The sequence below is a fragment of the Agrobacterium sp. genome (assembly GCF_059499945.1).
In genome coordinates this window covers 225961-282677 of the sequence record NZ_JCABZP010000014.1, presented here as the reverse complement: position 1 = coordinate 282677, position 56717 = coordinate 225961, and the positions used below count along the sequence as shown (strand labels likewise).

At 59.2% G+C, this 56717-nt stretch carries 55 protein-coding genes (2 of these 55 only partly in view); 22 read left to right on the top strand and 33 right to left on the bottom strand.

Going from position 1 to position 56717, the window contains the following annotated elements:
* The 13 genes from trpS to sppA all read right to left on the bottom strand — a co-directional run.
* A protein-coding gene (gene trpS, locus AC5I5B_RS13110) for a tryptophan--tRNA ligase (RefSeq protein WP_099085711.1) crosses the window boundary here: on the bottom strand, positions 1-657 show its 5' portion. It extends 408 nt beyond the left edge of the window; the window shows 657 of its 1065 coding nt (coding positions 1-657); it begins with the start codon at positions 655-657; the stop codon falls past the left edge of the window.
* A gap of 103 nt (positions 658-760) precedes the next feature.
* Complete coding sequence (locus tag AC5I5B_RS13105; protein ID WP_111833748.1) at positions 761-1165, bottom strand: VOC family protein; 405 nt, start codon at positions 1163-1165, stop codon at positions 761-763.
* Complete coding sequence (gene murJ / locus AC5I5B_RS13100) at positions 1165-2754, bottom strand: murein biosynthesis integral membrane protein MurJ (RefSeq protein ID WP_111833749.1); 1590 nt, start codon at positions 2752-2754, stop codon at positions 1165-1167. The genes AC5I5B_RS13105 and murJ overlap by 1 nt, the downstream gene beginning before the upstream one ends.
* Positions 2755-2761: 7 nt before the next feature.
* A complete protein-coding gene (locus tag AC5I5B_RS13095; protein WP_111833750.1) occupies positions 2762-5590 on the bottom strand; it encodes a [protein-PII] uridylyltransferase in 2829 nt (942 codons plus the stop codon).
* 96 nt (positions 5591-5686) lie between these two features.
* Positions 5687-8338 (bottom strand): DNA mismatch repair protein MutS, encoded by a 2652-nt coding sequence (gene mutS, locus AC5I5B_RS13090; RefSeq protein WP_111833751.1) that lies wholly within the window; start codon positions 8336-8338, stop codon positions 5687-5689.
* A gap of 191 nt (positions 8339-8529) precedes the next feature.
* Entirely contained in the window at positions 8530-9411 is an 882-nt protein-coding gene (gene olsB / locus AC5I5B_RS13085) for a l-ornithine N(alpha)-acyltransferase (protein WP_003503769.1), read from the bottom strand.
* 94 nt (positions 9412-9505) lie between these two features.
* Positions 9506-11746, bottom strand: a complete 2241-nt coding sequence (locus tag AC5I5B_RS13080; protein ID WP_111833752.1) for a hybrid sensor histidine kinase/response regulator — start codon at positions 11744-11746, stop codon at positions 9506-9508.
* Positions 11747-11801: 55 nt separating this feature from the next.
* Positions 11802-12290 (bottom strand): signal peptidase II, encoded by a 489-nt coding sequence (gene lspA / locus AC5I5B_RS13075; protein ID WP_003503773.1) that lies wholly within the window; start codon positions 12288-12290, stop codon positions 11802-11804.
* Positions 12290-13150 (bottom strand): TrmH family RNA methyltransferase, encoded by an 861-nt coding sequence (locus AC5I5B_RS13070; RefSeq protein ID WP_020011063.1) that lies wholly within the window; start codon positions 13148-13150, stop codon positions 12290-12292. The genes lspA and AC5I5B_RS13070 overlap by 1 nt, the downstream gene beginning before the upstream one ends.
* The gene (locus tag AC5I5B_RS13065) at positions 13147-14280 is read right to left on the bottom strand and encodes a class I SAM-dependent methyltransferase (RefSeq protein ID WP_060727051.1); all 1134 of its coding nucleotides are present in this window, start codon (positions 14278-14280) and stop codon (positions 13147-13149) included. Before AC5I5B_RS13065 ends, AC5I5B_RS13070 begins: the two co-directional genes overlap by 4 nt.
* A gap of 93 nt (positions 14281-14373) precedes the next feature.
* On the bottom strand, positions 14374-14715 hold the full coding sequence (locus AC5I5B_RS13060) for a LapA family protein (protein WP_162686221.1): 342 nt from the start codon (positions 14713-14715) through the stop codon (positions 14374-14376).
* A gap of 66 nt (positions 14716-14781) precedes the next feature.
* Entirely contained in the window at positions 14782-15108 is a 327-nt protein-coding gene (locus tag AC5I5B_RS13055) for an integration host factor subunit beta (protein ID WP_219256707.1), read from the bottom strand.
* A 2-nt stretch (positions 15109-15110) separates the two neighbouring features.
* Entirely contained in the window at positions 15111-16064 is a 954-nt protein-coding gene (sppA, locus tag AC5I5B_RS13050; protein ID WP_087743280.1) for a signal peptide peptidase SppA, read from the bottom strand.
* A 234-nt stretch (positions 16065-16298) separates the two neighbouring features.
* Between sppA and lptC the strand changes: the two genes are divergently transcribed.
* The 6 genes from lptC (at position 16299) to ptsN (ending at position 21415) form a co-directional block, all read left to right on the top strand.
* Positions 16299-16964 carry an LPS export ABC transporter periplasmic protein LptC gene (gene lptC, locus AC5I5B_RS13045; RefSeq protein WP_003503782.1) on the top strand — a complete coding sequence of 222 codons (666 nt, stop codon included), beginning with the start codon at positions 16299-16301 and terminating at the stop codon, positions 16962-16964.
* A 13-nt stretch (positions 16965-16977) separates the two neighbouring features.
* Positions 16978-17541, top strand: coding sequence for an LptA/OstA family protein (locus tag AC5I5B_RS13040; RefSeq protein ID WP_003503784.1), 564 nt, complete (start codon positions 16978-16980; stop codon positions 17539-17541).
* A 9-nt stretch (positions 17542-17550) separates the two neighbouring features.
* Positions 17551-18360, top strand: coding sequence for an LPS export ABC transporter ATP-binding protein (gene lptB, locus AC5I5B_RS13035; protein WP_003503786.1), 810 nt, complete (start codon positions 17551-17553; stop codon positions 18358-18360).
* Positions 18361-18513: 153 nt separating this feature from the next.
* Complete coding sequence (gene rpoN, locus AC5I5B_RS13030; protein WP_099085715.1) at positions 18514-20064, top strand: RNA polymerase factor sigma-54; 1551 nt, start codon at positions 18514-18516, stop codon at positions 20062-20064.
* Between the two features lie 234 nt (positions 20065-20298).
* Positions 20299-20871 (top strand): ribosome hibernation-promoting factor, HPF/YfiA family, encoded by a 573-nt coding sequence (gene hpf / locus AC5I5B_RS13025; protein WP_003503790.1) that lies wholly within the window; start codon positions 20299-20301, stop codon positions 20869-20871.
* 82 nt (positions 20872-20953) lie between these two features.
* Positions 20954-21415, top strand: coding sequence for a PTS IIA-like nitrogen regulatory protein PtsN (gene ptsN / locus AC5I5B_RS13020; protein WP_003503792.1), 462 nt, complete (start codon positions 20954-20956; stop codon positions 21413-21415).
* Between the two features lie 80 nt (positions 21416-21495).
* Here the strand turns inward: ptsN and grpE are convergent, their stop codons facing one another.
* Both grpE and hrcA read right to left on the bottom strand, forming a co-directional pair.
* A complete protein-coding gene (gene grpE, locus AC5I5B_RS13015; protein WP_003503794.1) occupies positions 21496-22131 on the bottom strand; it encodes a nucleotide exchange factor GrpE in 636 nt (211 codons plus the stop codon).
* 114 nt (positions 22132-22245) lie between these two features.
* Entirely contained in the window at positions 22246-23337 is a 1092-nt protein-coding gene (gene hrcA, locus AC5I5B_RS13010) for a heat-inducible transcriptional repressor HrcA (protein ID WP_003503796.1), read from the bottom strand.
* A 135-nt stretch (positions 23338-23472) separates the two neighbouring features.
* Here hrcA and rph point away from each other — a divergent pair, with 135 nt between their 5' ends.
* From rph to hemW, 3 genes are read left to right on the top strand one after another with little or no spacing between them, the layout of a single operon-like run.
* Positions 23473-24189, top strand: a complete 717-nt coding sequence (gene rph / locus AC5I5B_RS13005; protein ID WP_003503798.1) for a ribonuclease PH — start codon at positions 23473-23475, stop codon at positions 24187-24189.
* Positions 24190-24206: 17 nt separating this feature from the next.
* A complete protein-coding gene (gene rdgB / locus AC5I5B_RS13000) occupies positions 24207-24851 on the top strand; it encodes an RdgB/HAM1 family non-canonical purine NTP pyrophosphatase (protein WP_003503799.1) in 645 nt (214 codons plus the stop codon).
* Between the two features lie 5 nt (positions 24852-24856).
* The gene (gene hemW, locus AC5I5B_RS12995; RefSeq protein WP_111833822.1) at positions 24857-26056 is read left to right on the top strand and encodes a radical SAM family heme chaperone HemW; all 1200 of its coding nucleotides are present in this window, start codon (positions 24857-24859) and stop codon (positions 26054-26056) included.
* Positions 26057-26286: 230 nt separating this feature from the next.
* Here the strand turns inward: hemW and dnaA are convergent, their stop codons facing one another.
* The 4 genes from dnaA to mutM all read right to left on the bottom strand — a co-directional run bounded on the left by dnaA (position 26287) and on the right by mutM (position 30784).
* Positions 26287-27747 carry a chromosomal replication initiator protein DnaA gene (gene dnaA / locus AC5I5B_RS12990; protein WP_236775428.1) on the bottom strand — a complete coding sequence of 487 codons (1461 nt, stop codon included), beginning with the start codon at positions 27745-27747 and terminating at the stop codon, positions 26287-26289.
* Between the two features lie 871 nt (positions 27748-28618).
* Entirely contained in the window at positions 28619-28885 is a 267-nt protein-coding gene (rpsT, locus tag AC5I5B_RS12985; RefSeq protein ID WP_003493474.1) for a 30S ribosomal protein S20, read from the bottom strand.
* Positions 28886-29080: 195 nt separating this feature from the next.
* A complete protein-coding gene (locus tag AC5I5B_RS12980; RefSeq protein ID WP_003503804.1) occupies positions 29081-29854 on the bottom strand; it encodes an enoyl-CoA hydratase in 774 nt (257 codons plus the stop codon).
* 33 nt (positions 29855-29887) lie between these two features.
* Complete coding sequence (gene mutM / locus AC5I5B_RS12975) at positions 29888-30784, bottom strand: bifunctional DNA-formamidopyrimidine glycosylase/DNA-(apurinic or apyrimidinic site) lyase (protein WP_111833753.1); 897 nt, start codon at positions 30782-30784, stop codon at positions 29888-29890.
* Positions 30785-30927: 143 nt separating this feature from the next.
* Here mutM and ubiE point away from each other — a divergent pair, with 143 nt between their 5' ends.
* From ubiE to olsE, 3 genes are all read left to right on the top strand, one after another.
* On the top strand, positions 30928-31704 hold the full coding sequence (gene ubiE, locus AC5I5B_RS12970; protein WP_003503808.1) for a bifunctional demethylmenaquinone methyltransferase/2-methoxy-6-polyprenyl-1,4-benzoquinol methylase UbiE: 777 nt from the start codon (positions 30928-30930) through the stop codon (positions 31702-31704).
* Positions 31705-31740: 36 nt separating this feature from the next.
* The gene (ubiB, locus tag AC5I5B_RS12965; RefSeq protein WP_020811191.1) at positions 31741-33315 is read left to right on the top strand and encodes a 2-polyprenylphenol 6-hydroxylase; all 1575 of its coding nucleotides are present in this window, start codon (positions 31741-31743) and stop codon (positions 33313-33315) included.
* Positions 33316-33478: 163 nt separating this feature from the next.
* Positions 33479-34393 carry an ornithine lipid hydroxylase OlsE gene (gene olsE / locus AC5I5B_RS12960; RefSeq protein ID WP_003503811.1) on the top strand — a complete coding sequence of 305 codons (915 nt, stop codon included), beginning with the start codon at positions 33479-33481 and terminating at the stop codon, positions 34391-34393.
* Positions 34394-34400: 7 nt separating this feature from the next.
* Here olsE and AC5I5B_RS12955 read toward each other — a convergent pair whose 3' ends face one another.
* From AC5I5B_RS12955 to AC5I5B_RS12945, 3 genes are all read right to left on the bottom strand, one after another.
* A complete protein-coding gene (locus AC5I5B_RS12955) occupies positions 34401-34775 on the bottom strand; it encodes an MmcQ/YjbR family DNA-binding protein (protein WP_111833754.1) in 375 nt (124 codons plus the stop codon).
* The gene (gene coaBC, locus AC5I5B_RS12950; protein ID WP_003503815.1) at positions 34772-35977 is read right to left on the bottom strand and encodes a bifunctional phosphopantothenoylcysteine decarboxylase/phosphopantothenate--cysteine ligase CoaBC; all 1206 of its coding nucleotides are present in this window, start codon (positions 35975-35977) and stop codon (positions 34772-34774) included. The genes AC5I5B_RS12955 and coaBC overlap by 4 nt, the downstream gene beginning before the upstream one ends.
* A gap of 69 nt (positions 35978-36046) precedes the next feature.
* A complete protein-coding gene (locus AC5I5B_RS12945) occupies positions 36047-37630 on the bottom strand; it encodes a peptide chain release factor 3 (protein WP_003503817.1) in 1584 nt (527 codons plus the stop codon).
* Positions 37631-37720: 90 nt separating this feature from the next.
* On the opposite strand from AC5I5B_RS12945, the gene dut reads away from it, so the two are divergent.
* The 3 genes from dut (at position 37721) to cysK (ending at position 40061) form a co-directional block, all read left to right on the top strand.
* The gene (gene dut / locus AC5I5B_RS12940) at positions 37721-38191 is read left to right on the top strand and encodes a dUTP diphosphatase (protein WP_111833755.1); all 471 of its coding nucleotides are present in this window, start codon (positions 37721-37723) and stop codon (positions 38189-38191) included.
* A 142-nt stretch (positions 38192-38333) separates the two neighbouring features.
* Positions 38334-38951, top strand: coding sequence for a LysE family translocator (locus tag AC5I5B_RS12935; protein ID WP_035212607.1), 618 nt, complete (start codon positions 38334-38336; stop codon positions 38949-38951).
* Between the two features lie 141 nt (positions 38952-39092).
* The gene (gene cysK / locus AC5I5B_RS12930) at positions 39093-40061 is read left to right on the top strand and encodes a cysteine synthase A (RefSeq protein ID WP_003503821.1); all 969 of its coding nucleotides are present in this window, start codon (positions 39093-39095) and stop codon (positions 40059-40061) included.
* Positions 40062-40174: 113 nt separating this feature from the next.
* On the opposite strand, the gene AC5I5B_RS12925 is transcribed toward cysK, so the two are convergent.
* The 10 genes from AC5I5B_RS12925 to rsmI form a co-directional block, all read right to left on the bottom strand.
* Entirely contained in the window at positions 40175-41704 is a 1530-nt protein-coding gene (locus AC5I5B_RS12925) for a YifB family Mg chelatase-like AAA ATPase (RefSeq protein WP_111833756.1), read from the bottom strand.
* A 183-nt stretch (positions 41705-41887) separates the two neighbouring features.
* Positions 41888-42847 carry a glutathione synthase gene (gene gshB, locus AC5I5B_RS12920; RefSeq protein WP_003503823.1) on the bottom strand — a complete coding sequence of 320 codons (960 nt, stop codon included), beginning with the start codon at positions 42845-42847 and terminating at the stop codon, positions 41888-41890.
* Between the two features lie 243 nt (positions 42848-43090).
* Positions 43091-43603 carry a cupin domain-containing protein gene (locus tag AC5I5B_RS12915; RefSeq protein ID WP_003503825.1) on the bottom strand — a complete coding sequence of 171 codons (513 nt, stop codon included), beginning with the start codon at positions 43601-43603 and terminating at the stop codon, positions 43091-43093.
* Positions 43604-43712: 109 nt separating this feature from the next.
* Entirely contained in the window at positions 43713-44813 is a 1101-nt protein-coding gene (locus AC5I5B_RS12910; RefSeq protein WP_003503827.1) for a sn-glycerol-3-phosphate import ATP-binding protein UgpC, read from the bottom strand.
* Positions 44814-44823: 10 nt separating this feature from the next.
* A complete protein-coding gene (gene ugpE / locus AC5I5B_RS12905) occupies positions 44824-45666 on the bottom strand; it encodes a sn-glycerol-3-phosphate ABC transporter permease UgpE (RefSeq protein ID WP_003503828.1) in 843 nt (280 codons plus the stop codon).
* A gap of 10 nt (positions 45667-45676) precedes the next feature.
* Positions 45677-46642: an ABC transporter permease gene (locus AC5I5B_RS12900; protein WP_003503830.1), complete on the bottom strand. Its 966-nt coding sequence runs from the start codon at positions 46640-46642 to the stop codon at positions 45677-45679.
* Positions 46643-46725: 83 nt separating this feature from the next.
* Complete coding sequence (locus AC5I5B_RS12895) at positions 46726-48024, bottom strand: extracellular solute-binding protein (protein WP_060722815.1); 1299 nt, start codon at positions 48022-48024, stop codon at positions 46726-46728.
* 108 nt (positions 48025-48132) lie between these two features.
* Entirely contained in the window at positions 48133-48693 is a 561-nt protein-coding gene (locus AC5I5B_RS12890) for a sugar O-acetyltransferase (RefSeq protein ID WP_003503835.1), read from the bottom strand.
* Between the two features lie 13 nt (positions 48694-48706).
* Positions 48707-49075 (bottom strand): YraN family protein, encoded by a 369-nt coding sequence (locus AC5I5B_RS12885; protein ID WP_003503837.1) that lies wholly within the window; start codon positions 49073-49075, stop codon positions 48707-48709.
* Positions 49065-50003 carry a 16S rRNA (cytidine(1402)-2'-O)-methyltransferase gene (gene rsmI, locus AC5I5B_RS12880; protein WP_003503840.1) on the bottom strand — a complete coding sequence of 313 codons (939 nt, stop codon included), beginning with the start codon at positions 50001-50003 and terminating at the stop codon, positions 49065-49067. Before rsmI ends, AC5I5B_RS12885 begins: the two co-directional genes overlap by 11 nt.
* Before the next feature lie 267 nt (positions 50004-50270).
* On the opposite strand from rsmI, the gene dnaN reads away from it, so the two are divergent.
* From dnaN to AC5I5B_RS12850, 6 genes are all read left to right on the top strand, one after another.
* Positions 50271-51389: a DNA polymerase III subunit beta gene (gene dnaN, locus AC5I5B_RS12875; protein ID WP_003503841.1), complete on the top strand. Its 1119-nt coding sequence runs from the start codon at positions 50271-50273 to the stop codon at positions 51387-51389.
* A gap of 194 nt (positions 51390-51583) precedes the next feature.
* Positions 51584-52177: a phospholipid N-methyltransferase PmtA gene (gene pmtA, locus AC5I5B_RS12870; RefSeq protein WP_020809814.1), complete on the top strand. Its 594-nt coding sequence runs from the start codon at positions 51584-51586 to the stop codon at positions 52175-52177.
* 96 nt (positions 52178-52273) lie between these two features.
* A complete protein-coding gene (locus AC5I5B_RS12865; protein WP_020809815.1) occupies positions 52274-52870 on the top strand; it encodes a histidine phosphatase family protein in 597 nt (198 codons plus the stop codon).
* Positions 52871-52874: 4 nt separating this feature from the next.
* Positions 52875-53582, top strand: a complete 708-nt coding sequence (gene pyrF / locus AC5I5B_RS12860) for an orotidine-5'-phosphate decarboxylase (RefSeq protein WP_003503850.1) — start codon at positions 52875-52877, stop codon at positions 53580-53582.
* 17 nt (positions 53583-53599) lie between these two features.
* Positions 53600-53887: a DUF1330 domain-containing protein gene (locus AC5I5B_RS12855; RefSeq protein ID WP_334426675.1), complete on the top strand. Its 288-nt coding sequence runs from the start codon at positions 53600-53602 to the stop codon at positions 53885-53887.
* A 120-nt stretch (positions 53888-54007) separates the two neighbouring features.
* Positions 54008-54988, top strand: a complete 981-nt coding sequence (locus AC5I5B_RS12850) for a complex I NDUFA9 subunit family protein (protein WP_087743260.1) — start codon at positions 54008-54010, stop codon at positions 54986-54988.
* Positions 54989-55593: 605 nt separating this feature from the next.
* Here the strand turns inward: AC5I5B_RS12850 and AC5I5B_RS12845 are convergent.
* Positions 55594-56400, bottom strand: coding sequence for an undecaprenyl-diphosphate phosphatase (locus AC5I5B_RS12845; protein WP_111781362.1), 807 nt, complete (start codon positions 56398-56400; stop codon positions 55594-55596).
* A 158-nt stretch (positions 56401-56558) separates the two neighbouring features.
* On the opposite strand from AC5I5B_RS12845, the gene AC5I5B_RS12840 reads away from it, so the two are divergent.
* A protein-coding gene (locus tag AC5I5B_RS12840; RefSeq protein ID WP_003503856.1) for a glutathione S-transferase family protein crosses the window boundary here: on the top strand, positions 56559-56717 show its 5' portion. 534 nt of this gene lie beyond the right edge of the window; the window shows 159 of its 693 coding nt (coding positions 1-159); its start codon is at positions 56559-56561; its stop codon lies beyond the right edge, outside the window.

Below are 56717 nucleotides of genomic sequence, written 5' to 3'. Positions count from 1 at the left end.
CGACATCTTCTTGGTGCCGTCCTTCAACGACATCACACGCGGTGCCGGACCGCCGATCAGCGGTTCCACCATCGGGAAATAGGCGTGCACCGGCTCATCGCCGACCGTGATATCGAGCCCAAGCCCCGCCTTGCGGATATGATCGCTGAAATCGATGTTGAATTTCTGGGCGATGTCGCGTGCGAGTTCCAGATGCTGCTTCTGGTCGTCGCCGACCGGAACATGGGTGGCGCGATAGACGAGAATGTCGGCGGCCATCAGGCTCGGATAGGCGAGCAGACCGAGCGAGACCTGCTCGGCATTCTTGCCGGACTTGTCCTTGAACTGCGTCATACGCTCCATCCAGCCGATGCGCGCCACGCAGTTGAACACCCATGCCAGTTCCGCATGTTGCGGCACGGCCGACTGGTTGAAGACGATGTGCTTCACGGGGTCGATACCGGCTGCGATGAAGGCGGCCGCAATCGAGCGGGTCTGCGCCTTCAGGTCGGCGTGAACGAGCTGGGCGGTGATGGCATGCATGTCGACGACGCAATAGATGCAGTCGTTATCTTCCTGCAGCGCCACGAATTTGCGGATCGCGCCGAGATAGTTGCCGAGATGCAGATTGCCGGTCGGCTGGACGCCCGAGAAAACCAGCGGCTTGAATGCGTTCATTGTCGTCCTCGAAAAGGCTTGTGGAGGGCCCCGCCCCATGGTTGGAATTGCACGCGCGCTTATGCACCCGCAGCCCCCCGCAATCAAGCGGTTTCAGGGCTTGTCAGCCGCGCGGTTCCAGAAGATCCCAACGATTTCCGTAAGGGTCAACAAAGACCGCAACGGAGCCGTAAACCTCATGGCGCGGCTCCTCCAGAAAGCCCACACCGCGGGCAAGCATGGTCTCGTAATCGCGCTGGAAATTGTCGGTATGCAGGAAAAACCCGACACGCCCGCCCGTCTGGTTGCCAATGGCAAGCCTTTGCTGCTCGCCATCCGCCTCGGCAAGCAGCAGGGCGCCGCCCTCGGTCCCTTGCGGCTTCACCACCAGCCACCGTTTGCCGTCGCCAAGCGGCTGATCGGAAAGGCATTCGAACCCGAGAACGTCGCAATAAAACACCTTCGCCCGGTCGTAGTCATCCACGACAAGCGTGACGAGCGCGATGCGGCGGTTTTCAGCAAAGGACATCAGCCCGCCTCCGTCTCGACGTTCTTTTTGCCGCGCTTGCGAATGGCTCTCTTCACCATGCCGATATCGGCCCCACCCGAAACGAAAGCCAGCACGAAATAAACCAGCATGGCCGCGAAGACGAGAGCCATGATGGTGCCAGCCCGGATGAAAATGGACGAGGCGGAAGACAGCTCGAATGTCAGCCAGGTCAGCGCATAGTGCACGAAACCGGCCATCAGGGCCGCGGCCAGCAGCAAACGCGGAATGCGGGTCAGCAGTGGAATATCCACATGCCAGTGACCGCGCCACAACAACATGCCGAACAGCAGAGCGGCATTGAGCCAGCCGGCAGTGATTTCGGCAATGGCGATGCCGGGACCGCCAAGGCGCGGGAAGAGCGTCAGCGCCAGCGAGACATTCACGACAACGGAAATCGCCGCGAAGATCATCGGCGTGCGGGTATCCTCACGAGCGAAGAAACCGGGAATAAAGGCCTTGATCAGAACGAAAGCTGGCAGGCCCAGACCGTAAATGCCGAGGATTTGCGCAACGGTGATGGTGGCCGAGGGCGAGAAATTGCCGCGCTCGTAAAGAAAACGCACGATGGGCTCCGCCATGACGAGAAGGGCCGCGGCGGCGGGCAATGTCAGAAACAGCACGAATTCCACCGAGCGGTTCTGCAGGCTTCCCGCTTCGACCATATGGCCGCCGCGCAAAGCCCGTGCCAGTTCAGGCAAGAGCACGGTGGCCACCGCGATGCCGACGACGCCGAGCGGCAGCTGGTAAATCCGGTCCGCATAGGCAAGCGAGGAGATCACCCCTTCACCAGCAGAAGCGATATTGGTGTTGATCAGCAGATTGATCTGGGTAATGCCGCCGGTGATCGCGGCGGGCAGGGCAAGAACCAGAAGCCGCTGCACATTTTTGGTCATCCGCGGCCTGCGGAAGCCTATGCGCATGCCGGCATTGCGCACGGCGATCCAGACGATGGCAAGTTGCACCACCCCTGCCACCATAACACCCCAGGACAGGGCGTAACCCACCTGCAGAGGATCGTAATTCTTCCACCACGCCAGAGCGAGAACGCCGATGAGGATGATGTTGAGGAACACAGGCGCGATCGCGGCCGCAAAATAGCGGTGCAGCGAGTTCAGCATGCCGCCCATCATCGCCGCCAGAGACATGCAGGCGAGATAGGGGAACATGATGGTCGCGAGCCGGACGGTGTTGTCGAATTTTACCGGATCTTCCAGGAAGCCCGGTGCAATCACGGTGCGCACGATGAACGGCATCGACAGTTCCATCAGGATCGTCAGCGCCAGGAGCACGGTGAAGAGAACACCGAAGACCTCCTCGGAAAAGCGCCTTGCGCCCTCCATGCCATTCGCCTCGATTTCCTTGGCGAAAAGCGGCACGAAGGCCGAATTGAACGCGCCTTCGGCAAAAAGTCGCCGGAAGGTGTTCGGAAAACGAAAGGCGGCGTTGAAGGCATCGGCCACGGGGCCTGTGCCGACGGCGGCGGCCATCAGGGTTTCGCGGAGGAAACCGAAGATGCGGCTGCCGAGCGTGGCGGTGCCGACGGTGGCGAACTTGCCGATCAGACTCATGGGCGCTTCAAGCCTTTGCCGTGCGCGCGGCAGGCAGGGCCGCCACGTCTGGATGGGCGATGATGCCGTTCGGCATGCGGTCACGCAATTCGTCTTCCTGTTCGCTCATCACGGCCTTCAGGCGCTGCGCAATGCTGGCCTGGCGGTTGTCGTTCGTCACCTTCTGGCCGAAGAGATCGGTCACATAAAAGGTGTCGATGACCTTTTCGCCGAAGGTGGTGATGCGGGCGGAGTGAATATCGAGCGACAGATCGGCAATGACAGCCGTCATATCAGCCAGAAGTCCCGGCCGGTCGAGGCACTCGACCTCGATGACGGTGAACTTGTTCGACAGCCCGTTGGAAATGATGACCGAGGGCGGAATGGTGAAAGCGCTTTTCTTCCTGCGGCTCTTGGTCCGCGTGGCGATCATTTCCGGAAGACGCTGCTTGCCGGAGAGAACCTCCTCGATGAGCTTGCCGACATTGTTGCCGCGCCGGGTCTCATCCTCGTCGATCGGAAATTCGCGATTGATCAGGATCGTATCCAGCGCCCGCCCGTCGGAGGTGGTGAAAATCTGCGCATCCGCGATATTGGCGCCAGCCGCCGCACAGGCACCGGTGATGATCGAAAGCAGGCGCGGATGGTCCGGCGCCAGTACGGTGATTTCCGTGATGGCATGGAAGGAATGGGTGCGCACCATGGTCGACAGCGCCTTTTCCTGCTTGTCGGCCTCGCGGATGAAGCGGGTGTGTCGCACCTGGTCTTCCAGCGCCACCGTCAGCAGATAGGGCTCGTAATGCAGCTTGGTGTATTTGCGCCGCGCCTTCTGGCCCCAGTCATCGAGAGCATCGTAAAGCGCCTGCCGGGCAATCTGCGCCCGTTCCTTGCGGGAGACTTCCGAGAAGCCGCCTGACAGAAGCAGCTCGGTCTCATAATAGAGCGAGCGCAGCAGCTGCCCCTTCCAGCCGTTCCAGACCCCTGGACCAACAGCGCGAATATCGCAGACCGTCAGGATGAGCAGCATCTTCAGCCGCTCCATGGATTGCACCTTGTCGGCGAAATCGGTGATGGTCTTGCGGTCATGCAGGTCGCGCGTCTGGGCGACCATGGACATCAGAAGATGCTGCTCGATCAGCCAGACGACCATTTCGGTCTGCTTGCCGGTCAGCCGGAAGCGCTGGCAAAGCTTGCGGGCCACGCGCGCGCCAGCAATCGAGTGATCCTCCTGCCGGCCCTTGGCGACATCGTGCAGCAGCACGGCCACATAAAGCGCCTCGCGTTCCTCCACGCTCGGCATCAGCTGGTTGGCGAGCGGGTGGGCGTCGACAGCCGTTCCCTTGTCCACTTCCGACAACACGCCGACGGAGCGGATCAGATGCTCGTCCACCGTATAGTGATGATACATGTTGAACTGCATCATCGCGACGATCTTGCCGAATTCGGGGATGAACTTGCCGAGCACGCCGGCCTCGTTCATGCGCCGCAGCGTCAGCGCCGGATCGCGTCGCGAGGTAAGGATCGACAGGAAAAGCCGGTTCGCCTCCTCGCTTTCGCGAAGCTCATCATTGATGAGCGACAGCGAGCGGGTGACGACGCGCAACGCATCCGGGTGCAGTTCGAGATTATTGATATCGGCGATGTGGAAGAGCCGGATCAGATTGACCGGGTCGTTCTTGAAGACATCAGGCTTGGCGAGCGCAATGCGCCCCCGGTCCTCGACAAATTCCACCGAGCCGGGAATCTTGCGCACACGATGGGCGAAGCGGCTGAGAACGCCGGAAAGGCCCGGCACGTCTTTCGCCTGGCGATCCTCAAGTGCTGCGCAGACAATGCGGGTCAGGTCGCCCACATCTTTCGCCACGAGGAAATAGTGCTTCATGAAACGCTCGACGGCGGAAAGGCCCGGGCGCGGCTGGTAACCCAGCGCATCGGCGATTTCGCGCTGAATGTCGAAAGAAAGGCGCTCTTCCGCCTTGCCGGTGATGAAGTGCATCTGGCAACGGACGGCCCAGAGAAAATCATCGGCCTTTTCGAACAGCCGGAGTTCCGGCCGTGACAGGACGCCAAGCTTGACCAGATCGGCCGTATCGCGGACGTGGTAATAATATTTGGCGATCCAGAACAGCGTGTGCAGGTCGCGCAACCCACCCTTGCCTTCCTTGACGTTCGGTTCCACCAGATAACGCGTATCGCCCGCCTTGCGGTGGCGCTGGTCACGCTCGGCGAGCTTGGCGGCGATGAATTCCGGGCCGGTGCCGGTGACGACTTCCGACTCGAAACGCTTTTCGAGATCATCGGTCAGGGATTTCTTGCCGCAAATCGCCCGCACTTCCAGAATGGCGGTGCGGATGGTCATGTCGGATTTGGAGAGGCGGATGCATTCATCCACCGTGCGGGTGGCGTGGCCAACCTTGAAGCCGAGATCCCAGAGGAGATAGAGCACGAACTCCACCGCCTTGTGCATGTCAGGCGTGTTCTTGGCCGGCAGCAGGAACAGGAGATCGATATCCGATCCCGGCGCCAGCGTGCCGCGGCCATAACCGCCGACTGCCGCGACCGCGATCTGTGGCGCATCCTTGGGATAGACATATTGGCAGGCGAGATCATAGAGGATTTCGATCAGCCGGTCCTGAAGCCAGGAGATGCGCCGGGCGCAATCAATGCCGCTGCCATCGGCTTTTAGCAGTTCTCTAGCCTTTCCCCGGCCTTCCATGCTGGCCTTGCGGAAAATCGGCAGCAAGTCGGACCTGATATCGGCGGTGCGTTTGCCGTCTTCCTTAAAGATGATGTCGCATTCGCGCTTCAGCGCCGATACATCGAGAATGTCGGAAAAATCCAGGTCCTTGATGGCCATCTATGCCGGTATCCATGTCCTGTGGGATAATCCCACCGCTTGCGATGGGAGTGTCCTATAGCGAGTTTTAAAGGCGATGGACAGGCAATCTATCCCTTACGCCTTGCCAAGTTCTTTCTTCAACGCATAGAGCGCGTCCAATGCCTCTCGCGGCGTCATTTCGTCGGGGTTGAAGCCCTTCAGAGCCTCCTCCACCTTCGATGGCCCGACCTTGCGACCCTCCTCGCGGCGAACCGCGATCTGGAACAGCGGCAGATCATCGATCAGCTGGCTGGCCGGGTTCTTGCGGTCGGCATCTTCGAGCTTCGTCAGCACCTCACGGGCGCGCTCCACCACCGATGCAGGCAGGCCCGCAAGCCGCGCCACCTGAATACCGTAGGAGCGATCCGCAGCACCCGGCCCGACTTCGTGCAGGAAGATGACGTCACCTTCCCACTCCTTCACCCGCATCGTGGCATTGGAAAGGCGGCCGAGCTTTTCCGACAGCACCGTCAGCTCGTGGAAATGGGTGGCGAAGAGGCCACGGCAACGATTGACCTCGTGCAGATGTTCCACCGCCGCCCAGGCGATCGAAAGTCCGTCGAAGGTCGCCGTGCCACGGCCGATCTCGTCCAGAATGACCAGCGAGCGATCCGTTGCCTGATTGAGAATGGCAGCCGTTTCCACCATTTCCACCATGAAGGTCGAGCGGCCGCGTGCCAGATCATCTGACGCGCCAACGCGGGAAAACAGCCGGTCGACAACACCGATATGGGCGGCCTCCGCCGGAACGAAGGAGCCGATCTGCGCGAGGATGGCGATCAGCGCATTCTGGCGCAGGAAGGTCGATTTACCGCCCATGTTCGGGCCGGTGAGCAGCCAGATCGCACCATTCTTGCCGCCGTTCACGGCCGACAGATCGCAATTGTTGGCGATGAACGGTCCAGCCGACTGCCGCCGTAATGCCTGCTCCACCACCGGATGACGCCCGCCCTTGATCGCGAAGGTCATGGAGGCATCAACGATCGGACGGCAATAGGCCTGTTCGGTTGCGAGATAAGCAAGGCTTGAGGCGACGTCGATAGTCGCGAGCGCGAAAGCACCGGCCTTGATCGCTTCCGCCTGCTGCACCACAGCCTCGACCATACGCCCGAAGGCTTCCAGCTCCATGGTCAGAGCCTGCGCCGCGGCATTGGCGATGCGGCTTTCGAGATCGGCAAGCTCGGTGGTGGTGAAGCGCATGGCACCCGCCATGGTCTGGCGGTGGATAAAACGCGCCTTGGCCTCATCCGTCGCCATCATCACATCTGCGTTGCCGGCCGTGACCTCGATGAAGTAGCCAAGCACATTGTTGTGCTTGATCTTGAGCGACTTGATGCCGGTCTCATCGGCATATTTCAGCTGCAGCCCGGCAATCACACGGCGCGACTGGTCGCGCAGCGCCCGCACCTCATCCAGTTCGGGATTGGCACCATCGCGCAGGAAACCGCCGTCCCGCTTCAAAAGCGGCAGGTCGTCGGCCAGCATCGAGCCAAGCATGGCTTCCAGCCCACTCGGCAGCGCTTTCAAATCCGCGAGCGCCGTCGCCAGCTCATCCGGCAACAATCCCTGATCGAGAATCGCGGCTATCCTTTCGGCCGAAGCCAGCCCCTGCCTGATGGCGCCGAGATCGCGCGGGCCGCCGCGCTCCAGCGCAAGGCGCGAAAGCGCACGCGGCATATCCGCAACCTGTTTCAGCGCATCGCGCAGGCCATCGCTGAGCGACACGTCATCAATGAGATAGGCCACCGCATCGAGGCGGGCATTGATCTTCTCCGGATCAGTCAAAGGCGACATCAGCCGCTCGGCCAGAAGCCGTGCGCCGCCGCCCGTGACAGTACGGTTAAGCGCATGCAGCAGCGATCCGTCCCTTTCTCCTGACAGCGTCTTCACCAGTTCCAGATTGGCGCGGGTGGCGGGGTCGATGAAAAGGGTGGAGGCCGCACTTTCACGCTCCGGCGCGCCAAGCGGCGGACGTTCGGCGATCTGGGTTTTTTCGACATAAGCGACGGCCGCAGCGGCAGCGGCCATTTCCACCCGCGAAAACGTGCCGAAACCATCGAGCGTCGAGACGTTGAAATAACGGGCGATGCGCCCTTCCGCAGTAGCGCTGTCGAAAAGAATCGCCGGCTGCGGCACGGCCACACGACCGAGCACATCAAACACCGGTCGCAATTCCTCGTCATGGAACAGGCTGTCGGCGACAATCAACTCCCGCGGATCAATGCGCCAGATATCGGCGAGAAGCCGGGTCAGCGTGGTTTCCGCCAGACGGAAGACGCCGGTGGAAATATCGATCCAGGCGAGTGCAAACTGCGCCTCGGCGCTGCCGCGAATACGGGCGAGCGCCATCAGATAGTTGGATTCCGTCGGCGACAGCAGTTTTTCTTCGGTCAGCGTGCCGGGGGTGACAAGCCGCACGACATCACGTTTGACCACGGATTTCGATCCGCGCTTCTTCGCCTCGGCCGGGTCTTCCACCTGTTCGCAGACGGCGACGCGATAGCCGCGCAGGATGAGCTTCTGCAGGTAGTCATCCGCCGCATGGACGGGAACGCCGCACATGGGAATATCGTGCCCCATGTGCTGGCCGCGTTTCGTCAGCGTGATGCCGAGCGAACGGGAGGCTTCGACCGCATCGTCAAAGAACAATTCGTAAAAATCGCCCATGCGGTAGAACAGCAGCGAACCGGGATTGTTCGCCTTGATCTCGATATATTGCTCCATCATCGGAGTGGCCGTCGCGCGGCTCTCTTCCGAGATCAGGGAAGCGGTTGTCAGAACGTCCGTCAATGGCCTGCCGATGTCATATCGTGTTGCGGAAAAGGAGCGCCGACACTAGCGGCAATGCCCGCCCCTGCACAACACGCACCGAACAGCTGCCCACAGGAACATCCCGAAAGGTTCCGATCAAAAACCGGTCAGCCGTTGATGCGCTCGGTCTCACCGCCATAATAGCTGATGTAGCGGCCGGCGATGGACGATACGGGCAGGACCACGAGAACGTCCGTCGTGTTGAAGGCATGGTCAACAACCGCGCCGGAGCCGAACATGGCGCCAAGACGCATATAGCCCTTGATCAGCGGCGGCATGGCGTTCAGCGCTTTGCGGGCGTTGAGCGCCTCGGCCGGCACGAGGTCCATCTCATGATAAAGCTCGGGAAGGGCGGAAGCTGCCCACTCGCCCTTGGCCACGCAATTATGATGCAGGAAGGACAAGGCAAGCGCATGGGCCTCCGGCTGCACGCCGGGGAAGGAGGCGCAACCGATCATGGCATCCATGCGGTGTTTCACGGCATAGGCCCAGTTGCCCTGCCAAAGAAGCTCGACGGTACGCTTGGTGCGATATTCCGGCAGCACACAGGAGCGGCCAAGCTCCATGAAGCGCTTGCCCGGATGGCGCGCAACGAGCCCGGCAATGTCGAACTCGCTTGCGGAATAGAAGCCGTTATTGGCGAGCGCCGTTTCCTGTCGCAGCAAACGATAGGTGCCGACGATCTGGTCTTCGCTGTCGCCTTCGATCGCCTTGTCGAGCACCAGCAGATGATCGCAGACGCTGTCCCAGGCATCGATGTCGCGCTTGCGGCGCATCGCATCTGCGGGAAGGCGCGCCTTCATTTCCTCGACGAAAACCCGGTAACGCACGGATTGCGCGGCATCGATTTCGCGTTCATTTCTGGCGAGCCGTGTTTCCAGCGTGCCTATACGACCGAAAAGACCCTCATTGTCCTGAGCTGTCTCGGGACGAGGACTAATGACAACATTGCTTTCACAAATGTCGTGATTGAGGATTTCGGCAACCATGGGGAATCGCTCCGCCACCAAAGAATTTTCCTGTCATAAATCACTAATTGACGACAGAATAGTGACAAAATGTCACCAGCGCGAGTCTGTCAAGTTATGATGGCAACAGGCGTTTCGCCTCGAGCAGCCGACGGATTTCCTCTACCAGCCGTCGCGGGTCGGCAGGCTTGGTCAAAACTGCGCCGGCACCGGCCTTCAGCAGGATTTCGGCGGTTGCGTCACTCGTATCTCCGCTGAGCACGATGACGGGAATATTCCTTTCCCCCTTCAGCGTATGGAGAAGGTTGGGAAGCACGTCCAGCCCCTCGCCGCCCGGCATGTTGAGATCGGAGACGATGAGGTCAGGCAAACGGGATGCGCCTGGCTCCAACGATTGCCGCAACGCCTCAAAGTTCTCGACAACACGGACGATAAAACCGGTTTTCTCCAGAACGGCGCGGACGATGCGCTGATTGACGGCATCGTCTTCGGCCACGAGTATCTCGATACCGCTCGCACCCTCCGCCACCCGCGACGAAAATCCCACATCCGGATGGTTGTCGTTGATCGCGTCCCGTCGCTCTATGCCGCGCAGACGGCCGCACAGGACGTCGATCAGCGATTTTTCGCGCAGCGGCCGGATCAACCAGGCATCGAAGGAAACATGCATGGTCGACGGCCGTTCTTCCGGGCTGACCAGCAGCGTGCGGCGAACATTCTGTTGCGGCCAATCCTTGAGCGCGTCCCTGAACAGCGCCGAAATGCGTCGGTCGACAATGATATCGGTGAGATCATCCGCCCGGGTGGCAGACTCCTTCCGCAGCTTTTCAAGATCTTCAGACTGGTGGATGAGAGTACATTGACCGCCGAAGGCTTCGATAGCCTCCATCGTCACCGCCGCCGCCACGCCCTTTGGCGCGATGAGCAGGACATTTGTATGCCGCAGGCAATGACGCCGTCCGGGATCCGCCATTTCGGCGGGTGCGCCGCCCGGCCGGAACGTCAGTTTGAAAGTGCTGCCCTTGCCCTTTCGGCTGGAAACCGTGAGGCTGCCGCCGAATTCCCGCACGATACGGGCGGAAATCGCAAGGCCGAGACCTGTGCCTGCGCTTCGCTGCGACAGCGGGCCTGCCTGTTCGAATTCACCGAAAATACGGGCCTGCTCGGCCTGGCTCATGCCCGGACCGGTATCTTTGACAGTGATGTGCAATTCGCTGTCGACCATGCGCGCCCGGATGACGACGCCGCCTTCCCGCGTGAATTTGACGGCATTGCCGAGGAGATTGAAGAGGACCTGACGCAGCCTTGCCGGATCGAAATCGAGATGATCAGGCACGTCAGGCGTAACGAAGGAGGTGATTTCTATGCCTTTTTCATGGGCCCGATGGGCCAGCATCTCAACGATGCTCTCGATCATCCGCCGCAGGTTTTCCGCGCGCGGATTGAGCCTGAAGCGACCCGCTTCCATCGTCGAATAATCCAGCAGATCCTCGACAAGCTGCACCAGCGACTGGCCGGACTGCTTCATGCCATCGAGATAATTGCGCTGCTCCTCATTGAGCTTCGTCTGCGACAGAAGATGGTTCATGCCGAGCATGCCGGAAAGCGGCAGGCGGATTTCGTGGCTTACGGTGGCAAGCAGCCTTGCTTTTTCGGCATCGGCCTTTTCGGCCCGCAACCGGGCATCTTCCCGCTCACCGAGCGCAAGCCGCTCTTCGGTCACATCTCTGGCGATACTGCTGATGAGAAGCCGGCTGCTTGCCAGATCGCGGGTCACGACATCATGCCAGGAAAAGATGCGCTGACCGAACGGGGTCGCGATCTCGACATCATAGGCGTGGACCTTGTCACCCGGGCGGAAAGCGATGCCGATTTCCTCGCAGCTCAGCCCTTCGGGGGCCGCACAGCCGGTCATTTCACGAAAGACCCGGTTCGCCTCAACGATGCGCCGGTTCATGTCGCGGATCACGACGATATCGCCCATGAATTCCTGCATTTCGGCAATCAGCGAGCGGTTTTGCGTTTGCCGCATCCGGAGATCGGAATCTGCAACCAGTGCGCCGGGATGCCGGGAGGATTCGCCGAAGAGCGCGTAGAGGAGGACACCGACAAGCACTGCGCCAAAGAAGGTTGCCAGCGCGACGGTAACCGCATAGGGCACCGCAAGCGCGATCAGGGCTGCGGAAAAAGCCCCAACTGATAGTGAAACGGCGACATAAAGCGCAATCGATCTGGCATCGGTCGCATGTTCTTCATCCCCATGGTGCGTTGTCGTATCGACACGATCCGCCGGCTGCGCCGCCGTGGCGGCCAGGCCATCTGAAACTTTCTGTCGAAGTCTTGCCAGTTCGCTCATAGGCAACCGCTACCACGGCAGCGGTTTTGATATGTTTGGCTGAAACCTTAAAATTTTACTTTTTAGCCGCCCGGGCGTGCAAAAACTCGTCGAGAATGACGCAGGCTGCGCCGATGGTTATGAAACTGTCGGCCAGATTGAAAACCGCGAAGGACCATGTCTGCGTGTAAAACAGGATATAGTCGATGACGTGACCGTAGAAAAAGCGGTCGAGAAGATTGCCGGCAGCACCTGCGATGATGAAGGCGAAACCAAGATGGGCAAAGGTGCGGTCCGCCGCCGTCTTGCGCCACAGCCACAGAACGAAGACCACGATGACGAGCCGCATGCTGACGATGAACCAGCCGTGCATATCCTCCAGCATCGAAAAGGCCACGCCGAGATTGTAGGTGCGGTAAAGCGCCAGGAATGGAGCAACCGGAACCATCTCCTGCAGCGGCAGATAGGCTTCGACCAGCTGCTTGACGATCTGGTCCAGCACCAGTGCGGCAACGATCAGCGCAAAGGCCGGACCGAATTTCGAGAACAATGCCGCTTTGGCCATTACGTCACCGGTGCGAGTTCGAGGAGATGCCGCCGTGCTTCAAACAGCATGACGGCGGTTGCGATGGCGAGATTGAGGCTGTCGGCGCGGCCCTGTTGGGGAATGCGCGCCAGCTGGTCGGCCTTCCCGGCGAGTTCCGGCGGCAGGCCGGATTGTTCGTTACCCATTAAGATCACGACCGGCTTGCCGGCATAATCGATCTTTCGATAATCAACCGAACCCGCCAGATGGGTGGCGACGACGCTGACCTGCGCCGATTTTTTCCAGGACAGGAATTCTTCGACCGAAGCGCGGGCAACGGGCGTGGCGAAGACCGAACCCATGGTGGCGCGCACCGTTTCCAGCGAAAACGGATCCGTGCAATCACCCACGAGAATGACGCCTGAAGCGCCCGCCGCATCCGCCGTGCGGATAATGGTGCCGAGATTGCCGGGATCACGCACCCGGTCGAGCGCGATATAGGTTTCGCCCTTTTCCGGGCGGATATCCTTCAGCGGCTTCCATTTCTGTTCGAAAATGCCGACAACCATCTGCGGATTATCGCGGCGGGTGATAGAGGCGATGACCTTTTCGCTGACTTCGAGCACCAGCCCGCCCGTGGCGACCGTCTTCACCGCCGCCTGCTCCACCAGCGGCTTGCCCTTGGCGGCCTTGGCATAAACCAGCGTCTTGATCGTCCAGCCGAGTTCGAGCGCGTCGATGACCAGCTTCAGGCCTTCAGCCATGAAGGTGCCGGTCTCTTCCCTGCCCTTTTTCTGGGTGAGCGCCTTGATATCCTTGATGATGGGATTGGCAAGGCTGGTCACTTCCTTGACCTGTCCAACCCGGCGCGCGGTGTTTTCACGCATATCCTTCATCATTTCGGCTCCCAGCGGCTGAACAGCGATGTGGAAAGCACGCGGCCCGGCGTCTTGCCGTCGAGCCCGGCTTCACGAATGACAAGCTCGCCTGACGCGACGACGCCACCGGCGCCGCGCATGGTTTCGCGCATCAGTTCATGCATCGAATAGAAGCTCGCCCGGATCGAATAGGCCGTCAGCACAAGGCCGAGCGCCTTGGGCGAGAGGATTTCGCGGCAGATATCCAGCATCAGCGGCAGATGGTCGAACAATTGCCAGACTTCACCATGGGTGCCGCGGCCGAATTTCGGCGGGTCGGTGAGGATGATATCGTAGCTGTTGCCGCGGCGCTCCTCACGCTGGATGAACTTCATGGCGTCTTCGCAAATCCAGCGGATCGGTGCCTGTTCGAGCCCGGCAAGCGCCTGGTTCTCCTTCGCCCAGCCAATCGCTTTCTTGGAGGCGTCGACATGGGTGACTTCAGCACCCGCAGCCGCCGCGACCAGCGAGGCGACACCGGTATAACCGAAGAGGTTCAGCACTTTCAGCGGACGGTCGGCCGTTTCGATGGCATGTTTCAGCCATTCCCAATGCACGATCTGTTCGGGAAAGACGCCAACATGCCGGAAGGCCGTGAAGCGGCCGAGAAATTCGACCCCGAGCAAGGACAGCGGCCATGTCTCCCCGAGCGCTTCCTTCGGAAAGCGCCAGCGGCCCATGCCGTCCTCATCGGTATCGCCGGTAAAGACGGCATCGGCATTCTGCCATACGCGGTCGGGGATCGAAGGCTTCCAGAGAGCCTGCGCTTCGGGACGGACGATGCGGTAATCGCCATATTGTTCAAGCTTCAGGCCGTTGCCGCTATCGATCAGATGAAAATCACCCGCGCCGCTCGATTCCAGAATGACCGGAACCTGTTCCGCGGGAAGCGCCCCGGTGCGCTGCATAAGTGCGCGCGCAGGGACCTGTTCGACGGCGGTCGCTACGACGGGTTTTTCCTTCGGCGCGGCCTTCTGCACGCTGCGCACGGCATCCGGCTCGCGCTTTTTCGGCGCGGCATCCGCGCGACGCGCCGGCTTTGCGGCATGAACCTGTTTTTTCTCGTTCCCGGCTCGCACACGATTGCCCGGCCGGCTGTCTTTTTTCTTCAATGGAAATCTTTCCGCTTTTGCCCGCGTCTTATTGCGCCAGCAAATAGCATTCCACGCGCCGCTCGCCTAGAGCCGGAACGAATGTCGGCGCCATCACTTTGCCGGGAGTTGTCCCGCATGTGGAAGCTGTCCGGCGGCGGCCGCCTTCTGGCGGTTCGCCTCATCATGCCAGCGCACAGCCTCCTTGGCTTCGATACGGGCACGCTTGCGATGTTTGCCCTGCGCAAACCAGGTGGCCGCCGATCCCAGCAGCACGCCGAAAATCACCGCCAGGAACAGGAAGACGAAAAACGGCGCGGTGAAGGAAAGAACGCCGTCTTCCGGCCGGAACGGATTAAGCGCCAGCGTCACGGACTGGCGGTTGGCCACGCACAGAATGACGAGGATGACCGCCAGCGGAAGCAGGATGATGAGATTGATGATTTTTTTCGACATCCGACAATACTCCATCGCAGCGGGCGTTCCACCGGCTCCTTTTCAGTCGCCAGGCGGCAGGGACGATCAATCGTCCTCTTCGTCGCCCATACCGGGGTTCAGGCGCTCACGCAGTTCCTTGCCCGTCTTGAAGAAAGGCACCCATTTTTCCTCGACGAAAACCGACTCACCCGTGCGCGGGTTCCGGCCGGAACGCGAAGGACGGTTTTTGACCGAAAATGCGCCGAAACCACGAAGCTCGACACGATTTCCTGCCGCCAGGGCGTCGGTGATTTCATCCAGCACCGCATTGACGATGTTTTCCACGTCACGGTGATAAAGGTGCGGGTTACGCGCAGCAACGATCTGCACCAGTTCAGACTTGATCACGGTTGCCCCCTGAAAGAATTGGATTTTTAACGCGGCTCAACCTGCCAAACGGAAACAAGACCGTCAAGAAACAACTTGTCCGCACCGAGCTGGCCGGGGCCTGCGAAGGGAATTAAATCGTCATATCCCAGAAACTTCGCTATTTGCGCAACACTGAAAAGCGAAAAAGGCGAACGGGACGACGGCGCGCGCCATTCGACGATCGGCAAATCCTTGGCAACACCGCGTGTTTCGAAATAGCTGCGAACTTCCTTTTCGCCGCCCAGCGTATCAACCAGCTTGTTGGCGAGCGCCTGCCTGCCAGTGAAAATCGATCCATCTGCCAGTTTCAGCACGTCTTCGCGCGGCAGCTTGCGGCGATCGGCCACAAGGTCGACAAACCAGCCATAGCTGTCCATCACCATGGCGCGGATCATCGACTTTGCCTCTTCCGGCGCCTCGTGGAACGGCGAAGGCTCCGCCTTCATCGGCGACGACTTGATTTCCTGCAACGAAACGCCGAGCTTTTCCATCAGCTGGCCAAGCTGCGGATACTGGAAGATGACGCCGATCGAACCGGTGATCGAGGTTTCGCCAGCAACGATGACATCACCCGCGGACGCGATCATGTAACCTGCGGAAGCGGCGAGCGTGCGCACATCCGAGACAACCGGCTTCTTTTCCGCCACGCCTCGAATGGCCTTGAAGATGCGCTCACCGCCATAGGTGGTGCCGCCTGGCGAGGAAATCGACACGATCAACCCTTTGACATTGTCGCTCTTGGCGATCTTGTCGAGCCGCTCGAGAAGTTCGGTATTATCGGTGATCAGGCCGGAGACCTCCACGCGGGCAATATGGGGCTTCGCACTTTGCTGCGGTCCATCCCATAAAAACCGGTAGAGACCGAAAGCGCCGGCGACGAGCAGAAGAACGGCCGCAATCCGCCAGAAAGTCAGCTTGCGGCGCAACCGCCTGCGATCCGCTATCGCCATATTGTCCATAGAAACCTCTGTCATCCGCTTTTACGCTTTAGGCCATATGGTTCTTCTAACGCGAAGCCGCAAGGAAACAATAAGGAAACCAGAATTACGATAAAATTCGCATTTCCCTTGCACCTCTCCAGACAAAAACCATATTGGCAGGACAAAGCACTCATGCCAAAGACATTTAGATAGAGACACAAGCTTCGATTGTGCGCCAGAATGGCGCCGGGGAAGCATTCCGGACCCACTCTTATGCTCGAAAGACTCCGCGAACCCGCGCCAGCATTCTCGCTGCCCAATGACCAGAACGGTGCCTATGACACCGCGCTGAGGCATTCTGCGCGCGTGAAACGGCTGAAAATCATTCTGCCGCTCGGCGCAGCCATCGTTTCGCTCGCCTTCATCGCCGTCTCGGTTATCCGAACCTGGGCGCCCGATGAGGTCTCGCTTGAGAGCGCGCGAATTGAAGACGGCAAGATCGTGATGGAAAAACCTGCCGTTGCGGGCCGCAACGAGAAGGGGATCGATTATTCCATGAACGCCGACCGTGCGTTGCAGGACATCGCCAACCCCAACCTGATGACGCTTGAGAAGGTTCTGGCCGCAGTGCCGGTGAATGACGGTATCGCCCAGGTGATCGCCCATGAAGGCATTTTTGACCGGGCCACCAACAAGCTGAAGATGACCGCCCCTTTTGACATCAATCTCAGCAATGGCATACAAGCGAAGTTCCAGTCTGCGGATGTCGATCTGAAGGCCGGGAAAATGAGCAGCCAGGAGCCGGTTTCGATCAAAACAAACGACGGCTCGATTGTTGCGCAATCGATTGACATCGCCGATAATGGCAAGACAATTACATTTTCGGGGCAGGTACGGGCACGTATCGCTGCATCCAATATCAAGAATGAAGGCAAGTGAGAGCCCGGTCCAGATGATGCAAATTTCCCGTCCCGTTTCCCTTGGCAAATCCGCCGGCCTCGCAGCTGCAGGTCTTGTTTTTTCGTGTCTTGCAACTGTGGCTTTCGCCCAGAACACCACCAGCAACATGCAGGGCGTCAAGCTCTCCGGCGACCAGCCGATCGCAATTGAAAGCGATCAGCTCGAGATTCGCGATCAGGAGCGCAAGGCCTATTTCACCGGCAATGTGAAGGTGGTGCAGGGAACGACCACCCTTCAGGCCGGCAAGATGACGGTGAACTACAAGGGCGAGGGTTCATCGCTCACCAGCGGCGACGCCAATATCGAAAAAATCTTCGTCGACAATAATGTCTATCTGACGTCCGAGACCCAGAAGGCGACGGCCGATCACGGCGAATTCGACATGGCGGCGCAGACCTTCATCCTCACGGGCAAGCAGGTCGTGCTGTCCGAGGGCACGAATGTCTTCACCGGCTGCAAGCTGACCGTCCTCATGAATACGGGACAGGCCAAGCTCGAAAGCTGCGGCGGCCCTGTTCGGATCATGCTTGATCCGAAATCCCAGAAAAAACAGTAGTCTTTCCTCGTGAAGATACCCTCGATCTCAAAGATATTCGGCGGCGGACGCAGCCGATCCGCGGACGCGGTCCCACCGGCGGACAAGACCCCCTATCAGGGCACGCTGATCGCGCATGGCCTGACGAAGACCTATAATACGCGTCGTGTCGTCAACGGGGTTTCGCTGGTCGTGCGCCGTGGCGAGGCCGTGGGACTGCTCGGCCCGAACGGCGCCGGAAAGACCACCTGTTTTTACATGATCACGGGCCTGGTACCCGTCGATACCGGCAAGATCGCCATCAACGGCAATGATGTCACCACCATGCCGATGTATCGTCGCGCCCGTCTCGGCGTCGGTTATCTGCCGCAGGAAGCATCGATTTTCCGCGGCCTCACGGTTGAGGAAAACATCCGCGCCGTGCTGGAAGTGCATGAGCCGGACGCAGCCAAGCGCAACCACAAGCTTGATGAGCTGCTGGAAGAATTTCACATCGCGCAGTTGCGCAAATCCCCTGCCGTGGCGCTTTCGGGCGGCGAGCGGCGGCGTCTGGAAATCGCGCGCGCTCTTGCGACCGATCCGACTTTCATGCTGCTCGACGAACCTTTCGCGGGCGTTGATCCGATTTCTGTCAGCGATATCCAGAATCTGGTGAGACACCTGACAGCGCGCGGCATCGGCGTTCTCGTGACCGACCACAACGTCCGTGAAACGCTCGGTCTCATCGACCGCGCCTACATCATCCATGCCGGCGAGGTTCTGACGCATGGGCGTCCAGACGATATCGTCAACAATCCGGATGTACGCCGTCTCTATCTCGGCAACAATTTTAGCCTTTGAACGCCTGGGCGCGAAAGATTCTTCATCGCGCCCCGCCCTGACGCTTGACCAAACAAGATAAAAAAGCAATTTTTGGGCCAAGTTCCATCGCCTCCGCAAAATTTATGAAAACTGTGGCCATGGAGAAGCTGTAAGGGGAGTTTCGCGTCCGCCATGGCATTATCTGCCAGCCTTTTGCTGCGTCAAAACCAGTCTCTTGTAATGACACCGCAACTGATGCAGTCCATCCAGCTGCTTCAGATGACGCATTTCGAGCTGACGCAGTTCATCGCGCAGGAGGTGGAGCGCAATCCATTGCTGGAAATTGCGGCAAACGATGGCGATTTGAGCAGCGATGCCCCGGTAGAGGCGGAGAGTTTCGGCGACGCGGACAGCGAAGGCTCGGAGAGATCCGCCACGGTGACATCAGACAGTGACGATTGGTATGGCGATCGCGCCGCAAATCTCGGCGAGCAACTGGATACCAGCTTCGAAAACGTCTTTCCCGACGATGCTGAGCCCCGAAAAGCCGATGCGCCTGAACTGGCCGGCCAATGGAAATCCATGCCCGGTCAGGAGTCCGGGGAAAGTTATGACCTCGATGATTTCGTCGCGGCCAGACAGAGCCTCGGCGACCATCTCAATCAGCAATTGCCGCTCGCCATATCAGCCGCCGAGGACCGGATGATCGCCGATGCGCTGATCGGCCAGCTCGATGAAACCGGCTATATTGCGGCTGATGCCGTCGATGATGTCGCCGAACGGCTGGGAGCGGCGCCGTCGGCAGTCGAGCACGTCCTGAAGACGCTTCAGGGCTTCGACCCACCGGGTGTATTTTCCCGTTCCCTGAGCGAATGTCTGGCGATCCAGCTGGCCCAGAAGGATCGGCTAGACCCGGCCATGCGGGCTTTCGTCGATAATCTGGAACTTCTGGCGAAACGCGACTTCGCCTCCTTGAAAAAAATCTGCGGCGTCGATGAGGAAGACCTGCTCGATATGCTGGCGGAAATCCGCACGCTCAACCCCCGCCCCGGCGCAGGTTACGACTCGATGGTTTCGGAGACCATCGTTCCCGACATTATCGTTCGCCCCTCCTCCACCGGCGGCTGGCTGGTGGAAATCAACCCCGAGACCCTGCCGCGCGTGCTCATCAACCAGAGTTACTTCGCCGAGGTATCGAAACATAAGGCGCGCGCGGGCGAGGATCAGGATTTTCTGGCCGAATGCATGCAGACGGCCCATTGGCTGACCCGCAGCCTAGACCAGCGCGCCCGGACAATCATGAAGGTGGCGACGGAAATCGTGCGCCAGCAGGATGCCTTCCTCGTCAATGGTGTCGACCAGCTACGCCCGCTGAACCTCAAGACGGTGGCCGACGCCATCAAGATGCACGAATCCACCGTCAGCCGGGTGACGTCCAAAAAATACATGCTGACGCCACGCGGTCTGTTTGAGCTCAAATATTTCTTCAGCGTCTCGATCAGCGCCGTGGAAGGCGGAGACAGCCATTCGGCGGAAGCGGTGCGTCACCGCATCAAGGCCATGATCGCGCACGAGGCCGCCGAGGCAGTCCTTTCCGACGACGACATCGTCGACAATCTGAAAAAGAGCGGCATCGATATCGCCCGCCGCACGGTCGCCAAATATCGCGAGGCGATGAACATCCCCTCCTCCGTGCAGAGGCGCCGGGAAAAGAAGGCGCAGGCCAAGCTTTCCGCCTTCTGAGCAACGAGCCCATTCACGTTTGGGGCGGTTTTTTGCCGCACCATTGACTCTTGCCACGCCAGGGGCTAGAAGCCCGCCGCACACGTAAGCAAGGTCATTTGTAACGGATTCATCTCCACCGTCCATGGGCGTAAAATTCAAATGGAGGCTTTTTAAGGTCTTCGAAACGCTTGGATGCGCGCGCGGCTTGACGTAAGCTGGTACTCGCAAATCACTACAAAAAGGAAAATTTCCATGAGTGTGCGTGTATCTGGTAAACATATGGAGATCGGTGAATCTTTCCGTCAGCGGATCGAGGACAATATAGGTCTGGCAGTTACCAAATACTTCGATGGGGGGTATTCAGGCCAAGTGACCGTGGAGAAGTCCGGATCGCGTTTTGCCGCCGACTGCAAGCTGCATCTCGATACGGGCGTTGTATTGCATGCGGCGGGTCAGGCAAATGATCCGCAAGCCAGCTTCGACGCCGCCGCCGAGCGGATCGAGAAGCGCCTGCGTCGCTACAAGCGCAAGCTGAAGGACCACCACAGTGGTTTGAATGGCGTGTCGCAGGAAATCGCCTATACGGTGATGGATGCTGTTCCCGATGAGGACCACGAGGTTCCTGAAGATTACGCACCCACCATTGTGGCGGAGAGTTCGAAACAGATTAAGACCATGTCAGTCGCCAGCGCCGTGATGGCGCTCGACATGACCGACGAACCGGTTCTGCTCTTCCGCAGCCCCGGCAAAGAATATCTCAACATCGTTTATCGGCGTCATGACGGCAATATTGGCTGGATCGACGCGGAAACGATCAAGAGCTGAACAGTCTGACAAGACGTGGGAGGCAGAGCGCGAAAATGCATCTGCCTCCTGCATCGTCTCGATGGCATGAAGGAAAAAGAGAATGGCGTTGGCAGATTTGCTGCAACAAGATGCGATTATTCCCGCCCTCAAGGTGAATTCCAAAAAGCAATTGCTTCAGGAGCTGGCTGCAAAGGCAGCCAGAATTACCGGAGTCTCGGAACGGGAAGTTTTCGACGTCATCCTCCAGCGCGAGAAGCTCGGCTCCACCGGTGTGGGCCACGGCATTGCCATTCCGCATGGCAAGCTCAACAGTATTCACCAGATCACCGGCGTTTTCGCACGCCTTGAAACGCCGGTCGATTTCGAAGCGCTGGACGACCAGCCGGTCGATCTGGTCTTCCTGCTGCTTGCGCCCGAGGGCGCCGGCGCGGATCATCTGAAGGCTTTGTCCAGAATTGCACGCGCCCTGCGCGACCCTGAACTGGTGGCCAAGCTGCGTGCGACCGATTCCGACACAGCAATCTACGCCTTCCTCAATCAGGAACAGGCGACGGCGGCTTGATCGCAACCCGCCCCCTCAGTTTAACGGCAATAAAAAACGCGCCCTGAAGGCGCGTTTTTTATGACGTAAAGACAGATGCCTTACGCGTCTTTTTCATTGAGAGACGAGGTGCCCGGCTCGGCAGAGGCGGCTGTCTCCACCTTCGGGCCACCCTTGGCGACACCGACCATGGCGGGGCGCAGCACGCGATCGCCGATGGTGAAACCAGCCTGGACCACCTGCAGCACCGTATTGTTCGGAACCGCCGTATTCGGAATTTCGAACATGGCCTGATGGAAATTCGGGTCGAACTTCTGGCCCTCGGCATCGATCTTCTTCACGCCGTGGCGTTCCAGCGTCGACAGCATCGAACGTTCCGTCATCTCGACGCCTTCGATGAGGCCGTTGAGACCGGCTTCACCATTGGTCTTGAGCTCATCGGGAATGGCTTCGAGCGCACGGCGAAGATTATCGGAAACGGCGAGCATATCGCGTGCAAAACCTGCCAGGGAATAGGCCTTGGCATCCTTGACATCGCGTTCGGTGCGACGGCGAAGATTGTCCATCTCGGCCGCAAGTCGCAGGAATTTATCGCGCAGATCGGCGTTCTCAGCCTTGAGCAGCTCGACCGGATCGGGTTCTGCCGTTTCGGCCTGTTCTTCACCTGCCTGGGCAAGATCGACAAAATCTTCCGCGACGTCCGCGTCAGGTCCGGGCTTTTTTGTATCGTCGGTCATGACGTTCTCCAGATTTGAATATTGTTGGTTGCGCCCGATATCGAGCTTTGACGGGCAAAAATCAAGGCTTGCGGCGAAAAGCTTGCCGCATTCTCTGACCTTTGCGGGCTTGTCCTATCTTTGCTTGCGGGAAAGGCGCGCCATGATCTGCGCAGTATAATCCACCATTGGCACGATACGGGCATAATTCAGCCTGGTGGGGCCGATAACGCCGACCGCGCCCACGACGCGATTGTCCTCATCGCGATAGGGCGCGACGATCAGAGAAGAACCGGAGAGCGAAAACAGCTTGTTTTCAGAGCCGATGAAAATCCTGACCCCGGAGCCGCTTTCCGCGAGGTTGAGGATTTCGATGAGGTTTTCCTTGCGCTCCAGATCATCGAACAGCAGGCGCACCCGATCGATATCTTCTTCACCGGCGAGACCCTCCAGCAGGTTGGAGCGTCCGCGAACGATGAGGCGGCCAAGCTTGCCCTCCTCATTGTCACCCGCCCAGACGGCCAGACCGCGCTCGATGAGATCCTGCGCCAGCGTGCCGAGTTCCGATTGCAGTTCCGCCTGCTGCTTCTGGAACTGTGTCCGCAATTCCTGCAGCGTCTGGCCGGACAGATGGGCATTGATGAAATTCGCCGCCTCGATCAATTGCGATGACGAAATGCCGGCAGGCAATTCAATGATGCGGTTTTCGACCTGATTGTGATCGCCGACCAGCACGGCGAGCGCCTTGGTGGGCTCCAGCCTTATGAATTCCACATGTTTGAGGATGACATCATTCTTGGCGGTCAGCACCAGGCCGGCGCCGCGCGACATGCCTGACAGCATGCGGCTTGCCTCGGTCAACAACCCTTCCAACGACTGCTCGTGGCCGGCGACCGGCCCGATCTGACGGTCGATATTCGCCCTTTCTTCCGCGGGCAGATCACCCACCTGCATGAAGGCGTCGACGAAAAAGCGCAGCCCCGTCTGGGTGGGCAGGCGCCCGGCGCTGATATGCGGCGAATAGATGAGGCCGAGTTCCTCAAGATCGCTCATGACGTTGCGGACGGAGGCGGGCGAAAGCGACATCGGCAACAGCCGCGACAGGCTGCGGGATCCGAGCGGCTCACCCGTATCGAGATAGCCTTCAACGATGCGCCGGAAAATTTCCCGAGACCGTTCATCCAGCAATGATGCCTGATCTTTTGATAGCGGTGCGGAAAAACCCATTTCGTCCGTTCTTTGTCGTTCAAACCAGCTCGCATCAATATAATGCGTTGCAACGCCGCGGCAAAATGGAAATTGGCTTTGCAAAAGCCCGGAGCGCGCCTTAGAAGGCAGGGACCAACATGGAGAGTGGATCATATGCGGCCTTCAGGCAGAAAAACCGACCAGATGCGCAAGGTTTCCTTCGAGCGCAATTTCTCGAAACATGCCGAAGGTTCCTGTCTGGTGAAATTCGGCGACACGCATGTGCTCGTCACCGCAAGCCTGGAAGAAAAGACGCCGCCATGGCTGCGCAACAGCGGCAAGGGCTGGGTCACCGCCGAATACGGCATGCTGCCGCGCTCCACCCATGAGCGCATGAAGCGCGAAGCCGCTTCCGGCAAGCAGGGCGGCCGCACCCAGGAAATCCAGCGTCTCATCGGCCGCTCGCTGCGCGCCGTTGTTGATCTGCAGGCACTCGGCGAACGACAGATCAGCATTGACTGCGATGTCATCCAGGCCGATGGCGGCACCCGCACGGCCTCCATCACCGGCGCATGGATTGCGCTCCACGATTGCCTGAAGTGGATGGAAACCCGCAACATGATCAAGGTCGAGAAGGTTCTGAAGGACCATATCGCGGCGATCTCCTGCGGTATCTTCGCCAACCAGCCGGTGATCGATCTCGACTATCTCGAGGATTCCTCCGCCGAGACCGATGCAAATTTCGTCATCACCGGTTCCGGCGGCATCGTCGAGGTTCAGGGAACGGCGGAAGGCGCGCCCTTCTCCGAGGAAGAATTCCTGACGTTGCTCGGTCTTGCCAAGGCCGGATGCAGCGAACTGGTCGCCCTTCAGAAACAGGCCATCGCCTGAGCCGACAGGAAAACGTGATGCGCAAGCTCGATACCAGAACGATCGTCGTCGCCAGCCACAATAAGGGCAAGATCGCCGAAATCGCCGATCTGATCGGGCCTTTCGGTTTCTCCGCCAAATCGGCGGCGGAGCTGAATTTCTCGGAGCCGGACGAGACGGGCACCACCTTCGAGGAAAATGCCGCCATCAAGGCGCTTGCCTCCGCAAAGGCATCCGGTCTTCCGGCTTTGTCCGACGATTCCGGTCTGGTCATCGACGCGCTTGACGGTGCGCCTGGCGTCTATACCGCCAATTGGGCGGAGACGGCCGACGGCACCCGCGACTTCGCCATGGCGATGCAGAAGGTCGAGGATGCCCTTGCCGAGCGTGGCGCATCGAAGCTGGAAGATCGCACCGGCCGCTTTGTCAGTGTGCTGTGCCTTGCCTGGCCGGACGGGCATGTCGAATATTTCCGTGGCGAGGTGGAAGGCGCTGTCGTTTGGCCACCGCGCGGAACGAGCGGCTTCGGTTATGATCCCATCTTTAAGCCCGAAGGTTATGACACTACATTCGGCGAGATGAGCTCGGATGAAAAACACGGCTGGAAACACGGCGATGCCTTTGCGCTGTCGCACCGTGCCCGCGCCTTCAAGAAATTCGTAGAAACCTGCCTGGAGGCATGAACCCGATGGTCGGGGAGCATCAACTTTCTGCCCCCGGCGCATCGCTTCTGCCGGATACGGGCGATCCCGGTTTCGGGATCTATCTGCATTGGCCTTTCTGCGCGGCCAAATGTCCCTATTGCGATTTCAACAGCCATGTCCGCCACCGCCCGGTGGATCAGGAACGGTTTACGGCTGCCTTTCTCCGTGAAATGGAACATATGCGGACGCTGAGCGGCCCGCGCGTTGTGACCAGCATCTTCATGGGTGGTGGCACGCCATCACTGATGGACCCGCAGACGGTCGGCGCACTTCTCAATGGCGTCGCGCGCTTCTGGCATGTGCCCGATGGTATCGAGATCACCATGGAGGCCAATCCCTCCAGCGTCGAGGCGGAACGTTTTCGCGGTTATCGCGCGGCGGGCGTCAATCGTGTCTCACTCGGCGTGCAGGCGCTCAACGACCGGGACCTGAAGTTCCTCGGCCGCCTGCATGATGTTGCCGATGCCTTGAAAGCCATTCGGCTGGCGCGGGAGATTTTTCCGCGTATGTCCTTCGATCTCATCTATGCCCGCCCGAACCAGACGGTGGCCGAATGGGACGCGGAGCTGAAGGAGGCTGTCTCCTACGCGGTCGACCATCTGTCGCTCTACCAGTTGACAATCGAGGAAGGCACGCCCTTTTACGGCCTGCACAAGGCCGGCAAGCTCATCGTGCCCGATGGCGAACATTCGGCCGTGCTTTATGAGGCAACCCAGGAAATCACCGAGCGTTACGGCATGCCGGCCTATGAGGTTTCCAACCATGCCCGGCCCGGCGCCGAAAGCCGCCACAACCTCACCTATTGGCGTTATGGTGACTACGCCGGCATTGGCCCCGGCGCGCATGGACGCCTGACGAGAGGCGCTTCCAAGCTCGCCACCGCCACCGAACGCCACCCGGAAAACTGGCTCGAAACCGTTGAGCGGGAAGGCCACGGCATGGTCGATCAGGAACTGCTCGGCGTCGACGAACAGGCCGACGAATTGCTGCTGATGGGCCTTCGCCTGCGCGAGGGCATCGATCTCGCCCGCTGGAGCGACCTTTCCGGCCGCGATCTCGACCCGGAGAAGGAGGAATTCCTTCTGCAGCATGGTTTCGTGGAAAGGCTCGGCAATTCCCGCCTGCGCTGCACCCCTTCAGGCATGCTTATTCTGGATGCCGTGGTGGCCGACCTCGCCTGCTGATCCACAGCATCGACACGCCTCGAAACACCAATAAAAAAGCGGCCCGAAAGCCGCTTGAGGGTGATGACGAAGTCTGAAAACTTGCCTTCATCATGCTCTGGCCAATCCCGAGCATCTGCAACCTATTGATTTTACCATACGTGATTGGATCCTCGGGACAGTCCCGAGGACGACATCGAATACGAGAGCGGCTTGCCAACGGACTGAAGCGGCCCGAAGGCCGCTTCTTTTTATGCGTTGTTTTCGTTGATCAGGCGCTTCAGCAGCTCAACCTCATGGCCAAGCTTGGTGTCACCGGAAATCAGTTCCTCGATCTTGCGCACGGCATGCAGAACCGTGGTGTGATCGCGACCGCCGAAACGGCGACCGATCTCGGGGAAAGAACGCGGCGTCAGCATCTTGGCCAGATACATGGCGATCTGGCGCGGCTTGACGATGACGCGGGTGCGACGGTTGGACACCAGTTCCTGCCGCGACACATTATAGTGCTTGGCGACGATGCGCTGAATATCCTCGATGCGCACGCGCTTGGCCTCACCCGTCCCGACGAGATGTGACAGCAGTTCATCGACACGGTCAACCGAGAGGTTCGGCTCAAAAGAGCGACGGAACATCAGCTGGTTAAAGGCGCCTTCCAGTTCACGTCCGCTCGCCGTCACGCTTTTGGCAACGTGGGTCAGGATTTCGTCCGAAATCTCGAAAGACGGATCGTCCTGACGCGCCGAGCCGAGGCGGCGGTTGAGCATTTCGTAGCGCATGTCGTAATCGGGACCTTCGATCTCGATCGCCATGCCGCCCTGAAGACGGGAACGGACACGCGGATCGAGCGATTCCAGCTCCCATGGCGCACGGTCAGCAGCGACCACGACCTGCTTGGCGCTGTCGAGCAGCATGTTCAGCAGGTGGCAGAATTCATGCTGGATCATCTTGCCCTGCAGGAACTGCATGTCGTCGATGACGAGCAGGTCGATATTGCGTAGCGTGTCCTTCAGCGTCAGGGCATCGTTGTCGCGGATTGCGGTCGCAAAACGCCACATGAAATATTCAGCTGTCAGATAGACCACGCGCGGATTGCGCGGGCTGTCGATGGCGGCATTGGCGATTGCCTGCAGAAGATGCGTCTTGCCGAGACCAACACCCGCATGGATGAACAGCGGGTTGAAGCGCACGGCGCCGGCACCGGCTTCGGCGATCGTCTTTGCCGCCGCAAGCGCGACGCGGTTAGATGAGCCTTCAACAAAGGTATCGAAAGTGAAACGTGTGTCGAGCGGCGAGCCGAACAACGGCCCGGAACCGCCCTGACGCAGGGTCGCCTGCGAAGTCGCGGGCTGCGCGGCAGGCGTGGCGGGCTGCGACGGTATAAAGGACTTGTTCCGCGGAGCCGCACCAACCTCCGCAACGGGCTGCACCCTCTCCTCGGTCTGAGCCGGACGGATCGGGCGGCTGGCCGAGCGGACCAGAATCTCCACCTTCAGCACATCCGGATCCTCGCTCTGGACGAGGTTGGTGATCAGGTCCATGTAACGGTTGTTGATCCAGGACTTCAGAAAGGTCGTCGGAACGGTAAAACGGACGACGCTTTTCGAAACGGTATGGAGTTTGAGCCGTGCGAACCAGCTTGCATAGACCTCCGGACCAACCTGTGCCTTGAGCCGCGCGCTAAAACGTTCAAACAGCGCATCGTGCGTCATAGCCGATTTGTCCCCTGCCGCATCTGAGCAAGCTGCATCACGCGTCTTTGGTGCGCGGTCCCCATCAGCCACCGCACCCATCGCCAAATTCAATTGCATATTGCCGCCTTTCAAATTGCCAATCATAGCCTGACGATCAAAGATCGACCGTCAGGGATCCCCCTCGTTTATTTCTGCCCCCAAGCGTTCCCCTCGAAAGAACGCCAAAGGCGACTACTTGTTTGCGAGCCGGTTATCCCATTTCCCTCCCCCTCATGGAGAGGCCTGCGACACGCTAAAAACGCTCCTTTCGCTACAACCTTAAGGCGCATTCTTGAGGACAAAAAACCCCCGCCCGTTCCGGAGACCGAAACGGCACAAAAAGCTCCATGACCTGAAAAAACGGACCTCGAAAGACCCGTCAGCAAGAAGGTGAATATCGTCGATACGATCATCGAGATAATCTGTGGACTGAGATCCGCACCCCTTGTTGAAATGCATTTAGGCAGGATCGTGGGGAGAGATCAATGGCGTTTTTTCTGCAAAAACTCAGATCGGCCATTGACTCGCAAAGGCCGTTTTGCATCACCGACAGGGTGCGAAGCAGAATCGCTTATGAATCAATGAGATTCAATTTTGGCAATTTTTAAGAGCGGATTTTGGCAAAAAAATAAAAATCTTCTTGACTCAAAACTAGCCGCGACTTCCGTAGAGAAAGCCCCTGAGTTTTCCAGAGACCTCCAGCAAGTTATTGTTTTTACTGCAAATTTCCTGTCGTCCATCTGACATGCGTTTGTCACGTTACGGCAGCAATGGTTAACGGGCAGTTAGAATCACAAAAAGCCCGGTCAAAAGACCAGGCTTTTTGAATAATTATTTGTGATTAGCCGGATTAGGCGGAAAGAGCCTTAACGCGCTGTGCGAGACGCGACACCTTGCGGGATGCGGTGTTGCCGTGCAGAACGCCCCGGGTGGCGGCGCGCTGGATCTCGGGCTGAGCTGCCTTCAGAGCTTCGGTGGCGACTGCCAGATCACCGGAAGCGATGGCTTCCTCGACCTTGCGGATGAAGCCGCGAACGCGCGAACGGCGAGCCTTGTTGACTGCGGTACGGCGAGCGATCTTGCGGGTCGCCTTTTTCGCCGAAGTTGTATTGGCCATGTATGCCTCTCTTCGAATTCAAACCAAATTCCGCAACCATAGGATCGGGTCGTTAGAAGACCTCACGTAACCCAAGAATGCGGGAGTAATTTCGGACAAGCCGGATGGCTTTCCTTAACCGTGGGCGGGCATATACCGCTAAAGCTTACGCCCGTCAACGCGCAAAACGCTTAAAAGCGCCGATATTCCGAATCCTTAGCGATTCCGGAAAGCGGGTTTGCGCTTTTCCACGAAGGCGGCCATGCCCTCCTTCTGGTCCGCCGTGGCAAAGAGCGACTGGAAGGAGCGTCTTTCAAATCTCAGACCTTCTGAAAGCGGCACCTCGAAGGAACGATTGACGCTTTCCTTGGCCATGAGCACGGAGGCACGCGACAGGGAAGCTATGCGGGTAGCCGCCTCCACCGCCTCGTCCATCAGATTTGCAGCCGGCACAACACGCGACACGAGACCGGCGCGCTCGGCTTCTGCTGCATCCATCATGCGGCCGGTCAGAACCAGGTCCATGGCCTTTGCCTTGCCGACTGCCCGTGTCAGCCGCTGCGAGCCGCCCATGCCCGGAATGACGCCGAGGGTGATTTCCGGCTGGCCGAACTTCGCCGTATCAGAAGCGATGATGAAATCGCACATCATCGCCAGTTCGCAGCCGCCGCCGAGCGCAAAACCGGAAACGGCGGCGATAACAGGCTTGCGGGTGGCAGCAACCTCGTCCCAGCCGCCGAGAAAATCGCCGACATAGGCATCGACGAAATCCAGCCCCTGCATTTCCTTGATGTCGGCGCCAGCAGCAAATGCCTTTTCCGAACCGGTAATAATGATCGCACCGATGGAATCATCGGCGGAAAACGAAGACAGAATGTGCCGCAGCTCTTTCAGAAGCACCGAATTGAGAGCGTTGAGCGCCTTGGGGCGGTTGAGGGTGATGACACCCACCTCATCGCGTTTCTCGACCAGTATCGTTTCATAGTCCACGGCAGTCTCCCCTTCTCCGTTACTCCGACAGCGTTACTTCTGGCAGGCGGCGCAATAAAAGGTCGAACGACCGGCCTGCACCACCCTTTCAACCGTACCCCCGCAGCCGGGTGTCCGGCAAGGCTGGCCTTCCTGATCATAGACCGAAAAGGAATGCTGGAAATAACCGAGCGTTCCGTCCGTCTGTATATGGTCTCGTAATGAGGACCCGCCGGCGGCGATGGCGTCGGCGATGACATCGCGGATTTTCTCCGTCAGATCGGCGAGTTGTGCTTTGGGCTTGCCACCTTTCGTTACCAGCGTTCCCGCGGCCCGCAGGGGCGAAAGATGCGCGCGCCACAGCGCCTCACAGACATAGATATTGCCGAGGCCCGCGATGACCTTCTGGTCCAGCAGCGTGCTTTTCAGGGGCTGGCTTTTGCCCTCAAACCGGCTCGCCAGATAATCCGCGCTCAGCGCATTACCTGTCGGCTCCGGGCCAAGCTCGGCAAAGGCCGGGTAAAGATCGAGCTTGTTGCGCTCCACCAGATGCATGAAGCCAAAGCGGCGCGGATCATTATAGATGACGCAGACGCACTCTTCTCCTTTATCGAGATGAAAGACGACATGGTCGTGCTTGCCGTCCTTCGAGCGGGCGTGATGAAACGCGCCGGGCGTCTTGTCAGCCTCATCCGTTTCCGCCTCGATACGAAACGAACCGGACATGCCGAGATGGGAAACGATCGTCAGCCCGTCTTCCAACTCGATGAGAAGATATTTCGCCCTTCGTCCGAGCGATATGATCGTCTTGCCCTCGATCAGCCCCGCGAAATCCTCCGGGAAAGGAAAGCGCAGATCCGGGCGGCCGAGATGCAGCCTGCGGACCCTTGCCCCTTCCATAGCAGGTGCAAGGCCACGTCTGACGGTTTCGACTTCTGGCAATTCTGGCATCTGGCTTATCCGACAGTTTATCGTTAGGACCATGTGGTCTATACAGTGCACGCGAAATGTCGCGCCCAGGCGATGCGGCAACAGATAGCGTTGCCATGGCGTTTCCGCTATGGTCCGCCACGCAATAAATATGGAGACAGACGATGACCGACGCCCGTACCACTGCCCAAGGCGGCATGGAAACGTCCTATGGCTTCCACAAGGTGGACGAAGGCAAAAAGCAGGGGCTGGTCAACGAGGTCTTCCATAAGGTGGCCAAGCGCTACGACATCATGAATGACGTAATGTCGGCTGGCCTGCACCGGCTGTGGAAGGACGCGATGGTCTCTTCGCTTTCGCCGCGCAAGGACCCGTCCTACAAGATTCTGGACGTTGCGGGCGGCACCGGCGATATCGCCTTCCGTATCATCGAAGCCTCCAACCGTCTGGCGCATGCCACCGTTCTCGATATCAACGGCTCGATGCTGGCCGTCGGCGAGGAGCGCGCGGCAAAAAAGAAGCTTTCCGACAATCTGACCTTCGTGGAGGCCAATGCCGAGGAGCTGCCCTTCGAGGCGAATAGTTTCGACGCCTATACGATCGCGTTTGGCATTCGCAATGTGCCGCGCATCGATGTCGCGCTGAAAGAGGCACACCGTGTCTTGAAGCGTGGCGGGCGGCTGCTGGTGCTGGAATTTTCCGAAGTCGATATGCCGCTGCTCGACCGTGTTTATGACGCCTGGTCGTTCAACGCCATTCCGCAATTCGGCAAGATGATCACGGGTGATGCCGAGCCCTATCAATATCTGGTCGAATCGATCCGCAAATTCCCCAATCAGGAGGATTTCGCGACGATGATCCGCACCGCCGGCTTCTCCCGCGTGACCTACACCAATTACACCGGCGGCATCGCCGCCCTGCATTCCGGCTGGAAGCTTTAAGACCATGGCCGGTAAAAGCAGGAGACAAGCATAAGCATGAGTACTTTGGGCGCATATTTCCGCCTCGCAAGGGTTGGTTGGGTTCTCGTGCGCGAAGGCGTCGTGCTGGCCCTGCCGTCCGACGACCTGCCTGCTCCCGCCCAATTATTGAAAGCGCTGCTGAAGCCATTCGCCCGCAGCAAGGCGAAACGGGCGCAGCGCAGCGACCGGCTGGCGGTGGCTGTGGAGCGGCTCGGGCCCTCCTATGTGAAGATGGGTCAGTTTCTCGCCACCCGGCCGGATGTGGTGGGCGCCGACTTCGCCGACGATCTCGCAAGCCTTCAGGACCGCATGGCCTTTTTCCCGGCGGCTGCGGCGAAGGCCAATATCGAAGGCTCGCTCGGACGGTCGGTGTCTGAACTCTACAGGGAATTCGGCGATCCGATCGCCGCGGCTTCCATTGCCCAGGTGCACCCGGCAATGGTGGATACACCAAAAGGGCCGCGCAAGATGGCCGTCAAGGTCATCCGTCCCGGCGTGCGCCAGCGTTTCCAGAACGATCTGGAGGCGATGTATCTGATTGCCGACCTGCAGCAGCGTTTCGTCCGCTCCGCCCGCCGCCTGCGCCCCGTCGAGGTGACGCGCACGCTGGAGCAGACCACCAAGATCGAGATGGATCTGCGGTTAGAGGCCGCCGCCCTTTCCGAACTTGCCGAAAATACCAAGGACGATCCGGGTTTCCGTGTTCCGGAGGTGGATTGGGAGCGCACCGGTCGCGATGTCGTCACCATGGAATGGATTGACGGTGTCAAGATGTCGGATATCGAGGGCCTGAAGGCCGCCGGCCACGACCTGAACAAGCTCGCCGATACGCTGATCCAGTCCTTCCTGCGGCATACGCTGCGCGATGGCTTCTTCCACGCCGACATGCATCCCGGCAATCTCTTCGTGGATGCGGAGGGCGAGATCGTTGCCGTCGATATGGGCATTGCCGGACGCCTTGGCAAAAAGGAACGCCGCTTCCTTGCCGAAATCCTCTACGGCTTCATTACCCGCGACTATATGCGGGTGGCTGAGGTGCATTTCGAGGCCGGTTATGTGCCGGGCCACCACGACAAAGCCAGTTTCGCGCAGGCGATCCGCGCCATTGGAGAACCGATCCACGGCCAGCCGGCCGAGACGATCTCCATGGGCAAGCTTTTGACCCTGCTGTTCGAAGTGACCGAGCTTTTCGACATGGAGACGCGGCCGGAACTCGTCATGCTGCAAAAGACCATGGTGGTGGTGGAAGGCGTGTCGCGCATGCTCAATCCGCGCTTCAACATGTGGAAGGCGGCAGACCCGGTCGTTGGCGGCTGGATCAGGGACAATCTCGGACCGAAACGTGTCGTTACCGATCTGAAGGATGGCGTGAAAGCCGCCCTCAAGCTTGCCGAGGCAGCACCGGAGATTGCCGCCAAGACGGAAAAGCTGCATTCCGAATTGATGTATATGAGCGAGAACGGCCTGCGTTTTGATGCGCAGACGGCGGAAGCCATTGGCAAGGCGGAAGCGCGCCACACCAAATGGGGACGGATCGCTCTCTGGGTCATTGCGCTGACGCTTCTCTATATTGCGATCAGGGTGAGCTGAGCATTTCGGCACCGCTATGTGCCATGTTTGTGTAATGCATTGGAGCGATAAGGGTCTGATCTCTAGCCAAGACAGGTGATTGGTGCGGATAAGGGTTGCTCGGAAGCCTGCGCGGAAGTGCGCCGATGGTAGAGACGGATACGCCGGACAGGATTTGATTTTGATGGCAAAAGCGCAAGTACTAAAAGCAGCCCTTTCCTATACCTCCTGGCCACTGGTGTTCGTCGGCGGCCTCGTCGGGTCCTATTTCGCTTTTGCGAGCAGTCATCCGATCGCAGCCTTTCTCGCCGTTTATGCGGGCGCGGTTCTCAGCCTGTTTCTCCTCGAGCGCTATATTCCCTATGAAGTCGAATGGCTTGAGGGGGATGGTGAGACCATCAACAGCATCGGTCACACGCTTCTGACGAAGGGGCTCGTACAACTCGCTGCCGCCGCCGCGGCAATCTTCCCGATGGTAGCCGCGAATGTTCTGCAGCCGCTGGCGGCGATGCGGTTCGACCTGTGGCCTTCCCATTTGCCAATGATCGTCCAGGTCGCGCTTGCGGTGACGATTGCCGAATTCGGTCTCTACTGGGCCCACCGCATTGCGCATGAAACGGTATTCTTCTGGCGGTTCCATGCCCTGCATCACAGCGTCGTGCGGCTCTGGGTCGTCAATACAGGTCGGTTTCATGTGGCCGACTCCCTGTTCAAGATCGCGCTCAGCCAGATTCCGCTTTATTTCATGGGTGCGCCGCTTCAGGTTTTCTGGTGGCTGGGCGCCGTGACCGCCTTCATCGGTATTTTGACCCATTGCAATGTCGACATGAAAACGGGGCTGCTCGATTATATCTTCAGCACGCCGCGCCTGCACCGCTGGCACCATTCGAAGCAGCTTCCGGAAGGCAACACCAATTACGGCGAAAACCTCGTCATCTTCGATCTCATTTTCGGATCCTACCACAACCCCGACCGGCCCTCTTCCACCGATATCGGCATCAAGGGTGAGATCGCAAAGGGGTTTGTGCCGCAGCTCCTGCAGCCCTTCACCAAAGAAGGCGTCCGCCAGATCATTGGTAAGGACAAGAAGGTCAACTGACGGTAAATTATAAACGGGGCGCGGTATCGATCACGATGCCGAGTTCGCCCCGCAGCTTTTTTGTCAGGCCGGCGGCGACAAGCTCGTAGGAACGGCGCAAATAGTGCTCCAATTCCTCCTGTTCGAGCGGTGAATGATCGGCAATCGACACCCATTTGCGTTTCGCAAAATAGGGCGCCTGAGCGATGCCCTCGAGTGAGGTCAATATTTCGAAGCTCTCTTCCGAGCATTTCACCACCAGCCGCCAGTCCTCCCGTTCGCCAAGCACGGCAAAGACCTTGTCGCCCACCTTGGCGACATGTGAATCCCATTGATCGACGAACCGGACGCCCGGCCATTCGCCAAGCACCCTGTCGAATGTCTTGCGATCGAACAGGCTCATGCGAGTTTCTCCGCGATCAGTGCCGCCAGACGTTTTGCGACTTCGGTCTTGTCGAGATCCGGCCAGGCCTCGACACCGTCAGCTGAAATGATCTTCACGCTGTTGCGATCCCCGCCCATGATGCCGGTTTGCGCCGAGACATCGTTAGCGACGATATAATCCGCTCCCTTGCGTTCCAGCTTCGCCCGGCCGTTCTTCTCGATATCCTGCGTTTCGGCGGCAAAACCCACCACCAGCGTCGGACGCTTTTCATGATGGCCGACGGTTTTGAGAATATCGGGATTTTCCGTCAGCTGCAGCGCCAGCGGCGCATCGCCCGGCTGCTTCTTGATCTTCTGTTCCGATGAGCCCGTCACCCGCCAGTCGGCGACGGCGGCGACCATGACGGCGATATCCGCCGGCAGCCTCGAGATGACCGCATCGCGCATCTCCTCGGCGCGCTCGACATGCACCGTTTCAACACCTGCCGGATCCGCAATCGTGACGGGGCCGGAAACCAGCGTGACCTTTGCTCCCAGCTCCGCCAGAGCCGCCGCAATGGCGTGACCCTGCTTGCCAGAGGAACGGTTGGCGATATAGCGCACGGGATCGATCGGCTCGTGCGTGGGGCCGGAGGTGACGATCGCCGTTTTGCCATTCAGGGGCTTTGGCCCCTCATCCAGCAATGCGGCGACGGCTTCGACGATCTGCAATGGTTCGGCCATACGGCCAAAACCAGCCTCGCCCTTCTCTGCCATTTCACCGACCATGGGTCCGATGAAAAACACCCCGTCTTTTTTCAGCGTTTCGACATTTCGTACCGTCGGTTTGGCAGACCACATTTTCGGGTTCATCGCCGGAGCCACCAGCACCTTGCGATCCGTCGCAAGAAGAATCGTGGAGGCAAGATCATCTGCCAGACCGTGCGCCATCTTCGCCATCAGATCGGCTGTGGCGGGAGCCACCAGCACGAGGTCGCAGTCGCGCGCCAGCCTGATATGGCCCACATCCTGTTCATCCTGTCGGGAAAAGAGCTCTGTGAAGACATGGGTGGCGGACAGTGCGCCGACGGCAAGCGGGGTGACGAATTCCTGCGCGCCCTTCGTCATCACTGGCGTCACCTTCGCGCCGCGCTCTTTCAGGCGGCGGATGAGATCAAGGCTCTTATAGGCCGCGATGCCGCCGGAGATGATGAGGAGAATATGTTTGCCTGAAAGCGTCATGATGCCGGACCAGTTTCCCGTTTCAGGGGAAACTAAGCCCTTGGCATTCAAAGTGCAATCCGGCTGATATCACGCCGCCTTGGCGACGTGATATTCCTTGATCGCGACCATCTTGATCGCCGGAAAACGCTCGGATTCGTAACGTAGCGAGAAGGCGTCCTGCGCCAGAAACACCGGATCGCCGTCCAGATCGCGGGCGATATCGCCGCGTTTGACGTTGAGGAACTTGTCCATTTCCGCCGGCTGATCGGAAGAAATCCAGCGGCAGACCGAAAAACGCGACATTTCGAAGGAGACCGGCAGGCCGTATTCGCCCATCAGGCGCTCCTTCAACACATCGAGCTGCAGCGCGCCGACGACGCCGACGATGGCGGGAGAGCCGTCTTCCGGCGAAAAGAGCTGCACAACGCCCTCTTCCGCCATCTGCTGCAGGGCTTCTTTCAGCTTCTTCGCCTTCATGGCGTCCTCAAGACGTACGCGCCGCAGGATTTCCGGCGAGAAGTTCGGAACGCCCTGGAAAACAAGATTTTCACCTTCGGTCAGCGTATCGCCGATGCGCAGCGTGCCGTGGTTCGGGATGCCCACCACGTCACCCGCAAAGGCGGTATCGGCCAGCTGGCGCTGCGAGGCGAAGAAGAATTGCGGCGCGGTCAGCCCCATCTGCTTGCCGGTGCGAGCAAGCCGCGCCTTCATGCCACGCTCCAGCTTGCCGGAGCAGATGCGGGCGAAAGCGATACGGTCGCGGTGGTTCGGATCCATATTGGCCTGAATCTTGAAGACAAAGGCCGTCATTTTCTCTTCAGCCGCATGTACGGTGCGGGTATCCGCCACCTGATCGCGCGGCGGCGGCGCGAAATCGCCAAGCGCATTGATGAGGTCACGCACACCGAAATTGCGCAGCGCCGAACCGAAGAACACCGGCGTCATGTGGCCTTCGAGAAACGCCTGACGGTCGAAAGGACGGCAGGCTTCCAGCGCAAGCTCCGTTTCCTCGACAAAAAGCTGCCGTTCATTTTCCGGCAGGCGATCGGCAACCGCCTGCGGACCGTTAACCGGCAGTCCGTCAACCTGGGTATCGTTGCCGCGGAAGGTATTTTCGGCGAGATTATAGGCGCCGCAGAAGGTTTTGGCGCGACCGACCGGCCAGGTGATGGGCGCGGTATCGAGCGCGAGCTTCTCCTCGACCTCATCCAGAATCTCGAAGGGGTCGCGGCTTTCGCGGTCCATCTTGTTGATGAAGGTGATGATCGGGATATCGCGCATACGGCAGACTTCGAAGAGCTTCAGCGTGCGCGGCTCGATACCCTTGGCGGCGTCGATGACCATGATTGCCGCATCCACCGCCGTCAGCGTGCGGTAGGTATCATCGGCAAAGTCCTCGTGGCCGGGCGTATCGAGAATATTGAAGACCCGGTCGTTATATTCGAAGGTCATGACCGAGGTGACGACCGAAATGCCGCGCTCGCGCTCGATCTTCATCCAGTCCGAACGGGTCTGGATGCGGTCCTTCTTTGCCTTCACTTCACCGGCAAGCTGGATCGCTCCGCCGAACAGCAGCAGTTTTTCGGTAAGCGTGGTCTTACCCGCGTCCGGGTGCGCGATAATAGCAAAGGTGCGGCGGCGGGAGACCGCCTCGGCAAGTGTTTCGGCCATCTGACAAATCCTGTGGAATTGCGGGCTATCTAGCGTTTCAGGCCCGCATTTGCAATTGACCTTGCCGCGATCTCGGCAAACTAATGCCGCATGACCGTTCAAAATGACAATAGCCCCCTTCTCCGTCTCGTCCGTCTCGCCAATGGCGCAGACCTCGAATTGCCGTCCTACGAAACCCGTGGCGCCGCCGGCATGGACCTGCGCGCTGCCGTGCCCGCCGGTGAAACGCTGACCCTGCAACCGGGTGAACGCGCGCTGGTCCCGACCGGTTTCATCTTCGAGGTCCCGCAGGGCTACGAGGCGCAAATCCGCCCCCGCTCCGGCCTCGCCATCAAGAACGGCATCACCTGCCTCAACTCTCCCGGCACGGTGGACAGCGATTATCGTGGCGAAGTGAAGGTCATTCTCGCCAATCTGGGGCAGGACGTTTTTGTCATCGAACGCGGTATGCGCATCGCGCAGATGGTGATTGCGCCGGTAACCCAGGTTATCGTGAGCGAGGTGACGGAAACCTCCCAGACGGCGCGAGGCGCCGGCGGTTTCGGCTCCACCGGCGTTTAGCCACACCGCTTGGCCGGCAAGCTGTGCGGCCCGCTTTATCAGACCCCCGTCCTGCCGTTCCGACAGGACGGGGGGATGTGACCAATTGTCTTTGCCCGGCGATTTCGCTATGGATCTGGCGGATTTTCCGGGAAACACGATCATGACGCTGACGACCCTTTTCGCCTATGCAACAGCCCTCTTCATCGCCGCCGCCATTCCCGGCCCCGGCATGACGGCGATCGTGGCGCGGGCACTGGGTTCAGGCTTTCGGGAAACCTTCTTCATGGGCCTCGGGCTGGTGCTGGGCGACATGATTTACCTGACCGGCGTGATACTGGGCCTCGCCTTCGTTGCGCAAACCTTTCAGGAAGCCTTCATGGTGCTGAAATTCGCGGGCGCTGCCTATCTCCTCTATATCGCCTGGAAGCTTTGGACCGCCGGCCTGCTGCCACAGGAACTCAAGGCCAAGAAAAGCACCAGCATGCCGATGTCCTTTCTCTCCGGCCTGCTGATCACGCTTGGCAATCCGAAAACCATGCTGTTTTATGTGGCGCTGGTGCCGACGCTGATCGATATCCGCATGATCGGCCCTTCGGAATATGCGACACTTCTCGCCATCACCTTCGTCGTGCTGATGGCGGTTCTCCTGCCTTATATCCTGCTTGCGGCCAAGGCGCGTAACCTCCTGAAAAGGCCGAGCGCCTTGACGATCCTCAACCGCACGGCGGCGGGCATTCTGGCGGGAACGGCGACCATGATCGCGATCCGCAGCACGTAAAACAAATTCGTGCATTTATGCGATTTATCGTGAAATTATTCCTGTAATTCAGGAATATTAGGACGAACGTTCGCTAGCTTGAGAAAGCTATTGCTCCTATTCTGCCGCTCAAATCTTGCGGTCTTTACACAGGAGAATATCATGCCCGAAGCCAGAAAGCCCGGACGCGGACGCGTCTATTCCTCTATTACGGAAACAATCGGCGATACGCCGATCGTGCGGCTCGACAAGCTGGCGAAGGAGAAGGGCGTGAAGGCCAACCTTCTCGCCAAGCTCGAATTTTTCAATCCCATCGCTTCCGTGAAGGACCGCATCGGCGTCGCCATGATCGAAGCTCTGGAAGCGCAGGGCAAGATCACCCCCGGCAAGACCACGCTGGTGGAGCCGACCTCGGGCAACACGGGTATTGCCCTCGCCTTTGCCGCTGCCGCGAAGGGCTACAAGCTGATCCTGACCATGCCTGAAACCATGTCGGTTGAACGCCGGAAAATGCTGGCCCTGCTCGGCGCCGAACTGGTGTTGACCGAAGGTCCGAAGGGCATGAAGGGCGCCATCGCCAAGGCGCAGGAACTGGCCGAGACGCTGCCTGACGCGATCATTCCGCAGCAGTTCGAAAACCCTGCCAATCCGGATATTCACCGCAAGACGACGGCGGAAGAAATCTGGAACGACACCGAAGGCACGGTCGATATTCTCGTCTCGGGCATTGGCACCGGCGGCACCATCACCGGCACGGGCCAAGTGCTGAAATCGCGCAAGCCCGAAGTGAAGGTGATTGCCGTCGAGCCCGCCGACAGCCCGGTTCTTTCCGGCGGCAACCCCGGCCCCCACAAGATTCAGGGCATCGGCGCCGGTTTTGCGCCCGCCATCCTCGACACCGGTATTTATGACGAGATCGTCACCGTCACCAATGATGAGGCTTTCGAAATCGCACGTCTGGCGGCAAGGCTGGAAGGCGTGCCTGTCGGCATCTCCTCGGGTGCGGCGCTGGCGGCAGCCATCAAGGTTGGTGCGCGTGAGGAAAATGCCGGCAAGAACATCGTCGTCATCATTCCTTCCTTTGCGGAACGCTACCTTTCGACGGCGCTTTTCGAAGGCCTTGGGCTTTAAGCCAGGCTTTCAAGCGCAGTGCGATCCCGCATCCGATTAGCGAATATCCCGATGTGCCGCTGGCCCCGCTGGCGGCACAATGGTTTCTGAGGCAAAGCACCAAGGGCGACCTCCTACGCCGCCGCCGTAAGCCTTTCCCCTGCGATACGATAGGACACAGCTTCCGCCACATGGATGCGGCCAACCGTCTGCTTGCCATCCAGATCGGCCAGGGTGCGGGCAACCTTGAGAATGCGATGATAACCGCGCGCGGAAAACTTCAGCCGCTCGGCGGCATCGCGCAGCAATTGCAGCCCGGACGCATCCGGCTCGGCATATTTTTCTATCAGGGTCGTCGTGCAGCGAGCGTTCGTGCGAATGGCGGCAAATCCCGCCGCGTAGCGTTCCTGCTGCGCAAGGCGTGCCCGGGCGACCCGGGCGGCCACCACCGCACTCGGCTCGGCCACCACAGGACGAATGAGATCGGCGGCAGAGACAGCGGGAACGTCGATGCGGATATCGATACGGTCTAGCAACGGTCCGGAAATGCGAGCCTGATAATCGGTTACACAGCGCTGGCCTCGGGCGCAGTTGAAACCCGGCTCTCCCGCCATGCCGCACCTGCAGGGGTTCATGGCCGCAACGAGTTGGATTTCTGCCGGATAGCTGACGCGGTGATTGGCTCGCGCAATGATGCATTCGCCCGTTTCCAGCGGCTGGCGAAGCGCATCCAGCACCTGCGGCGAAAATTCCGGGAACTCATCCAGAAAAAGAACGCCGTGATGGGCAAGCGAAGCTTCGCCCGGTTTGGCGCGCAGCCCTCCGCCGATCAGCGCCGCCATAGTGGCGGAATGGTGCGGCGTGCGGAAAGGCCTGCGGTCCGACAGCTTGCCACCCGACAATTGGCCGGCGATGGAATGGACCATGGACACTTCCAGCAACTCCGCCACTTCCAGCGGGGGCAGGATGGAAGGCAAGCGGGCTGCGAGCATGGATTTACCCGAGCCGGGTGGGCCGACCATCAGCAGATTATGGCCGCCAGCGGCGGCCACCTCCAGCGCGCGCCGGGCACTCTCCTGTCCCTTGATGTCAGCTAAATCAGGCAGATTAACCGGATTGGCGCGGATGGCGGGCGTCGGGCGCGCGAGAAGCTGTGTGCCGCGAAAATGATTGGCGAGTGCAATGAGACTGCGCGGGGCGAGAATATCGATACTGGCTCCGGCCCAGGCCGCTTCCGGCCCGCTTTCAGCCGGGCAGATCAGCCCCTTGCCGAGTGCATTGGCGCCGATAGCCGCCGGCAGGGCGCCCGAAACCGTACCGATGGTGCCATCAAGATTGAGTTCGCCGAGAACCACATAACGTCCCAGCATGTCTGCCGGTATCGCCCCCAAGGCAGCCATGAGGCCAAGCGCAATGGGAAGATCAAAATGCGATCCTTCCTTGGGCAAATCCGCAGGCGCGAGATTGACGGTGACTTTTTTCGCCGGCAGCGCCAAACCCGAGGCATGCAGGGCGGCCTGCACCCTCTCGCGGCTTTCGGCCACCGCCTTGTCTGGCAGGCCGACAATCTGGATGCCGACCTTTCCGGGTGCGACCATGACCTGCACCTCGACGGGCACACCCTCTATGCCCTGAAATGCAACCGTATTGACCCTTGCCACCATGGCCTGCCCCGCAAACCGGCCGCATCACCAGAGCTTCATGCCCTGTTGCGGCCACCCGCAAGCAACGTGCCACAGGGCAAAGAATAAAACAAGAACATCCAGCGAACAATTTCCCGCTGACGATGTATTTTAGTTGCATCTAGTTGCGCTCATGGAACAAAGCTGGATCGGCAGCAGGTCGCGTCAGAAATCCTGAGCTTCGCGCTTTTTCTCGATCGCGTCCCACAAAAGGCTTGCGACATCGGCACCGCCGAATTTGCGCACTTCACGAATGCCGGTCGGCGAGGTGACATTGATTTCTGTCATATAGTCGCCAATCACGTCGATGCCGACGAAGAGGAAACCGCGCTCGCGCAAGGCCGGACCGATGCGGCGGCAGATTTCCTTCTCGCGCGCCGTCAGTTCCGTCGGTTCCGGCCGTCCGCCGGCATGCATGTTGGAACGGGCATCGTTTTCCGCCGGTACGCGGTTGATTGCGCCCACAGGTTCGCCATCCACCAGGAGGATGCGCTTGTCGCCCTTTCGGACGTCAGGCAGATATTGCTGGGCGATGTAAGGCTCGCGGAACATCTGGCCAAACATCTCCAGCAGCGAGGAGAAATTGCGGTCGTCGCGCGCGGAATGGAAGACGCCTGCGCCGCCATTGCCATAAAGCGGCTTCAGAATGATATCGCCCATTTCATTGCGGAAGCGGGCGATTTCCTCCACGTCCTTGGTGATCAACGTCTTCGGCATCAGATCGGCGAATTCGGTGACGAAAATCTTTTCCGGCGAGTTACGGACCCAGGCGGGATCGTTGACCACCAGCGTTTTCGGATGAATGCGTTCCAGCAGATGGGTCGAGGTGATGTAAGCCATGTCGAAGGGCGGATCCTGACGCAGATGGATGACATCCATGGTCGAGAGATCGACACGCTCCGGCTCCGACAGGGAGAAATGGTCGCCCTTGATGTCGCGCAGTTCCATCTGCTCCACCGTGGCGTAAATCTTGCCATCGCGCATGGAAAGGCGCTCGGGCGTATAATGGAACAGCCGGTAGCCGCGTGCCTGCGCCTCGAGGCTCATGGCGAAGGTGGAGTCACCGGCGATATTGATGCCGGAGACATGATCCATCTGGATCGCGACGTTCTTGATCTTCGCCATGCGCATGTTCCTCTTGCAGCATGCGGACGCTTTCCCGGCCCGCCGTGCCCATTGCCTCGCCTTTTCAAGCTTCCCTGCAGTACCGGGAGGGACCCGGAAACGCTTCAGAAAACCCTGAAGATGTAGGGCAGCGATCATTCAAAGGCAACTGCTGCAAGCGGTGGTTCGTGTGAGTTTTATTGAACCTTCACAATTCCGTTGGCGGCGCCGCACCGGCCCCGCCCATCGGAAGGTTTTATGGGTTCAGGCCGCCAGCTTATAGGAACGGCCGGCAAACAGCTTGTTCTTGACGCGATAGGCGAGAGCCAGCGCCTTGGGGAACGGGCGGCGCATGAAAGCGACCTTGCGGACATAATCATCCACCCGCCAGGTGGCCCATGTTCCCGCAGGGAAATAGGCGACATCGCCGACCCGCAGGATGCTGATGGAACCGTCTTCCGCGGTTACATGCACTTCGCCTTCCAGAATATAGACGGTTTCATCCCAGCCGAAGAACCAGCGGAATTCCCCCGCCGTGCAATCCCACATGGCGGTGCTGGAAGCACGGTCGCCGCTTCTGGAGTGATCCGCCGCGCGCGCCTGGGGGTTACCGGAAATGATCCAGTCCGGATTGATGGGGGCCGGCTGAAGCCGCAGATCGGTGCAGGATGCGCTGACGACAGCCTCATCTTTTGACCGACGCAAATAGGCCGGCAATATCGGCATTGTGCGGACCGCCATGGTTGCCGCGGCAGCGAACATCATTTTGAAGGACATATTAGAAAACCCCCGTGAAATATTGGAGGTCTTCTATCATCGGGATCGTAACGAAGCGGTTTTGACAATCGGCGCAATTTTATTCATCGCGCCGATTTCTGTGATGCGCTCAGGCCGTCGCCATCTGCGCGGGCTGCGCCGCCAGCTGCTCCGCTTTGCCGGCAATGCGCTTGCCGGTTTCGCTGGAGAAGAAATGCAGTTTTTCCGGCGCGATCGTCACGGAGAGCGCGGACGGAACCTCGACATCCGGCGGGAACGCAACTGTCAGGCTCTGGTCGCCGATCATGCCGTGGATGAGACGCTGCGAACCCAGTTCCTCGATATAATCGACCCGAAGCGGGAAGCCCTGTTCACCTGCCGCAGCGAGGCGGAAATCTTCCGCCCGCATGCCCACCGTTATCGGGCCGGAGGTGGGTGCAAAACCGTCGAGCGCAAAGAGCGCCGGACCGACGGCAAGGCTATCGCCATGCAACTCGGCGTTCAGCAGGTTCATGGCGGGAGAGCCGATGAAGCTGGCGACAAAGGTGGAGGCGGGCGTGTGGTAGACATCAAGCGGCGCGCCGATCTGTTCGATACGGCCGCCATTCAGCACAACAAGACGATCGGCCAGCGTCATGGCCTCCAGCTGATCGTGGGTGACGTAAATAGAGGTGGTGCCGAGACGCTTTTGCAGGCGCTTGATCTCGCCGCGCATGGAAACGCGCAGCTTGGCATCGAGGTTGGACAGGGGCTCGTCGAACAGGAAAGCCGCCGGTTTGCGCACGATGGCGCGACCCATGGCGACACGCTGCCGCTGGCCACCGGAAAGGGCGCGCGGCTTGCGCTCCAGATAGGGTTCAAGCTGCAGCATACGCGCGGCTTCGGCCACGCGCGCATCGATTTCCGCCTTCGGCGTCTTGCGGTTCTTCAACCCGTATTCCAGGTTCTCGCGCACCGACATATGCGGGTAAAGCGCGTAGTTCTGGAACACCATGGCAATATCCCGATCGGCGGGATCGGTCTGGTTGACCACCCGGTCGCCGATCTTCACCGTGCCTTCGGAGATGTCCTCGAGCCCGGCGACCATGCGCAGCAGCGTGGACTTGCCGCAGCCGGAGGGGCCGACGAGCACGATGAACTCGCCGTCCCTGATGTCGATATCGACGTGATGCACGGCGCGCACGCCGCCATGATAGTCTTTGCAGACCTGACTGATTTCTATCGCGGCCATTTCGGTTTCCTTATTTGTCGCTTTCGGTGAGGCCCTTGATGAACCAGCGCTGGAAGATCACGACGATCATCACAGGCGGCAGCATGGCCAGAACGGCAAGCGCGAAAGCTTCGTTGTAATCGGGAATTTGCGAACCGACCCAGACCTGCAGGATCGACTTGATGCCACGCATCAGGGTGAAGAATTTTTCGTCATTCGTCATCAGCATCGGCCAGAGATACTGGTTCCAACCGTAGACGAACATGATGATGAAGATCGCCGCCATCATGGTACGGGAAAGCGGGATGATCACATCGATAAAGAACTTGACCGGACCCGCACCGTCTATGCGGGCGGCTTCCAGCAATTCCTCCGGAATGGATTTGAAGAACTGCCGGAAATAGAAGGTTCCGGTCGCAGACGCCAGAAGCGGCACGATGAGGCCGGTGTAGGAATTCAGTAGACCGAGTTTGCTCATGACCTCATAGGAGGGCATGATGCGCACTTCCAGCGGAAGGAGCAGCGTGGTGAAAATGATCCAGAAGGCGAGCGTTGCAAAACGGAAGCGGAAATAGACAATCGCATAGGCGGCCGTCATCGACAGGACGATCTTGCCGACAGCAAAACCGATGCCGAGGATCAGCGAATTCAGCACCATGTTGAGGCCCGTCACCTGTCCGGTGAAACCACCCTTCTGGGTCAGGACCTTTTCGTAGGTCTCGATGAAATTGTCGCCGGGAACGATCGCCAGACCGCTGCGGTGGATTTCCGCCGCCGTGTGTGTGGACGTCATGAAGGCAACGATAACAGGCAGGATCAGAAACAGCGCGCCAATGATCAGCACCAGATGATCGAGGGGTTTTGTCTTGTACATTGGTTTTCCCTCAATTGTAGTGGATGCGCTTTTCGATGAAGCGGAACTGGATGATGGTGAGAACAAAGACGACCAGCATCAGGATGACGGACTGGGCCGAAGAGCCGCCGATATCATTGCCGCGGAAACCGTCCAGAAACACCTTGTAGACCAGCGTAATCGGGTTGTTGGCGGCCTTGTCCTTCACCATCACGTCGATGACGCCGAATGTGTCGAAGAGCGCGTAGGTGATGTTGATGATCAGCAGGAAGAAGGCCGTGGGCGCCAGAAGCGGCATGATCACCGTCCAGAACCGGCGAAAGCCCGAGCGGCAATCGATGGAGGCGGCTTCCCGCACGGAGACCGGAACGCCCTGGAGACCCGAAAGGAAGAAGATGAAGTTGTAGGGAATCTGCTTCCAGACCGCGACGACGATCATGGCGAAGGCCGTATCGAAATAATTGAGGCCGACCTTCATGTCCCAGCCGAGAAACGCCGCCATCTTCACGAAGGGGCCGATATGCTGATCGAAGAACATCATGCCGATGAGACCCGCGACAGGCGGCGCGATGGCGTAGACGGAAATCAGCACCGTCTTGTATGTCGAACTGCCGCGAATGACCGCATCAGCCTTGACCGCAAGCAGAAGGCCGAGCGCCAACGAAAAGAAGGTTACCAACACGGTGAAAACAACCGTGAATTTGGCGATGCCGAGATATTCCGGGCTGAATATCGCATCCGAATAATTGGCGAAGCCCACGAAGGACGCGCCGAATCCGAAAGGGTCTTCGATAAAAAAGGAAGATTGCACGGCCTGAACGGACGGCCAATAGAAGAAGATGAAGATCACCGCAAGCTGCGGCGCCAGAAACAGATATGGCACGAAGGACGAGGAGAACTGCACGCGCTTCATGCCGGCTTCAGCAGCCTTCGGCGGTTTTCCGGGCTTTGCGGACCGGCCGGAAAATCGGCTCGGTTGTGAGGATGTATAGGCCACGTTTTCGCTTCCTTATCCAAGAGCGAGCCTCCCTTCCGGCGGAAAGGAGGCTCGACAACTATCGTTGGTTTAAAACGGGCCGATTAGCCGGCCGTCTTGGCGAAACGGGCGAGAATGTCGTTGCCTTCCTTCTCGATGATCTCGAAAGCAGCCTTCGGCGTGACTTCGCCGGAGAAGATGCGGTTATATTCGCGTTCCATGACGGCGCGGATCTGCGGATAGAAACCGAAGCGGTAGCCCTTCGACCATTCGCCGCCCGGCAGCGACAGCTGCTGGATACCGACTTCCGCAACCGGCTTTTCCTTGTAGTAGCCTTCAGCCTTGGCCTTTTCGTAAGCGGCCTTGGTGATGGCGACGTAACCGGTTGCCTTGTGGTAGAAGACCTGGATTTCCGGCGAGGTCAGGAACTGGAAGAAGTCAGCCACGCACTTATTTTCGGCTTCAGACTTGCCCGACATTGCAAAGAGAGCTGCACCGCCGATGAAGGAGTTGGTGCCTGCGCCCTTGATGGAGCCCCAGTAGGGAAGGAAGGTTGCCGAGAACGGCATGGTCGCCGTCTTCTGCAGGCCGCCGAAGGAGCCCGAAGAACCGATCCAGAAAGCGACTTTGCCTTCTTCGAACGGCTTCTGGTTGTCGTTCCAGCCGGCACCATAATAGGCGAACAGGCCCTTGTCCTTCCAGTCCTTCAGCTTGTCGAACATCATGACGAGGTTCGGGTCGGTGACCTTGAGCTTGGTGTCAGTGACGCTGTCGTAACCATTGTTGTTGGTGGCGAACTGGATGTTGTTACGGGAGAAGAAGTTCTCCGTGAACTGCCAGGTCAGCTGCGACTGAACGAGCGGAATGTAACCGGCTTCCTTCAGCTTCGGCGCAACCTTCTCGAACTCTTCCCAGGTCTTCGGGGCTTCGACGCCGGCCTTCTTCAGGGCTTCGTCGTTGACATACATGATGGGAGCGGAGGAGTTGAACGGCATGCCGACAAACTTGCCGTCAGCGGCAGCGTAGAAATAACGCACGCCATTGATGAAGGCGTCGCGGTCGAACTTGTAGCCGGCCTTATTGATGAGGTCTTCGGCAGGAATGACAGCGCCCTTGGCGTTGATGATGGTGGCAGCGCCAGCGTCAAAAACCTGGAGGATGTTCGGCTGTTCGCCCGAACGGAAAGCAGCGATGCCGCTGGCCAGCGCTTCTTCATAGGAGCCCTTGGAAACCGGCGTCAGAGCGCATTCCTTCTGGGCTTCGTTGAACTTCTGCGAAACTTCGTTGATGACTTCGCCGTTACGGCCGCCCATGCCATGCCACCAGCTGATGTTGGTAGCAGCCATGGAAGACGTCGCCGAAATGCTGACGGCCACTGCGGCCATGGAAATCTTCTTCAACATTACTAAATCCTCTCCACCATTTATTGGGGTGAGGATGCGAATAGAGGCGTTCGATGACGCCTCTTTGACAGTTCCATGTCAGATTTATTACAGCAGCTGGCGAAACTCTCAGTCGGCTATACGCTTTATGGGCCGAGCCGGATTTCCCACCACCGTCACGCCCGGCGGCACATTGCGCGTCACCACCGAACCGGCGCCGACAATCGCGCCGTCACAAATGGTGATGCCCGCCAGAAGGATCGCTCCGCCGCCGATCCAGACATCTCGCCCGATCGTCACAGGCTTCGCGATTTCAATGCCTTGCGCCCGCGGCACCGGGTCCAGATGGTGTTCCGCACAATAAATCTGCACAGCAGGCCCGAGCATCGCGCCATCGGCTATCGCGACCTTCGCGGAATCGAGAATGGTGCAGCCGGCATTGAGATAAACATTTTTGCCCAGCGTAATGTTGAAACCGTAAGCGCAATGAAACGGCGCTTCAAGAAATGCGCCTTCCCCGACAGAATTAAAGAGGGTGCGCAGCAGCGGTGCAATCGCCCCGCGCTCATCCGGCGGCATCGTATTGTGCTGGTGGACGGCCTTTCGTGCCCGCCAGCGCAATATATCCAGCTCCGTATCCATGCAGCTGTACCATTCGCCCGCGGCCATTTTTTCCCGTTCGGTGGACATTGTTTCCCTCCCCTCAAAAGGCGTCGATGAAATGCTGCGGCAGGCGATGCGGCAGGACCGCGACAATATCGAAACGCAGTGAAAACCGCGCGGCATCCTTGCGGCGGGCGAGCCAGAGATCGGCGGCCGCCCGGATGCGCTGCTGCGAATGGAAGCCGACAGCATCAACCGCACCGGCTCCTGAGGACCGCGCCTTGACCTCGATGATGGCAACGAGGTCCTTCTTGCGGGCGATGAGGTCTATTTCCCCCAGCCGGGTGCGATAACGAATGGCGAGGATGCGATATCCCTTCAGCAGCAGATAAAGTGCCGCCCAATATTCCGCAGCATGGCCGCGTCGTTCGGCTTTGCGCCTTTCATTGCTTCGCCCGTCAGCGGCCATCCGTTTCCTTCATATCCAGCAGCCTTTGATAAAGCTCCTTGCGCGGCAGGCCCGTCAGCTTCGCCGCTTCACCCGCGGCCTTGGCGGCCGACATGGTGGCGACGAGATCCTTCAGAAGCTTCTCGACATCCTCGATATCGGGTATCTCATCATAGGAGGGCGGCTCCACCAGAAGCACGATCTCGCCCTTCACCACCCGGTCGCCATCATAATAATCCGCAAGCTCGCCGAGCGTGCCACGCCGGAATTCCTCGAAAGTCTTGGTCAGTTCACGGCAGACCACGGCGCGGCGGTCGCGGCCGAGCACCTCCGACGCGACTTTGACGGAAGCACCGATACGATGCGGCGATTCAAAGAAGATCAGGGTTGCGGGGATTTTCGCCAGCGCGGCAAAACGGTCGCGCTTGCCGCGATCTTTCACAGGCAGAAAGCCTGCAAACAGGAAGGCGTCACTCGGCATGCCCGAGCCGACGAGGGCGGCAAGCGGCGCAGAAGCGCCCGGCACCGGCACGACGCGATGCCCGGCTTCAAGCGCCAGTTGACCGAGGCGATAACCGGGATCGGAAACCAGCGGCGTTCCGGCATCCGATACCAGCGCCACGGATTTTCCGGCCTCGAGAGCTGCGATGAGCTTCGGTCCCGCTTCGTTGGCATTGTGCTCGTGATAGGAGAGCGGGCGGGTGCGGATACCGTAACGTTCGAGCAGGATGCGGGTGACGCGGGTATCCTCGCAGGCGAGAACATCGGCCGAGGCCAGCGTTTCCAGCGCACGAATGGTGATATCACCGAGATTGCCGATGGGCGTGGCCACGAGATAAAGGGCGGGCTCCAGCGGTCGTGCCGCAATGGTGGCCGTGCCGATCCTGAAGCTCTTCTTGTCTCTGTTGTCGCTGTTCGATATTTCTTCCGTCACACGGCTTCCAATCATTCTGGCCGATCATTCCCGGCCGGTCGCTCCGGTTTTCCCTCTTTATGGGCAATAGAAAACCGGCGAACAAGCTCCATGGATGGTTCAAGCCTGTGGATCATGCTGTATAGCAGCAAAATGAGCGGCGGCAGACGCACTCGGCTCTTGCATTTTCTGCAATAACTCTGCCATTTTGCCCGTCCACATTGTCCGGCTTTGCGGCCGGTGAAGACTCTTCTTGCCGATCCGGCGGTGGCCGGTTCGCAACGGTTGAAAGCGGTAGCGTCCATGCGTATTACTCTTGAGCGGTCGAACCTTCTGAAATCGCTGAACCACGTCCACCGGGTTGTCGAGCGTCGCAACACGATCCCGATCCTGTCCAACGTCCTCCTGCGCGCATCCGGCGCCAATCTGGACATGAAGGCGACCGACCTCGATCTGGAAATCACCGAAGCGACCCCGGCCATGGTGGAGCAGGCGGGCGCCACCACCGTGCCGGCGCACCTGCTTTATGAAATCGTGCGCAAGCTGCCTGACGGTTCCGAGGTGCTTCTGGCGACCAACCCGGACGGCTCCTCGATGACCGTTGCCTCCGGCCGCTCGAAGTTCTCGCTGCAATGCCTTCCGGAGACGGATTTCCCCGACCTGACCGCCGGCACCTTCAGCCACACCTTCAAACTGAAGGCGACCGACCTGAAGATGCTGATCGACCGGACGCAGTTTGCGATTTCGACCGAAGAGACGCGTTATTACCTGAACGGCATTTTCTTCCACACCATTGAAAGCAATGGCGACCTGAAGCTGCGCGCTGTCGCCACCGACGGTCACCGTCTGGCGCGCGCCGATGTGGATGCGCCCTCCGGTTCCGAAGGCATGCCTGGCATCATCATTCCGCGCAAGACCGTCGGCGAGCTGCAGAAGCTGATGGACAACCCGGAGCTGGAAGTCACCGTCGAAGTCTCGGATGCGAAAATCCGCCTGACCATCGGTTCGGTCGTTCTGACCTCGAAGCTGATCGACGGCACCTTCCCCGATTACCAGCGCGTGATCCCGACCGGCAATGACAAGGAAATGCGCGTCGATTGCCAGACTTTCGCGCAGGCTGTCGACCGCGTCTCGACCATTTCTTCCGAGCGCGGCCGCGCCGTCAAGCTCGCGCTCACCAACGGCCAGCTGACGCTGACCGTCAACAACCCGGATTCGGGCAGTGCGACGGAAGAAGTGGCCGTCGGTTATGACAACGATTCGATGGAAATCGGCTTCAATGCCAAATATCTCCTAGACATCACCTCGCAGCTTTCCGGTGAAGACGCGATTTTCCTGCTGGCCGACGCCGGCTCGCCGACGCTGGTTCGCGACACCGCTGGCGATGATGCGCTTTATGTTCTGATGCCGATGCGCGTTTGAAAACGCGCATTTCTCATCAGTTTCATCAAAAACGCCGGGGAACTGCTTCACCGGCGTTTTTTGATTCGGTGGAAGAAGGTTTCACGTCGGAAGCGAATTTTTCCAGTTACGACATTTTGCCTTGTTTTTGCGCCAAATGGGATCAACAGTACGCAACAGTTTTTTGATAATGACCAAAAGCATCTGAGGGAACTATGGCACTTAACCTGAAGCAACGGCTTGAGCAGAAATTTGAGGAAGAAATCCGCTTTTTCAAGGGCATGGTCAGCCAGCCGAAAAAAGTCGGGGCTATTGTGCCGACGTCGTCCATCACGGCGAGAAAAATGGCGAGTGTCATCAATCCCCATTCCGGCCTGCCGGTTCTCGAACTCGGCCCTGGCACCGGCGTCATCACCAAGGCCATTCTGGCACGCGGCATCAAGCCGGAGAACCTGACCGCCATCGAATATTCGACCGATTTCTACAATCAGCTGCTCAGGGGCTATCCGGGCGTCAATTTCATCAATGGCGACGCCTTCGATCTCGATGCGACGCTTGGCGAGCACAAGGGCCAGATGTTCGACAGCGTCGTCTCCGCCGTGCCGATGCTGAATTTCCCCATGGCCGCCCGTATCAAGCTTCTCGACGAATTGCTGAAGCGCGTGCCCCACGGCCGTCCCGTCGTGCAGATATCCTACGGTCCGATCTCCCCGATCGTCGCGCAGCCGCACCTCTACCATATTCGCCATTTCGATTTTATCGTGCGCAATATTCCGCCGGCGCAATTGTGGACCTATACGCGGGCCTGATTGCCCGACAGGATAGGCAAGGCCGTCATTTCCCGGTCGCGACGAATGGTTAGGGTGTTGATTTGCCCTTTCCATCGCCTTTGAGGACCGATTGCCATGCATGCGCTCTACATCACCCATCCCCAGGTCAAGATCGATGCGGATGTTCCCGTTCCCGAATGGGGGCTTTCGGAGAGAGGGGCCGAGCGGGCACGGGAGGCGAGCCGCCTGCCCTGGGCGCGGTCATTATGCCGCATTGTTTCCAGCGCCGAAACCAAGGCGATCGAAACCGCCCGCATCCTCGCCGAAACCTCCGGAGCGGAGATAGAGATCGTCGAGGCGATGCATGAAAATGACCGGTCTGCCACCGGCTTCCTGCCACCGCCGGAATTCGAGAAGGCGGCGGACTGGTTCTTCGCCAACCCCGAAGAAAGTTTTCACGGCTGGGAGCGCGCAATCGATGCGCAGGCGCGGATTGTCGGGGCCGTCAAAGCCGTTTTCGAGCGACACGATCCGCGGCAGCCGATCGCCTTTGTTGGTCATGGTGGCGTGGGTACGCTCCTGAAATGCCATATCGAAGGCCGTGACATCAGCCGCAGTAAGGACCAGCCGCCCGGCGGCGGCAATCTCTTCCACTTTTCCATCGCCGAATTTTCACTTGCAGCCGCGTCCCCCACATGCGACTGGACGGCGATGGAAACATGGCAGGGATAAGACAATGACCGCGCGCGAAAAACTCATCGTCGGGCTGGATGTTCCGACTGTGCAGCAGGCCGAAGACATCGTCTCGAAAATCGGCGACGAGGTTCTGTTCTACAAGATCGGTTACCAGCTGGTATTCGCCGGCGGTCTCGAATTCGCGCGTGACCTTGTCCAGAGCGGCAAGAAGGTCTTTCTCGACATGAAGTTGCTCGACATCGACAACACGGTCGCTTCCGGTGTCGAAAACATCGCCCGCATGGGCATGTCGATGCTGACCCTGCATGCCTACCCCAAAGCCATGCGCGCCGCAGTGAAGGCTGCTGAAGGTTCCGGCCTCTGCCTGCTGGGCGTCACCGTGCTGACCTCGATGGATGACGTTGATCTGGCCGAAGCCGGTTACGCCTCGGACGCCCGTTCGCTGGTGCTGCGCCGGGCGGAACAGGCGCGCGAGGCGGGCATGGGCGGCATCGTCTGTTCGGCAGAGGAATCGACTGCCGTGCGCGAAATTCTCGGTCCGGATCTTGCCGTCGTTACCCCCGGCATTCGCCCTGCCGGCGCAGATCTTGGTGATCAGAAGCGGGTGATGACACCCTACGACGCCATCAAGGCCGGCTCGAGCCATCTGGTCGTCGCCCGCCCGATCGTTCGGGCGGAAGATCCGAAGGCGGCGGCCCGCGCCATTCTTGATGACATGCTGCGCGCCAGCTTTCCGGCCAATCAGTAACGACAGGAGCAGATGAAATGGCAAAGGGATATTGGATCGCCCGCGTCGATGTACGCGACAGTGAGCGCTACAAGGACTATGTCACGACGGCAAAGCCCGCCTTCGAGCGGTTCGGTGCCAATTTCCTGGCCCGTGGCGGTGCCTTGACCGAGCTGGAAGGCAAGGCCCGTGCCCGCAATGTCGTCATAGAGTTCCCGTCAGTTCAGCACGCCATCGATTGCTACAACTCCCCCGAATATCAGGCAGCCGCCAAAATCCGCCAGGAAATCGCGGAGGCGGAGATGGTGATCGTCGAAGGAATTTGACGGGCGTCAACCGCATTTCCAAAACCGGCCCCTGCCCTGCGACAACATCTCTTCACGCGCGCGCGGCTTTGGGCTAAGAGACTGAAAAACGCTTTATCGACAGCTTCTGAGGAGCCTCCCATGACCTTGGCCAACCTTCCACCCCTCGTCACCGTTTTTGGCGGTTCGGGTTTTGTCGGGCGGCATGTCGTGCGGATACTTGCGAAGCGCGGTTATCGCATCCGTGTCGCCGTACGTCGCCCCGATCTTGCCGGCTTCCTGCAGCCGCTCGGCAATGTTGGTCAGATTTCCTTTGCTCAGGCGAACCTGCGTTATCGCGATTCCATCGTCAAAGCCGTGGAAGATGCTGATCACGTGGTCAATTGCGTCGGCATCCTGACCGAAAGCGGTCGCAACACCTTTGACGCCGTTCAGGAATTCGGTGCGAAAGCCATTGCCGAGGCGGCCCGCGATGCTGGCGCCACGCTGACGCATATTTCCGCCATCGGTGCGGAAGCGGGTTCGCCGACCGGTTACGGCCGCACCAAGGGCCGCGCCGAAGCTGCCATCCATTCCATCCTGCCCGGCGCCGTGATCCTGCGCCCGTCGATCATTTTCGGACCGGAAGATGATTTCTTCAACAAATTCGCCAAGATGGCCCGCAGCATGCCCTTCCTGCCGCTGATCGGCGGCGGAAAAACCAGATTCCAGCCGGTCTATGTCGAGGACGTCGCCGAAGCCGTCGCCCGTGGCGTCGATGGCAAGCTGAAGCCCGGCGCCATTTACGAACTCGGCGGCCAGGACGTGATGACGTTCCGCGACTGTCTTGAGGCGGTTCTTGCCGCAACGTACCGCCAGCGTCCTTTTGTCGACCTGCCTTTCGGTGTCGCCTCAACGATCGCCAAGCTCACTTCGCTGGTGCCGCTGATTAAGCCGCCGCTGACGGTCGATCAGGTGACCATGCTGAAAAAGGACAATGTCGTTTCCGCCGAGGCGGAAAAGAACGGCCTGACGCTGGAGGGTATCGGCATCACCCCCGTTCGCGTCGCCTCCATCCTGCCGTCCTACATGGTGCAATATCGCACCCACGGCCAGTTCTCAAACGCAGGTAAAGCGGCCTGAAGCTCAGGCCAGCGCCAGCGATTTCAACGAAAGCGGGAGCCATTCCCGCTTTTTGTTTTTGCCCAATTCAATTGCAACCAAACCGCTATTCGTGCATTTTCTCCTCAACTGCAGGGGAGGTGTAGAATGAACTAAGGCAGATTTCTAAAGCCGGGTAAAAGTTAACGGCCGTCCGGCCGCCACAGGCAAGCGTGGCACAAGCGCAACTGTGGAAAAGACTTCGCATTAACCCGGTATTCAACAAGCTGCTTTATTGATATTCGCCACATTCCAAACATATCCCGAACCCTCACTTCACACACGGCGGCACGATCCGCGCGAACGAACGTCTGAAAGGCAATAATAAAATGGGCAGATCTATCGCACTCTTTTTTGCGTGTGCGGCTTTGGTGGTTCTGGCGGGTTCTTTCATGGCGCCGGGAACGGTTGCAGCGGGCAAGAGCGGTTGCGCTCCCGCCTACGGCGTCGACCCCTGCGCAACGGCTTCGATCAGCACCAACTGATCGGCCTTTAAAAGTTTCAAAGAAAAAGCGCCGCCGGTTCTCCGGGGCGCTTTTTCTGTTTTTGTTCGTTCATTACGGACGAGGGTTATTCCCGTCCTCGGCTCAGCCGAAAACCAGAAGCGCGATCAGCCCCAGCGAACCGATGGCGATGCGCCACCAGGCAAAGGGCGCAAAGCCCCGACGCGACACAAAATCCAGCAGAGAGCGAACAACAAAGAGGCCCGAGACAAAAGCGGCGATGAAACCGACGGCAATCAGCGCGCCGTCATCAAAACTCAGCGCATCGCGGTTCTTGTAAAGGTCGAGCGTGAAAGCGCCGAGCATGGTCGGCATCGCCAGAAAGAACGAAAATTCGGCGGCGGAGCGCTTATCCGTGCCCATCAGCAGCGAGCCGACGATTGTGGCGCCGGAGCGCGACGTGCCGGGAATCATCGCAAGGCACTGGAAGAGGCCGATCTTGAAGGCAAGCGACGGCGGATAATCCATGATGTCGGTATATTTCGGTTTCAGCGGCATGCGGTCGACTGCAAGCAAAATGACGCCGCCGATGATCAGCACCACGCAGATGAGCATCGGCGTTTCAAACAGCACGGTCTTGATGAAATCATGCGCCAACGCGCCGATTATCGCCGCCGGCAAAAAGGCGAGAGCGACGGCCAGCACGAAACGACGCGCCTTGGCGCTGGCTGGCAGGGCCAAGGCTATAGACATAAGCTTTTGAAAATAAACGAGAAGAATCGCAAGGATCGCGCCGAGCTGAATGAGGACGGCAAAGGTGTTGCCGGGTGATTTGAAGCCGAGGAAATGCCCGGCCAGCAGCACATGTGCCGTTGAGGAAACGGGAATGAACTCCGTCAGACCCTCGATAATGCCCAGCAGAAGCGCGCTGATGATCGATTGGTCACCCATGAGGTATCCTTCTTTTCAGGGGGAAGTGGCAATGGAAGGCAATTGCGTTAAACTTGTTTTAAAGTAGCCAAGCTCTTATAGCGTCTTGATGAAGCGAAACTGAAAAAGTTTTCCGGCAAATGCCGATCATGACAACCAATCGTAAAAATTGAGTACCGATGCCAACTCTCTATCACTCTCCGATGTCGACCGCATCCCGGTTCGTTCGTCTGATCCTTGCGGAATACGGGTTCCAGACCGATCTCGTGGAGGAGCAGCCGTGGGAAAGACGGCGGGAGTTTCTGGCGCTCAATCCGGCCGGCACCCTGCCGGTCTAT

What these genes read in the sequence shown, in the direction of transcription:
- AC5I5B_RS13105 (WP_111833748.1), bottom strand. Translation starts at nt 1,165, where the DNA reads ATGTCCTTTGCTGAAAACCGCCGCATCGCGCTCGTCACGCTTGTCGTG.
- murJ (WP_111833749.1), bottom strand. Translation starts at nt 2,754, where the DNA reads ATGAGTCTGATCGGCAAGTTCGCCACCGTCGGCACCGCCACGCTCGGC.
- AC5I5B_RS13095 (WP_111833750.1), bottom strand. Translation starts at nt 5,590, where the DNA reads ATGGCCATCAAGGACCTGGATTTTTCCGACATTCTCGATGTATCGGCG.
- mutS (WP_111833751.1), bottom strand. Translation starts at nt 8,338, where the DNA reads ATGATGGAGCAATATATCGAGATCAAGGCGAACAATCCCGGTTCGCTG.
- olsB (WP_003503769.1), bottom strand. Translation starts at nt 9,411, where the DNA reads ATGGTTGCCGAAATCCTCAATCACGACATTTGTGAAAGCAATGTTGTC.
- AC5I5B_RS13080 (WP_111833752.1), bottom strand. Translation starts at nt 11,746, where the DNA reads ATGAGCGAACTGGCAAGACTTCGACAGAAAGTTTCAGATGGCCTGGCC.
- lspA (WP_003503773.1), bottom strand. Translation starts at nt 12,290, where the DNA reads ATGGCCAAAGCGGCATTGTTCTCGAAATTCGGTCCGGCCTTTGCGCTG.
- AC5I5B_RS13070 (WP_020011063.1), bottom strand. Translation starts at nt 13,150, where the DNA reads ATGATGAAGGATATGCGTGAAAACACCGCGCGCCGGGTTGGACAGGTC.
- AC5I5B_RS13060 (WP_162686221.1), bottom strand. Translation starts at nt 14,715, where the DNA reads ATGTCGAAAAAAATCATCAATCTCATCATCCTGCTTCCGCTGGCGGTC.
- sppA (WP_087743280.1), bottom strand. Translation starts at nt 16,064, where the DNA reads ATGGACAATATGGCGATAGCGGATCGCAGGCGGTTGCGCCGCAAGCTG.
- lptC (WP_003503782.1), top strand. Translation starts at nt 16,299, where the DNA reads ATGCTCGAAAGACTCCGCGAACCCGCGCCAGCATTCTCGCTGCCCAAT.
- AC5I5B_RS13040 (WP_003503784.1), top strand. Translation starts at nt 16,978, where the DNA reads ATGATGCAAATTTCCCGTCCCGTTTCCCTTGGCAAATCCGCCGGCCTC.
- rpoN (WP_099085715.1), top strand. Translation starts at nt 18,514, where the DNA reads ATGGCATTATCTGCCAGCCTTTTGCTGCGTCAAAACCAGTCTCTTGTA.
- hpf (WP_003503790.1), top strand. Translation starts at nt 20,299, where the DNA reads ATGAGTGTGCGTGTATCTGGTAAACATATGGAGATCGGTGAATCTTTC.
- ptsN (WP_003503792.1), top strand. Translation starts at nt 20,954, where the DNA reads ATGGCGTTGGCAGATTTGCTGCAACAAGATGCGATTATTCCCGCCCTC.
- grpE (WP_003503794.1), bottom strand. Translation starts at nt 22,131, where the DNA reads ATGACCGACGATACAAAAAAGCCCGGACCTGACGCGGACGTCGCGGAA.
- hrcA (WP_003503796.1), bottom strand. Translation starts at nt 23,337, where the DNA reads ATGGGTTTTTCCGCACCGCTATCAAAAGATCAGGCATCATTGCTGGAT.
- rph (WP_003503798.1), top strand. Translation starts at nt 23,473, where the DNA reads ATGCGGCCTTCAGGCAGAAAAACCGACCAGATGCGCAAGGTTTCCTTC.
- rdgB (WP_003503799.1), top strand. Translation starts at nt 24,207, where the DNA reads ATGCGCAAGCTCGATACCAGAACGATCGTCGTCGCCAGCCACAATAAG.
- hemW (WP_111833822.1), top strand. Translation starts at nt 24,857, where the DNA reads ATGGTCGGGGAGCATCAACTTTCTGCCCCCGGCGCATCGCTTCTGCCG.
- dnaA (WP_236775428.1), bottom strand. Translation starts at nt 27,747, where the DNA reads ATGACGCACGATGCGCTGTTTGAACGTTTTAGCGCGCGGCTCAAGGCA.
- rpsT (WP_003493474.1), bottom strand. Translation starts at nt 28,885, where the DNA reads ATGGCCAATACAACTTCGGCGAAAAAGGCGACCCGCAAGATCGCTCGC.
- mutM (WP_111833753.1), bottom strand. Translation starts at nt 30,784, where the DNA reads ATGCCAGAATTGCCAGAAGTCGAAACCGTCAGACGTGGCCTTGCACCT.
- ubiE (WP_003503808.1), top strand. Translation starts at nt 30,928, where the DNA reads ATGACCGACGCCCGTACCACTGCCCAAGGCGGCATGGAAACGTCCTAT.
- ubiB (WP_020811191.1), top strand. Translation starts at nt 31,741, where the DNA reads ATGAGTACTTTGGGCGCATATTTCCGCCTCGCAAGGGTTGGTTGGGTT.
- olsE (WP_003503811.1), top strand. Translation starts at nt 33,479, where the DNA reads ATGGCAAAAGCGCAAGTACTAAAAGCAGCCCTTTCCTATACCTCCTGG.
- AC5I5B_RS12955 (WP_111833754.1), bottom strand. Translation starts at nt 34,775, where the DNA reads ATGAGCCTGTTCGATCGCAAGACATTCGACAGGGTGCTTGGCGAATGG.
- coaBC (WP_003503815.1), bottom strand. Translation starts at nt 35,977, where the DNA reads ATGACGCTTTCAGGCAAACATATTCTCCTCATCATCTCCGGCGGCATC.
- AC5I5B_RS12945 (WP_003503817.1), bottom strand. Translation starts at nt 37,630, where the DNA reads ATGGCCGAAACACTTGCCGAGGCGGTCTCCCGCCGCCGCACCTTTGCT.
- dut (WP_111833755.1), top strand. Translation starts at nt 37,721, where the DNA reads ATGACCGTTCAAAATGACAATAGCCCCCTTCTCCGTCTCGTCCGTCTC.
- AC5I5B_RS12935 (WP_035212607.1), top strand. Translation starts at nt 38,334, where the DNA reads ATGACGCTGACGACCCTTTTCGCCTATGCAACAGCCCTCTTCATCGCC.
- cysK (WP_003503821.1), top strand. Translation starts at nt 39,093, where the DNA reads ATGCCCGAAGCCAGAAAGCCCGGACGCGGACGCGTCTATTCCTCTATT.
- AC5I5B_RS12925 (WP_111833756.1), bottom strand. Translation starts at nt 41,704, where the DNA reads ATGGTGGCAAGGGTCAATACGGTTGCATTTCAGGGCATAGAGGGTGTG.
- gshB (WP_003503823.1), bottom strand. Translation starts at nt 42,847, where the DNA reads ATGGCGAAGATCAAGAACGTCGCGATCCAGATGGATCATGTCTCCGGC.
- AC5I5B_RS12915 (WP_003503825.1), bottom strand. Translation starts at nt 43,603, where the DNA reads ATGTCCTTCAAAATGATGTTCGCTGCCGCGGCAACCATGGCGGTCCGC.
- AC5I5B_RS12910 (WP_003503827.1), bottom strand. Translation starts at nt 44,813, where the DNA reads ATGGCCGCGATAGAAATCAGTCAGGTCTGCAAAGACTATCATGGCGGC.
- ugpE (WP_003503828.1), bottom strand. Translation starts at nt 45,666, where the DNA reads ATGTACAAGACAAAACCCCTCGATCATCTGGTGCTGATCATTGGCGCG.
- AC5I5B_RS12895 (WP_060722815.1), bottom strand. Translation starts at nt 48,024, where the DNA reads ATGTTGAAGAAGATTTCCATGGCCGCAGTGGCCGTCAGCATTTCGGCG.
- AC5I5B_RS12890 (WP_003503835.1), bottom strand. Translation starts at nt 48,693, where the DNA reads ATGTCCACCGAACGGGAAAAAATGGCCGCGGGCGAATGGTACAGCTGC.
- AC5I5B_RS12885 (WP_003503837.1), bottom strand. Translation starts at nt 49,075, where the DNA reads ATGGCCGCTGACGGGCGAAGCAATGAAAGGCGCAAAGCCGAACGACGC.
- rsmI (WP_003503840.1), bottom strand. Translation starts at nt 50,003, where the DNA reads ATGATTGGAAGCCGTGTGACGGAAGAAATATCGAACAGCGACAACAGA.
- dnaN (WP_003503841.1), top strand. Translation starts at nt 50,271, where the DNA reads ATGCGTATTACTCTTGAGCGGTCGAACCTTCTGAAATCGCTGAACCAC.
- pmtA (WP_020809814.1), top strand. Translation starts at nt 51,584, where the DNA reads ATGGCACTTAACCTGAAGCAACGGCTTGAGCAGAAATTTGAGGAAGAA.
- AC5I5B_RS12865 (WP_020809815.1), top strand. Translation starts at nt 52,274, where the DNA reads ATGCATGCGCTCTACATCACCCATCCCCAGGTCAAGATCGATGCGGAT.
- pyrF (WP_003503850.1), top strand. Translation starts at nt 52,875, where the DNA reads ATGACCGCGCGCGAAAAACTCATCGTCGGGCTGGATGTTCCGACTGTG.
- AC5I5B_RS12855 (WP_334426675.1), top strand. Translation starts at nt 53,600, where the DNA reads ATGGCAAAGGGATATTGGATCGCCCGCGTCGATGTACGCGACAGTGAG.
- AC5I5B_RS12850 (WP_087743260.1), top strand. Translation starts at nt 54,008, where the DNA reads ATGACCTTGGCCAACCTTCCACCCCTCGTCACCGTTTTTGGCGGTTCG.
- AC5I5B_RS12845 (WP_111781362.1), bottom strand. Translation starts at nt 56,400, where the DNA reads ATGGGTGACCAATCGATCATCAGCGCGCTTCTGCTGGGCATTATCGAG.